We start from the raw sequence: 57671 nt of genomic DNA, 5'->3' as shown, positions 1-57671 counted from the left end.
ACACCGGGCAAGATTGGACTGTCACCCGTGCCGCTGAAACCGACCCGCCCATCCTCTGGTTCAACTTGCGAAAATACCGCATCGGCCAGTTCACCCAGCTTGCCGACAATGGCCCCGCTGGCGGCATTGGTCAGCATCTTGTGGATCGCGTCCGTTTCTTCGATCCACTCGCCCTTCAGAGGAATGCTGCGTTGCCCGGCAGTGTTCCCTGCGTCGGTTGTGCGCAGATAGGTATTGCAAGCTAGGAAAACATCTGTCCCCGCCTCATCAAGGCCAAACATCTCGATCTGCGCGGACGATTCCAGATCTGTGGGATCGAGATGCGCATGACAACCCCTACAATTCGCCTCGAACAGGTCTTTGCCCCTTGCCGCCAGGGGCGCATCAATCTCACCAAGCACGTCCTGGGGCCAAACGGGGGATGTCATCTGCGACAAAAGGCGTTCCAATCCAACCATGTTGCGCACGCGCACGCTGCTGTCATAGCCGCGTATCGCCCAGCCGTCATCGGCCTCAATATGAGCAAACACGCCAATAACCTCGGAAACGTTCCTGACAAGTGCTGTCAGCTCGGTGTCACGTCCCCAAACCCGGATCGGCTCACTGGCTTCGGCAATTCCATTCCATTGCAACTTGGCTTGCTGATGTGTGTTCCAGATAAACGGATAGCTGGCCGGTGCATCGGCAGAGAACGCATTTGACGGCGTCTCTGCGCCGATGACCATCGACACTTTTGTCAGGATGTGACCCTGGGCATCCAAACGGCCGGGCCCGGCTGTGACATCGGAATGATTGATGTCGTGTAGCGCCGCCATCCAGTCGACTTGTTCCTGCAACTGAGTTGCCAGACCGGCTTTGGACTGGTCATTCACCGGGCCGTGCAGCACCAAGCGCGCGAATTCATGCATCCGATCTGGGTCGGCAATCGTCGCTTCAAGCGCGCTCTGCGTGCTGTTTACCAGATCGTCGAACCGCGCCAGCGTGGGCGCGCCTTCAACGCGTACGCGCTGCCCGTCAAAGGTGATCTCCGTCGTGTGACAGGCCGAACAGTTCATTCCAACCCAAGGTGCGCGCATTGTGCCAGCGCTACACATTGTTGGAAAACGGTCGCACATCAGGTCGGCATCTTCAGATGAGTCATGGTCCACGGCAAAGCCGACTGGCAATCCATACGGGTTGTCCTGCGAATACGGGTTGGGGAGGTACCCGAATGCGACAAGGCTTTCCGAGCTGTACAGTTCATCTTCGCCATTTGCCGACTTTAGCGCCAAGGCCCAGTCCAGCGGCAACAGGCGAGATCCCTGCGATGTCGTGTACCACCATTAGCGGCGCTCATCACTCCAGCCCTGATCAAGGCACATCGCATCCCCTTGTGAGCACGATGTTGCGATTTTCGGCAGAGTTGATTGTGACCAGGTCGGAGAAGCCAGAGAAGTAGCAACCGTTACACTCACAGCGGTTAGTATTGGTCCCTGAAAAAAATTAACTAGTGAAATAGACATGGTAATTGCTCCTCCAACCTAGTCCAATTCATTTGGCCGCTAATTTCTATCGGGCGCATCGCCCAAATGGGTTAACGGCTGGTCAAAAATTGCCCGCCAATACTGGAAACACGTCGTATAAGTTGTGTTCTGTTAGAACAACTCGTCTTAGACAGGAGCGTCTTAACCTGTGCATTGACGGTGTCAGTAGAACGGTCTCGGCGTTCAGCGATCTGGCGGTTTGTCATGCCCTCAGCCAGAAGCGTAACCAAAGCGCTTTCCGACGGGGTCAGCTTAAGTACTTTGTCGATCATCTCTTGGTTGAGTTCCAAGCCGCTGCTTGTATCGAGACTGCAAACCATGAATGTATTTTCAATAGGCTCGCCAAGAACACGATCCGACGCAAGCGGCACGATCTCAACCGCCAGAACAGGTCCGGTTTCATCTTCGGCAGCCAAGGCTTCTTTCCGGGGTCGGGCACCAAATCGGCCATGTTTTCCTGCGGAACGGGTCATGCGACGAAACCAGTCGCCGTGTTTTTCGGCCTGGGGTTCCAACCGGCCTTCGGGCGTCACGCGGAATAGTCGGACCTCTTCCAGCTGGCGCTGAAACTCCTGATTGTGGACCAGCACCGTTCCATTCGCGCGAACCAGACAAATCCCGATCCTCAACTGGTCGATTGCGTCAACCAGAACCTGAGACCTCAACCTTAATTGTCGAACGGGTCGGGCCAATTCGCAGGCCTTTGCCATATGGGGCAGAAGGGTTGATAAAATTGCTCTGTCCGATTGTCCCAATGGGCCGTGGCGGCGCGAAAACTGGACGGAAAACCGATCGCGCATCGGTTGGTCACGGCTGAGCAACGCGCCGCCGCGATGCATGATACCGAATTCGGCCATTGCCTGAGCATTGGGACGGCGGGCGACGGCCTCGGGCGTTTCGGCCAATACTTCCTCTCCAATGACGTCTATATGGTCACCCATCGAGGAATGACGAGCAAAAAGCCGTTGGTCTTCAATTTCCCATTTGGCGAATGCCTCGGCATAGCCCGCGACTGCCGCCGGATCATATCGCGACGACATGAAAGGGGCGACAAGCTGTTGTTTCCCATAAGCATCTTCGACGAGGTCGAACATGATGCAGCCGCGTGCGTCCACCGCCTCAGCCACCCGGTCCAACACGTCCTGCCAGCCCTCGGGGGCGACAACGGTGTCGTAGATGGCTTGTATCAGGTCACTCTGTAAGGATGTCATGCCAGAAAACCTAACTCATAGAACAGTTTTGTCGCAACAATGCACCAGTGGCCAGAATGGCCTTAATCTTCACTTAGATCAGAAACTTGGCCTCTTTGTGTCCGGCGCTGTGCAATGACGCATGGGCTACCTTCCGACATGCAGCTTGTGGGCCTGTCGTGGAATTGACAGCACCTTCTCGAGGATGATCTGCTGGCCGCCCCTCTGGAAGGCTGGGGCGATTCACAAGGAGCAGTTTTTGTAGCTGTCCCGGGCCATCAATAGAAATGAGGCAGATTTTTCGTTCGGGCCACGCGGACCCAATTCGGGACAAAAGGGATGATCTTGTCCTGCGTTGGGACCATGATCTCGATAAAATTCGCGCCATGGTTTGATATCGCCTGTGTCAGGATCGGCTCTATTTCGTCTTCGGATGTGATGCGGGCAGTCTTAAAGCCGAAGCCTTCAGCCACTTTCAGATAGTCCACGGCGCCGAAATCGGTTGTCCAGGGCGCGTCGACGTCATCCAGCAAGATGGCCTCGCCCCGGATCCAACCGAAACTGTCGTTTCGATTCAGGATAATGGTCACGTTCTTGCCCGACCGCTTTACGGTTTCCATGTCTCCCAGTACAAACCCGATCGACCCATCCCCCGTCAGCGATATGATCGGCCCTTCGGTGGCGTAAGACGCGCCAAGTCCCGCAGGAATGGCATAGCCCAACGCGCCCATCGAATAATTGGTGATATAGCGACGGCCGGCCTCACGGAAGGTCAGAAGGGCAGAAGGGTAAATAGCGCTGACGCCGGGTTCGGAGGTGACGATTGCGTCGGCAGGCATGATCCGGTCCAACACTTGCGACAGCTTCACGGGCGATATCGTTCCCTCTGGCATCGGGATATTCGCGTTGAACACCTTGTCTAGCGCAGTGCGCTTTGTCTGGGTCAGATCAATACGGGGTCGGGTCAAACCGGGATGCTCGGATTTCAGGATTTCCAGCATATAGGCCAGGCTGGCACGGGCATCACCAGCAAGGCCGATCTTGACTGGGAAATTGTTGCCGATATGGGCCTCGGCGATGTCGAGATGCACAAAGGTTTTGTTCTGTGGGTCGCCATATAGTTTCCAATGATCGGTCGCGGCGCTGTCGGTGTTGGACCCGATGAAAAAGATCAGATCGGCGTCGTGCACATATTGGTTGGAATACTCCATACCACCACGCGCACCGACGACGCGTAAGGCCAGGGGATGATTTTCGGGAATAGTGCCCTTGCCGGGCGTGGTCGTGCCGACCGGAATTTGCAGAAGCTCGGCCAGTTCCAAAATGACGTCGCCCGCCTTTGAGATCAGCCCACCCTGACCGCAGACAATCGCGGGCTGCTTGGCCGAAAGCAACGCGTCGATGGCGCCCCGCAACTTGCCGTGATCGGCTACGGGCCGGTGCGCCGGATAGGCTGCGTATTCCGGTTCGGCATAAAGGTCGTTCAGGTCGGCCTCTTCACCGAAGATGTTGATCGGGATGCGGATATGAACAGGGGCAGGGCGGCCCGAGGTTGCGACGCGAAACGCTCGGCGCAGCAGAAACGGAATTTCTCGGACGTTCGTGACCGTGAAGGATTCCTTGCAGATGCTATCGTACAGTGCTGTTTGATCGACCCCGGTCAGCCCGTGCCTTTTGTCCTGATTGATCGGGATATCGGACGAGAAGAAAATCACCGGCACCGAGCTGAGAAACGCTTCGGTGATGCCGGGGCTGCAATGGGTGACGCCGGGGCTTGGTGCTTCGAGCACGGCGGGTTTGCCGGTGATCTTGGCATAGGCTTCGGCCGCGTATGAGGCTGTGCGTTCGTCGCGGGTGAGGACGAATTCAATGTCTGAATTGGCGCGCCATTCCTTGTACCAACCAATGGTTGTCTCGCCGGGCAAGCCGAACACATGGGTCACATCGTGCAGCTCAAGCATCCGCAACAAAGCCTGTGCGCCGTTCATTCGTATTAATTCGGCCATCATGTGTCCTTCAAAAGCTGGGTGCGATACCGCCCCAACATGTCGGGATCCGGGGCGATGCCCAGCCCCGGCGTTTTGGGAACCTGCACATGACCGTTCCGGACGGGGAAGGGCGACTGCGCAATGTCGGCCTGGGCATAGTAGGTGGACATGTAGAACTCACACCCCAGCGTCAGGTCGGGGATGGCCGCCATAAGATGGGTGCCTGCCATGTGCGCGATCGAGGTTTCGAACATGCAGCCTCCGTAGACATCAATCCCCGCCGCGCGGGCGATCGCGGCGATCTCGATACAGCGCCGGATGCCGCCTGATTTGGCGGTCTTTAAAGAAAAGATGTTTGCAATGCGATCACCGGCGCCCTGAAGCGCCTGATGCACGTTGAACACGGCCTCGTCCGCCATGATGGGGACATCGACGGCGCGTGTGATCTGGGCCAACGCTTCGCGTTCATGCATCCGGACCGGCTGTTCGACGAAATCCGGTCGGAAAGCTTCAAGGTCGCGAATATGGCGGATGGCGTCATAGGCCAGAAGCCCCTGATTATAGTCGATCCGCAGGCGTATTGCCTCGCCATATGTTTTACGCAGGTGTTCCAGCCGCATGAGGTCGAAGGCATGATCGGCGAACCCGGTCTTGAGTTTGAACAGGCGCACCCCATCGCCCCACAAACGCGCAATATCTTCGAGGTCGGCCCCGAAATCGGGATTCGCAACCGAAAAGCTCAACGGCATTTCGCCGCGATGCCTGCCGCCGACCAATTCGGCAATGGGCAACCCGGTGATCTGACCGGTCAGGTCCAGTAGCGCCGACTCAAGAGCGGCTTTGGCTTCGGGATGACCAACCAGCACGCGATCCGCCTGCGTCATGATCGGCTCTACTTGGCATGGATCCTGACCAACGGCGTGCGGTCGCAGATGCACATGCAGCGCGGCGGCGGCGGCCTCTAGCGTGCCGGTAAAGACGGGCCAGGGTGAAGCCTCACCCCATCCGGTCAGGCCGCTATCTGTGGTTAATTCGCACAGGGCTGCGTTTATACCACCCACATCGCCCGAACCGTGTGAGTGGACGGCCTGCGCCGGGATGTGAACGCAATGGACACGCAGGTCGATGATGCGATGGTCGCTCATGGCTGGTCCTGCGGGATATCGTCAAGATGCGGTGGGAACCGCCGTGGCAGCAAGCCAGACTGGAACCAAAGCAGGTAGGTGTAGATGGAAAAAACGGGACGCCCCGTCGCCCGGCGGATATCGGCGGCGTAGGGGACCATATTGGTGCATTCAAGAAGGATCGCGCCGATATTGGGGTGGTCCGAGACCAGCTTTTGGGCTGCGCGAACATTGTCCATGCGCGCCTGTTCAAAGTCGATCTCTGCAGCATCGCCCAACACGTGCGTGGTGAAATGAGACCCGGCACCCGTGCCGGCGACGGGAGTTCCCTCGGGTATGCCGGCGGCATCAAGATGGGCGGTGGTCAACGTTTCGGACGAGATCGTCAGGATACCCAGCTCCTGATCGGCGGGCAGGGATTGACGGATCAGCGGGGCCTGAAGCAGCGAGGATGATGCAACAGGCACCCCAAGCGCGCGCGAAAGTTCGGTTTGGAACGGGACGAGGAAGCCACAATTTGTGGCAATGCCATCGCAGCCCATGGCCACCAGTTCTTGTCCGGCCTCTATGAATGCACCCAGCAGCGGGGTTGCATCGCCGCGGACCACATTGTCTGGCGTGGCCGCTGAGACAATCTTGTATTGCACCGGGAAGGGCCAGGTGCCGGCGTTGCCGATATCGCCCGGAATGCGGGGAAATCGGGTGTTTAGCATCAGGATGCCGACCGATGCTCCGTATATGGTTTTACCGCCAAATGTTGTCATCAGGGTGTATCCTGCGGGGCATAAAGATCTGCGAAGGCAAGGCGCACAGCGGCTGACGCATGCTGCGCACGGTTTTCGATATGTTGGCGCATCGCTTTCGCTGCGCCCTCTGCGTCCCCATTCCGGACCAGATCCAGTATGATGCGATGCCTTTCGGTTGTGGTCCGCCCAGCGGCCTGCAAGCTGCGCAGGTCTGCCGCGCGCACAAATCGGATCTTGTCATAAATCGTTGTCAGCAGCCGCGTCAGTTCGGGATTATCCGCCAATCGCGCAAGGCTCATATGAAACGCCTCGTCCAGCTCCAACAACCGCAAGGGATCCGAGCACGTGGCATATTCGTCTGCTGTACTGTCCAGCGAGGCGTTGATGTCGTCTAGGGCGTCGGACTCGGCGCGTAGTGCTGCTTGGCGTGCTGTTTCACACTCTATGGCCATGCGCGCCTGGTACAGATGGGTAATCCGCTCATCGGTCAGGGCCCGGCAGAAAAATCCACGCCCGGCATGAAAATCGACGAACCCTTCGGCCACCAGCCTGTTCAAAGCCTCGCGCAAGGGGGTGCGGCTGGCTCCAAGGTCGCGGGACAGTGCGGATTCGTTGATCCGCTCGCCCGGTTTGAACGCAAAAGAGGCGGCCATGGATCGCAGCTGCGCATAAACTGTGCTGACTGTGTCTTCGGTATTGGAAACTGCGAGTGTCACAACCGTTTTCCCTGAGATTTGCAGCTAAAATACGCAAGGCTTGCTTTGAAGGCAATACTGTGCATTGATCTGTATACAGAAAGAGGGCGAGACCATTCCAAAACGGATCATCATAGCAGGTGCGGGAATTGTCGGCGTATCGACAGGTATCTGGCTACGCCGCTTTTCTGATGCAGACGTGACGATCATAGATCGGCTTCCGCCGGGCGAAGGCACGTCTCATGGCAATGCAGGCGTGATCGCCGCCTGTTCGGTTGCGCCGGTGACGGCACCGGGATTGGTGCGAAAAGCGCCTAAGATGCTGATGAACCCGGACTTTCCGCTGTTTATGCGCTGGGGATACTTTCCGAAATTGCTGCCATGGCTGATCAAGTATCTGGGTACCGCAAATGACAGCGACACCCGCCGCATATCCAGCGGGTTGACCACAATCGTCGCCGACAGTGTCGAGCAGCACAAGTCTCTGGTCGCGGGTACAACCGCCTCGGATTGGGTGCAGGAGAGTGATTATTCCTTTGCCTATGCCGACCGGGCGGCCTTCGAGGCGGACAGCTACACTTGGGGTCTGCGCCGGGATGCGGGATTTGAACCGATCATTCGCGAAGGAAATGCGCTGCGAGATTTTGAGCCAAACCTTGCGCCCTCGGTCGGTTTGTTGGCAACGATGGCCGATCATGGCTATGTCCGGGACCCCGGTGGATATGTAAAAGCTCTGGCAGACGTGTTCCAAGCTGCCGGCGGCGCCATTCAGCAGGCCGAGATCAAGGATGTCGAGATGACGGACGATAAGGTGTCCGCTGTTTTGACATCGGCAGGACCGCATCCTTGCGATCAGCTAATATTAGCGACAGGTGTTTGGTCGAAGCTATTGATGCAGAAGCTGGGTTTGGACATTCCACTTGAGACCGAGCGTGGCTATCACATCATATTCGAAGACGCCGAAAGTGGCCCGTCCCATCCCATCATGGTGGCCAGCGGGAAATTTGTGGCAACGCCAATGGCTGCGGGCTTGCGCTGCGCCGGAGTGGTCGAGTTCGGCGGATTGAACGCAGGCCCCAATGACGCAGCCCTGAACCTGCTGCGTCGTAAGGCCAAGGCGGCCTTTCCAAACCTGACATACAAGGCAGAGGTGCCCTGGCTTGGACACCGTCCGGCCCCCTCGGACAGCTTGCCTCTGATTGGAGAGGTACGGGAGACCGGCGTGTTCACCGCTTTTGGCCATCACCACATTGGATTGACCGGTGCCCCGAAAACGGGAAGGATCGTCGCAGGTCTTGTCGCGGGCCAACCTGTCAACACCGACATCGGTGCATTTGATCCCATGCGTTTTGCATGAAGCCGCGAAGTTTTGACCATCAGGGAGACTAAAATGACAAAAATTAAAACAACTTGTGCAACCATTGCCACGGCGACCGTGTTGGCGCTGCCCGCTGCCGCGCAGGAAAAGTGGGATCTGCCCATGGCGTATTCGGGTTCGAACTTTCATTCGGTTACCGGTGCGGAATTTGCCAAATGTGTGACCACCGGCACCGGTGGTGAGATCGAGATTACCACCCACCCTTCCGGGTCGCTTTATGCCGGGGCCGATATCAAGCGCGCGGTTCAAACCGGCCAGGTGCCGATTGGTGAGCGTCTGCTGTCCGGACATCAGAATGAAAGCGCCATCTTCGGTTGGGATTCTGTTCCTTTCCTCGTGTCCTCGTTTGACGAGCATGAGAAGCTGTACGAAGTGGCGCTGCCGCATGTGCAGGATCTGCTGGCCGAGCAGAACATGACGATGCTCTATTCTGTACCGTGGCCGCCGCAGGGGCTGTATTTTAACAAGGAAGTGAATTCCATCGCTGATATGGAAGGGTTGAAGTTCCGTTCGTACAACAATGCAACAGCCCGCATGGCCGAGTTGACCAAGATGCTGCCCGTGTCCATCGAAGCGGCTGAGATCAGTCAAGCCTTCGCGACAGGCGTGGCCGAGTCGATGGTGTCGTCTGGGGCTACGGGTTATGACCGGAAGGTTTGGGAAAGCCTCAGCCATTTCTATTCCGTCGACGCGTGGTTGCCGCGCAACTACATGCTGATCAATAACGACGTTTGGAACGGCGTTTCTGATCAGAACAAGAACGTGATCAAGGCCTGTGCCGAGTTGGCCGAATACGCGGGGACATGGCGCGCCAAGGAATATACCGGCTTCACCCTGGCAGGTCTGGCCGAAGGCGGCATGACGGTTGCTCCGGCGGGTGACCAGTTGATGTCCGATCTGCGGGGCGTGGGTGAAACCATGGCCGCCGAATGGCTGGAAGCGGCGGGAGATACCGGTGCGGCCATTCTGGACGCTTATAACGCAGCGCAATAAGTACCTTCGCCCGGACCTCTGCACTGGTCCGGGCCTTTTCTGCCCCGGAGACCGACCTATGACGGGTGCCTTGCGCGGCCTGCGCCGCTTTCTCGATTTTCTCTATTTTGCGGCCGGTGTGCTGGCTGCGCTATGCCTGATTGCGATCCTGTTGCTGATCGTTGCGCAGATGGTGGCGCGCTGGACGGGTGAAATCTTTCCCGGTGCGGCGAATTACGCGGGCTATGCGATGGCAGCGGCCAGCTTTTTTGCCTTTGCCAATGCGTTGAACCGGGGCGCGCATATCCGGGTTTCGATCCTGTTGAACGCTGTCCCGCAGGCGTTTCGTCGGGTGCTAGAAATCTGGTGCTTCACCATTGCGGCAGCGGTGATGTGGTACTTTGTGTATTACGCCTATTGGTTCACGTACTGGTCTTGGAAATTCAACGAAGTCAGCCAGGCACAGGATGCGACGCCATTATGGATTCCGCAATCTGTCATGGTCGTCGGGGGCGGCATTCTCGCCATCTCGCTGACCGATCACCTCGTACACGTCATTTTCCGGGGCGATCACCGGATTCAGCGTGATCTCGTCGATCAGAGTTTCGGAGAGTAGGGCGATGGAAGAAATCTATGCAATCTCTCTGTTCCTGTTCGTCCTGTTTCTTCTTCTGGGCACAGGCGTCTGGGTTGGCCTGGCGCTGATGGGTGTGGCCTGGGTCGGGATGGAGCTGTTCACGACCCGCCCGGTAGGCGACACGATGATCACCACAATCTGGGCATCATCCTCAAGTTGGACCCTGACAGCGCTGCCGCTGTTTATCTGGATGGGAGAGATCCTGTTCCGAACGCGACTGTCCGAAGACATGTTCCGCGGTTTGTCGCCCTGGATGGCGCGGCTGCCCGGAGGATTGGTGCATACCAATATTGTGGGGTGTACGGTCTTTGCGGCTGTGTCAGGGTCCTCTGCCGCGACGCTGACCACGGTTGGTAAGATGTCCATCCCGGAACTGCGGGCGCGCAACTACCCCGAGCGGATCGTAATTGGGACATTGGCGGGTGCTGCGACGCTGGGTCTGATGATCCCTCCGTCGCTGGCTTTGATCGTCTATGGCGTCACCGTGAATGAAAGCATCACGCAACTGTTCTTTGCCGGGGTGTTTCCGGGTCTGTGTCTGGCGCTGATGTTCATGGGATATGTGGCGCTGTATTCGTGGTTCTCGGGTGCCTGGAACCCGAAACAGGAAACGTTCATGAGTTTTGGTGAAAAGCTAAAAAACTCTCGTTTTCTGATCCCGGTCATGTGTCTGATCTTTGTTGTGATCGGGTCGATGTATGCGGGCTACGCCACCGCGACCGAAGCTGCAGCCATCGGAGTCATAGGGTCCTTGGTTCTTGCGGCCAGTCAGAGGTCGCTGAATTGGAACACCTTTACGGAAAGCTTGATGGGGGCGACCCGGACCTCGGCTATGATCGCGCTGATCCTTGCGGGCGCTGCGTTTCTGAAACTGGCCATGGGCTTCACCGGCCTGCCGCGCGCCTTGGCGGACGGCATCGCCGCGATGGAACTGTCGCGCTTTGAGTTGCTGATGATCCTGATGGTGTTTTACATCGTGCTGGGCATGTTTCTGGACGGAATATCCTCGGTTGTTCTGACCATGGCGGTGGTCGAACCGATGGTGCGCGAGGCGGGGATCGACCTGATCTGGTTCGGTATCTTCGTCGTCGTCGTGGTCGAGATGGCGCAGATCACGCCGCCGATCGGCTTCAACCTGTTTGTTTTGCAGGGCATGACAGAGCATGAGATGGGCTATATCACCCGTGCCGCGTTTCCGATGTTCATAATCATGGTGCTGATGTGCTTTGTTCTGATCTGGTTCCCGGATGTTGCCATGTGGTTGCCTGAAACCATGCGACAGGCGCCCTGACAGGTGGTTTCAGCGCTTGGCTGGCTGGGGCAGCAAGGCCGCTACTGCCTGATTGCCGGGCTAATTGCAGGATTGCTGGCCCCAGGCCTTGCCGAGTTTTTGCGTCCGTGGATCGGGGTTCTGGTGGTTTTGCTGCTGCTGGTCACCGGCATTCGTGTAGGCGCAAAACAGGCGTTGGGTGTCCAAAGTGATTTGACTGCGACAGTGCTGCGCATCGTGGCTCTGCAAGCGGTGTTGCCGCTGATTGTGATTGTTACCTTGGCGGCGTTGGATCTATCGCACTTCCCTTTGGCGATGGCGGTTTCCTTGATGCTGGCTGCGCCTTCACTGACAGGTGCTCCGAATTTCGCGATCATGATGGGTCAGGACCCGGCACCGGGAATGCGGATTTTGGTCATCGGAACGGCGTTGTTTCCGATCACGGCCCTTCCAGTGTTCCTTATCCTCGATCCCGCGGGTGGAGGGGTTTTGAGTGGGATCAGCTTGTCCCTTGGCCTTCTTGCAGCGATCCTTGTTTCGGTCGGGATCGGATTTGCCATTCGTCATCTGTTGCCCGTTATGGGGCAGCCAAGGGAACAGGGTGCCTTGGACGGGTGTTCCGCCCTATTGCTGGGCGTCGTCGTGGTCGGGTTGATGAGCGCGATAGGCCCGCTTTTGCAAACCGAACCTCTGGCTCTGCTTCTTTGGCTCATGGCAGCGCTTGCCATCAATTTCGTCCTCGTGAGCGGGGCATTGTTGGTTTCAAACTGGGCACGGTTGGACATGTCCATTCCAACGGCGATCTACGCGGGCAATCGCAATATTGCCCTGTTCCTGATCGTTTTGCCGGAAGAGGCAGCGGCCCCATTGTTGATTTTTGTGGGGTGTTACCAAATCCCGATGTATCTGACGCCTATCCTGCTGGCACGTTTTCGTGGGCTGATTCAGTAACTCCTGTGGGTTTCCAACAAGGCCATAGAGTGACTGCCTGTTAAATGCAGGTGAGCCTGCTTTCGGCCAACTGGCACCGAATTTGAACCTGCCCGGTGTCCCCAATGGCCTCCATCAGCCATGTATTGTCAGTGCCCTTGGTCAACATCAAGAAACCGAATTCGCCATTGTTGACCACAAGGTCTGCCAAGTGTCCGGCGATTTCGATATCCCTTGCAACGCCTGTGGGCATTGGATCAAGCTGCGTGCCACTGTTGCCGACGATGCTTTGAACCGGACCGTCCGACAGGTCGATGGCTTGAAACGCATGAATATGACCCGACAGGATGAGGGTGACGGCCTGGGGCATGGCACCGCCAAAGGCTGCGCGCTGGGTGTCATCCCCGTTAATCAGCTCCCCAAATGCGCGCATGTTCGCCCAAAGCGGGCGATGTGTCAGAAGCCAGCCTTCGCCATTGGTTCTTGCGAAGAGATCGCGCGCCATTTGCGAATATTCCGGTAGCAAGTCGGGGCTGCTATGAGGCGCGGGACCGGCGGAGGAATCAAATACGATCAGATCCAACCCATCGACAGATGTGATCCATGGCTGGGAAACTGCTGGGCAATCTGACGGCACCGGGCCGTCTGCGAAATACCGAAACCACCCTTTGTCTCCACGTCCGCAATTTTCGTGATTTCCCCTGAGAAAAAGAAACGGCGCGGCCTGGAACAGCTGTTCCGCCGGGGTTAGCCAGTCGGCAGACCAGGCCTGAAACGTGTCTCCGAATGGTGAGCCGCCGCATTTTTCCGCGTCCGGGCATTCCGAAGACCGGTACAGATAATCGCCGACATGAATGATCAAATCCGGCGATCTGGACGCGACTTCCTCTGCAATTTTCGTCAGGGGCCAGGCACTCGGATCATTGCAGGCCTGGGCCCTGTTTCCGCGAATGCGGCAGCCGGTATCACCAATGACAGCGATACGTTCTACGGTCGGGCTGAGCGTTGGAAGCACCTTTGTGTCCACAGATACCTGACCAAGGGTTTCCTGAGCCCGATGCTCGCAAACGTGGCCCGGGAACTGGGCCGATGGTGTTGCCCTTTTCTGCATGGCGACAGAACGGCCTTCGACTTGTAGCAAAGGACATTTTGGCGACGCCGAGATAGCACGGACAACTATTTCGCGATCCGGTCCAAGTTGCACCCAATGAGACAGAGTTTCCCCAGAAGCAGCTGAGATCGCGCAAAACAGCCAACTCGACGCCATTAAGACGAGTGATACCACCCTGACCGACACACGGATACCCCGACCAAATAATGCGGCAACAGTACGATAGGGGATTGAAAAGTCTAGTGGGGATGGCTCATTTGGTTGGCGGTCTTGCCCGCAGCTTCAAAGCATTATCGAATGCATCCAGCGGGCAATGCAGACCGATGTTTTGTTGGCAAACCCGTACACGCCTTGTGCGCGACTTCCAGAAATGCTTGTTTTCTACACCGTTTCAATGGAGTTGAGGTGGCGCAAGTCCACATTCATCCTCCGGTTTGTTTGATCCCCGTTGTCCGAGTAAGAACGTCCACCCCTTGCTGTTTCCAAAAATGCAGCAAATCAATGAACACCCAGTTTTCGGCCAGTTTATCATCGGCGCGCCGATAAATGTCGATCACCCTAAACTCGCCCGGCTTGCCAGTGGATGGCATGCCCATGAACCCTCCTGACGGTATTGCAGTGAAGTTTGGCCAGCCAAAGAAGCCGCCGTAGTTTCCTTCGGCCAGCCGACAGACATGTTCTGTCTTTGAGCGTTCTGTGAAACCTGCACGAAAGGGCCCGGAATGTTGTTTGGCATAACGGTCTATTGTGTAGGTCGCGCCAATACCCTCGGGCCCCCACCAGATCATGTCCTGGTGCCAGGTTCGGGCCAATTCCTCTTGCAATGTCATTCCGCTGTTCCACTGCCCGAGATCCGAGATCATAGCATTGATGAGCGCCAGAGTCTTATTGCCTTCTTCAATGGGTTGCTCGTTCCACAGCAGGCCGTCATGGGTCAACGGCCCGGGTTGGACCAAATGCGCCGCTGTTTGCGGGGGAAACGGATTTTGCCCGGCCTGCACCATCAAATGCGGAATGTCGAAATACATCGCTGTTTCGACAATCCGGTCGCCTGAGACTTTGTAGAATGCGCAATACCGCAGGAACGCCATCTTGCCGGTCGCGCGGATACCCAGCCACGGTTTGTCGAACAACCCCATCAAATGTCCCATGGAAACGACCCATACGTCGTCTGGGTCATGTAGTGAGTTGTGCCCCGCGAACAGGATATCGACACGGTTCTGCATGTGGGCGAGGCTGGACCTCAAAGGTTGCCAAAACTGCCGGGCAACCTGGTCAGCACCGCTGATTTCGTTGAAGGGATGAAAACCACGCCACTTCAAATCCGTCGTACTGAATTGGCTCATCACCTTTGGGATGTCATGCTCTGTTGCGGTATCCATGGCCGTTTGAAACGCATAGACAAGTTTTTTTTGGGTCTGAAAACTCACGATTTTTCCATTTATTGTCAAAGTGTTGCGAGGCGCGCGAATCTTTTGATCGGGCGTTTTTTCCAATATTCTTGCATACGTATGCAAAAATGTCTTGCCTGATTTGATATATGCGAATTACAGTTTTGCAAACGTATGCAAGCGAATCTTTGTGGGGGCACCATGGCGGAAATTCAGTTACGCAACGTGGGTAAGCGATGGGGCTCGTTCATTGGGGTTCACAATTTCGACCTGACCATTGCAGATCGCGAGTTTCTGGTGCTGCTGGGCCCGTCGGGCTGTGGTAAGACCACCACGATGCGGATGATCGCCGGGCTTGAGGACGTGACCGAGGGCGAGATTCTGATTGACGGCAAGGTCGTTAATGATCTGGAACCCAAGGACCGTGACGTGGCGATGGTGTTCCAAAGCTATGCCTTGTACCCGAACATGAACGTCTATGAAAACATCCGCTTTCCGCTGAAAGTGCGTGGCATCGATCCAGCGACCCATGACGACAAGGTGCGCCGCGCCAGCGCTATGGTCGAGCTTGACGATTTTCTGCATCGCAAACCGGCCGAACTGTCGGGCGGTCAGCGGCAGCGTGTGGCGCTGGCCCGCGCCATCGTGCGGGAACCGAATGTCTTCCTGATGGACGAGCCTCTGTCTAACCTCGATGCCAAGCTGCGGGTCTCGACCCGGGCGCAGATCAAGAACCTCAGTCATGAGTTGGCGGTGACGACGATCTATGTGACCCACGACCAGATCGAGGCGATGACTCTGGCCGACCGTGTTGTGGTGATGAAACAGGGCGTGGTGCAACAAGTCGGCAGTCCGACCGAAATCTATGACCGACCAGCGAATACCTTTGTAGCTAGCTTTATCGGCTCACCGGCTATGAACCTGATCGAGGGCGAGGTCACAGGTGGCGTATTCCGTGCTGAGCATGTCGAGATAGCGGTCAGCGCCCCCGATGGCCCAATGACTCTGGGGTTCCGGGCCGAGGATGCCAGCCTTGCTGAAGGCGCGGGCCAGATCACCGCTCCGATCTACACGCTGGAGCTGCTGGGCGACGCGACCATGATCTCGGTCCGGGTCGGTGGAGCTTTGGTGTCGGTCAAGGCCGACAAATCTTTCCGTGCCGAGATAGGGGACAATGTCTCATTCTCAGTGCCAACAGAAATCTGTCACCTCTTCGAAGCTGGAAGCGGTGCTCGGATCGGGGAGTAACCCCCATAACAGCCCATACGGGCATAGCAGCGGTCCGGACGTCGACGACGGACCCATCCTGACAGGGAGAAACGCATGAAACTCAAGACGATCCTTTTGGCAGGGGCCATGGCCATCGCAGCAAGCGGTGCATCAGCGGCCTGTTCTTATGAAAACGAAGTGCCGCTGAAGTCGCTATCAGCGGGTTTCGAAGCGTGGAAAGCGGTGACGGACGCGATGGCCGAATGCGGCAACTTCAGCGCTTCGCTGGATCAGGAATTCCGCGAGAAGCAGCCCGAAGCTTTCGCTGCCAACCCGTCGCTCTATCAAATCGGCGGCGTATCCAACGCGACCCTCGTGCCCTTGCTGAACGCAGGCACAATCCGGCCTCTGGATGATCTGGTCGAAAAATACGGCCAGAACCTGCTGCCGAACCAGCTGATCAAAGTCGATGGCAAGACAATGGCAATTGCTTTCATGGTCAATGCGCAGCACCTGATGTATCGCAATGATGTTTTGGCTGATCTGGGCATCGAAGAACCAAAGACATATGGCGAGATTATAGATGCAGCGGCCAAGATCAAAGAAGCCGGTGTAATGGATTATCCGATCGGGGGCACTTTTAAGACCGGTTGGAACCTTGGTCAGGAATTCGTCAACATGTATCTGGGCGAAGGTGGCGCATTCTTTGGTGACGGCAACATGCCCGCAATCAACAATGCGCAAGGCGTAGCTGCGCTGGAAATGCTGAAAGCGATGACGGACTATATGGACCCGGAATACCTCGTCTCGGACTCCACCTATGTCCAGCAGCAATTCCAACAGGGCAAGATTGCCATGGCCAACCTGTGGGCCAGCCGGGCCGCTGCCATGAATGATGAGGCTGAAAGCCAAGTTGTCGGCAAGGTCACCATGGCCTCTGCGCCGATGGGGTCCTCGGTTCCAGCCACGACCGTTTGGTGGGACGGCATCGTCCTGGCCTCGAACATGAGCGAAGAAGAAGCAGACGCGGCCTTCCGTCTGGTGATGGAAGGTATCGATGCCGAGATGGTTGGCGCAAACAACGACACCGCTGTCTGGCTGAGCACGGCGTACACACCGGGTGAGCTGGCTGCGGGCGCTGCGGCCTCGGCAGAAGGTGGTGCTAAACCATATCCTGCGTCTGGTCCCATGGGCATCATGCACACGTCGCTGGGCAATGGTCTGGCCGATTACCTGACCGGTGCTAAAGATGCGCAAACCGCGCTGGCCGATATCGAGGCGGATTACATCACCGCCGCGAAAGAGGCCGGTCTGATCAGCAACTGATCCTCTCTGGGGAGGGCCCCGTGCCCTCCCTCTTTTCCCACCCGAGAACCATGAGAAAGGCAGAGCCATGAATTTCCGGACATTTGCCGCCTTTGTTGGCCCCTCTGTCTTTATGATGCTTCTCTTTATCGCGTTCCCGCTGGTTAGCGTGTTCAAACAGAGCTTTTATATCACCCAACCCGTCTATGAGACGGTCGAGGTCGAAACCTGCACACCCGGCTTCCTGACCCAGACCTGCGTGACCGAGCTGAAATCGCAGCCCAAGCTGGATGAACATGGTGAGGTGATCACCCGGACGGAATATGTTGGCCTGCAAAGCTATCGCAACGTGCTGGAGCCCGAGCGGGCCTGGCGCGCGATCACTGAGGGCAATTGGTCGGTCCTGTCCACCATCAATTTCTGGAAGGCGCTGCGTTTCACACTGACATTCACGCTGATCACGCTGCCACTGGTCATCGGGTTCGGGCTGGGTATTGCGGTTCTGATCAACAACGCCGCGGGGTCAATCCGCGGACCGGTGATCTTTATTTCGCTATTGCCCTTCATCATCACGCCGGTGATCGGCGCACTGTCTATCAACTGGTTGTTCCGTGGGGACGGCATCCTGACCGCGCTGCTGGAGTGGTGGCTGAACCGCGATATCGCCTTGTTTGCGCAGGCGTGGACCATTGAAATCCTGATGATGTTCTACCGCGTCTGGCACGTGGCCCCGTTTGCGGCCGTTGTGTTCTATGCCGGATTACAGACCGTCAATCAGGACAGTCTGGAAAGCGCCGTGATCGATGGGGCGACTCGTTGGCAGCGCATGAAGTACATCGTCATTCCGCATCTGATGCCGCTGATCATCTTCGTGTCGATGATCCACCTGATGGACGCCTACCGGGTGTTCGAAGAGATCGTCGGTTTCTCCAGCCAGGCTTATGTCATCTCTCTGCAATGGCTGACCTTCGACTTCCTCGTGCCGGATCAGGCGGGCAACCGGTCGATCAGCCGGGCCTCGGCCAGCGCGATGCTGACCATGATCGGGATCGTCCTTCTGCTGATCCTGCCGCTGCGCCGCACTTGGCGCGACCATAAAGGAGGCCACTGATATGTCCTCGCGCGCGCTTCGCCAACCTCTCAGCCTGCGGCTGACCTCGAACATCTTCCTCGCGTTCTGGTGCCTTGTCGCCGCCTTCCCGATTGTCTGGATCGCGATCATGAGCGTCAAATCCCCTGTGGATGCCTATGACAGCAACGCGCTGAACGTGATCTTTGGCCCCGCGACGCTGGCCACAGGCAACGGGTTGTCGGTTCTTGATATCATCCTTGGCATCGCAGTGATCTGGGGCGCGGCCAAGGTCGTGACCAAAGTGCTGCCCGCGAAGATCAAGGAACACACGTCACCGGGCCAGGAATGGTTCGGTTGGGTGGTCGGAGTGCTTGTCGCCCTGATCGCCTTCCTGCTGGTATTCTTTGTGGTTCTGCCGGCGGTTCTGAATGTGCTGAACCCACTGTTTGGCCCCTTGGGTCGTGACGTGCTGGGCATGACGACTGAGCACTATAAAACCGTTTGGGTCGACCGGGGCTTTTCCAACAACTTCAAGAACTCGCTGATCGTTACCGCTGGAGTGGTGACCGTGTCGCTTACCGTAGGCACGCTGGCCGGCTATGGGCTGGCGCGGTCGGGCTCGACACTGGCTTTCTGGATTTTGCTGATCGCGCTGATCTTTCGCGCGCTGCCACATTCGGTTCTGGTGGCAGGCTATCTGCCGGTCTTCATCAACTCAGCCGAATGGCTGGCGCCTATTCTGGGTGAGAATGCACCGACGCTTTATGGCAAACCTTTCGCCGTGATCGCGGTGCTGGTGGCGATCAACCAGCCGTTCACGATCTGGATGCTGCGCTCGTTCTTTCAGAACATCCCAGCTGAACTGGACGAAGCCGCGCGGGTTGATGGCTGCAACCACTTTCAGGCCTTCCGCCGGGTGATCATGCCGGTGATGTGGCCGGGGGTGATTACTACCGGGCTGTTCAGCTTCCTGCTGGCCTATAACGACTTTCTTGTGACCTCGCTGCTGCTTGATGCGCAGAACCAGACGATGGTCCCCGCCATTGCGGGCATGTTCAACCGCGAGACAACGACGACCGATCAGGTGGTCGCCGTGGCTGCCGCGGTGTCGATCATCGCCCCGCTGTTCTTCCTTGTGATGATCTTCCAACGCCAAATCGTCAGTGGCCTGACCGCTGGCGCAGTAAAAGGATAAAGAAATGAAGGGTTCCCGCCCGGAACAAGCCGTTCTGACCCGTGATACGGACATGTCCAAAACGGATGAAACGCGACGTGTGATCGAGACGATGGTCGATGGTCTGAATGACCACCGCATTGATGATATCGGCGAGTTCTTCTCGCAAGGATTCCGCTGGTTGGGTAATCAGGGCTGTGGCACCAAAACTGGCCTGAAAGAGTTTCAGGACAACTGGCAGCGCCCCTTCCAGGCGGCGTTTTCCGACAAGACCTGCATTGACGAAGCGCGTCTTTACATGGGCGAATGGGCCGCCGCCTTTGGCCGGCAAGAGGCCACCCATTCCGGCGAATTCCTCGGAATCGCCCCCACCGGCAAACGGGTTGAAATCCGTTACATGGATTTCTGGAAAGTGGTCGATGGCAAGATCGTCGACAACTGGGTGAACGTGGATTTCGCCCATGTGGCCGCGCAGCTGGGTGTGGATCTGTTCAACGGCGAGGGCTGGGAAGCCTTTGACCGAGGTGAGAAAACCGCCCCTCGCCCCGACAAGTAAGGATCAGGATTATGGCTATCGAGTATCTCAAACGCGGTAAGTCCGACGCTGACCGGGCCGAGGATGACGCCAAGACCCGCGCCGTGGTCGAGGCCACGCTGAAGGACATCGAAACCCGGGGTGATGCCGCCGTGCGCGAGTTGAGCGAGAAGTTCGACAACTATTCCCCCGCCTCGTTTCGCCTGTCGCCAGATCAGATCGACGAGCTGATCGGCCAACTGACCGAGCGCGAGCTGAACGATATCAAATTCGCGCAGGAACAGGTGCGCAACTTTGCGCAGGCGCAGCGCGACTCGATGCTAGATATCGAGGTTGAAACCCTGCCCGGCGTCATTCTGGGCCACAAGAACATCCCGGTGCAGTCCGTGGGCTGCTATGTGCCCGGCGGCAAGTTCCCGATGGTGGCCTCGGCCCATATGTCGGTGGCGACGGCCAGCGTGGCGGGTGTGCCAAGGATCATCGCCTGCACACCTCCGTTTCAGGGTAAACCGAACCCGGCAGTGATCGCAGCCATGCATCTGGGCGGCGCGCATGAGATTTACGTCATGGGCGGCATTCAGGCCATTGGCGCCATGGCGCTGGGAACCGAAACCATTGATCCCGTGCACATGCTGGTCGGCCCCGGCAATGCCTTTGTGGCCGAAGCCAAGCGCCAGCTCTTTGGCCGCGTGGGGATTGACCTGTTCGCCGGCCCGACCGAGACCATGGTGATCGCCGATGAGACTGCAGCGGATGCGGAGCTTTGCGCCACCGACCTGCTGGGTCAGGCCGAACATGGCTATAACAGCCCCTGCGTTTTGCTGACCAATTCGCGCAAGCTGGCCGAAGATACTCTGGCTGAGGTCGAACGCCTGCTGGGCATCTTGCCCACCGCCGACACCGCCAAGGTGTCCTGGGAAGAATATGGCGAGGTGATCGTCTGTGACACCTATGATGAGATGCTGCAGGTCGCCGATGACATTGCCTCCGAGCATGTTCAGGTGATGACCGACCGCGATGACTGGTTCCTTGAGAACATGACCTGCTACGGCGCGCTGTTCCTTGGGCCGCGCACCAATGTGTCGAACGGTGACAAGGTGATTGGCACCAACCACACGCTACCCACCAAAAAGGCTGGGCGCTATACCGGCGGGCTTTGGGTAGGTAAATACTTGAAAACACACAGTTATCAGAAGGTTCTGACTGATGAGGCGGCGACGCTGATCGGCGAATATGGCTCGCGCCTGTGTATGCTGGAAGGCTTCGTGGGTCATGCCGAGCAATGCAACGTCCGCGTCCGCCGCTATGGCGGGATCAACGTGCCCTATGGCGAGGCGGCCCCCTATCGGGACGCCGCCGAATGAGTGATATTCATACGCAGCATAAAGCCCTGATCGCGCCGGTCAGGGCGGCTATGTATGACTTTACCGAAACGGGTGTGCGGCAGGCGCTGGCCAGGGTCAGCGCCCCGGACGCCCTGTTTCGGTTGTGCCATCCGTTTGGCGACAGCACCGGCAGCGATGCCTTCTATGACACCGCCTTTAAGGGTCTGCTGGACGCATGGCTTGATTTGGAGCGGCGCGACTATATCGTCATGGCCGGGCCGGATGAACACGGTGCCGATTGGGTCGGTTGCGGCGGTTATTATACCGGTACCTTCACCGGGCCATGGTTGGATATCCCGCCAACAGGCCATCAGGTGACAATGCGGTTCCATGAATTCTATCGCTTCAACGACGGTAAGATCGTCGAGATGCAGGCGCTGTGGGACATCCCCGAAGTGATGATGCAGGCCAACGCCTGGCCTATGGCCCCCAGCTTGGGACACGAATGGCATGTGCCGGGTCCCGCGACGCAGGATGGTCTGGTGCCGGGGCCATATGATGTCGTCAAAGGCCAGCAGACATGCCAGCACATCATCGACATGCTGGATCACCTCAAGAAACACCCATCAGAAGGTGGGCCAGAGGTGATGGAGATGGAGAAGTTCTGGCACCCCCGCATGAACTGGTACGGCCCCGCCGGGATCGGAACCGGGCGCGGCTATGCTGGGTTTCGCAACTGGCACCAGATTCCGTTCCTGAACGGAATGCCGGATCGCGGGCAGTATGTGGATGACATCACCTATCACTTCTTTGGCGATGGCGAATACGCCGCCGTCACCGGCTGGCCGAACATGATCCAGACGGTGACCCATGACGGTTGGATGGGGATTGCGCCCTCGGGCCAACGGATCACCATGCGCAGCCTGGATTTCTGGCGGCTCGAGAATGGCCTGATCCGCGAAAACTGGGTTCTGGTCGATCTTCTGGACGCATACCGCCAACTGGGAGTTGACGTGTTCGCCCGTCTGCGGGAATTCAACAAGGCCCGGAATATGGGCCGTATTGAAATACCGGATGGAATGAATTGATGACTGACCTGCCCCGCACCCCCTTGTTTTCGCTAAACGGTAAAACCGCGCTGGTTACCGGTGCCTCCTCGGGCATCGGTCAGGGCTGCGCCGTGGCGCTTGCCGAGGCCGGGGCGCATGTGGTCTGTGCTGCGCGCGGGGCGGATCGCCTGGCTGAGACAGTCGCCGCACTGCAGGCGCAGGGTTGGTCTGCCGAGGCCACCGTGGTGGATCAGGGCGACTTGCAGGCGCTGAAACAGCTGTTCGAAGGCCGTACTTTTGACGTGGTCGTCAACTCCGCCGGAACCGCCCGCCACAGCCCGGCTGTGGAGACCACGCCTGAAGATTTCGACGCAGTTACCAGCGTCAATCTGCGCTCGGCCTATTTTCTGTCGTCCTATGCGGCCAAGGCGCTGCTGGCGGCGGACAGGCCGGGGTCGATCATTCATATCTCAAGCCAGATGGGCCATGTGGGTGGCGTGGACCGGGCGCTTTATTGCGCCACCAAACACGGGCTTGAGGGCATGGTCAAAGCGATGGCTATCGAATGGGGCAAACAGCGAATCCGCATCAACACCGTCTGCCCGACTTTCATTCGCACGCCACTGACACAATCCACGTTTGATAACCCCGAACGTGCCGCTTGGATCATGGAGAAGATCAAGCTCGACCGCGTGGGCGAAGTCGAAGACATCATGGGGGCGGTCACCTATCTGGCCTCAGACGCCTCGGCGCTGGTGACCGGTACCTCGATGCTGATTGACGGCGGGTGGACGGCGGACTGATGGCTGAAAAGGTCACATCCCTGCAGGTTGCGCAACTGGCCGGTGTCAGCCAATCGGCGGTCAGCCGGGTGTTTACGCCTGGTGCATCCGTCAGCAAAAAGACCGAAGACAAAGTGCGCAAAGCCGCCGCTGAACTGGGGTATAGGCCCAATGTTCTGGCCCGCGCCATGGTGTCGGGCAAAAGCCGCATCATCGGTTTGGTGGTGGGGTATCTTGAGAATTACTTCTACCCCGAGGCCCTGGAGAAGCTCTCCAATGCGTTGCAGGAACAAGGCTATCACGTGCTGATTTTCATGGCCTCACGCTCGGCCGGGAATATTGATGGCGTGATGGATGAAATTCTGGATTATCAGGTGGACGGAGTCATTCTTGCCTCGGTTCCGATGTCGTCGGATATCGCCACGCGCTGTCAGCAGGCCGGCGTTCCGGTGGTGCTGTTCAACCGTTCGCAGGATATTGATGGGATCACCACGGTGGCCTCGGACAACTATGCGGGCGGGCGCAAAGTGGCTGAGTTTCTACTGGCCGGAGGACATAAGCGTATCGCCTATATCGCGGGTTGGCAGGGTGCCTCGACCCAGCGTGACCGCGAGGCAGGGTTCCGTGCGGCCCTGGCTGAAGGTGGGCAGGATGTGTTCGCCCATGATGTCGGAGATTTCCACACCGAAAACGCTCGCGCCGCCGCCCGCCGGATGTTTGATGTTGCCCCCGGCAAACGGCCCGACGCCGTGTTTGTGGCCAATGATCACATGGCTTTGGCGGTGATGGACGTGATCCGCTTTGAACTGGGCCTGCGCGTGCCCGAGGATGTCTCGGTCATCGGCTATGACGACGTGCCGCCCGCCGGGTGGCCCGCCTATAACCTGACGACAATCCGCCAGCGCGCCAATCTGATGGTGGCTGAAACCGTCACCGCTTTGCTTGACCACATCGACACCCCGGCCACGGCCGAACCACGCAAAGTGGCCATAGACGGGCCTCTGGTCGTGCGGACTTCGGCGCGTTTGCCGAAGGGGTGGAAACCACAAAGGACTGAGACATGAAGGGCTTTGATCCGAAATTCCGGGATTTTCCGGACTACATCATCGGGATCACCAAAGAGATCTGGGAAGATCGCGGCATCGTCACGCTGCATGACTATTATAGCAAGGATATCGTCGTGCGCTCGCCCGGGTCGGTGGTGCTGGGCAACCAGAACGTCATCGGCGCGACCATGGCGACTCTGGCCGAATTTCCTGACCGTCAATTGCTTGGAGAGGATGTTATCTGGTCCGGTACTCCGGAAGAGGGGATGCTAAGTTCGCACCGGATCATCTCGACCGCGACACATTTGGCCGAAGGTGTTTACGGTAAGGCGACCGGAACCAAACTGCGCTATCGGATTCTCGCCGACTGCCACGCCATCGACAATCAGATCAATGACGAATGGCTGATCCGCGATCAGGGGGCGATCGTGCGTCAGATGGGTTGGGACCCCAAGGAATACGCCGCCGATTTGATCGCGCGCGAAGGTGGACCTGAGAACTGCGTCAAACCGCTGACACCCGAGATCGACCAGTCCGGTCCCTACAAGGGAACCGGCAACGACAATGAATGGGGGCAGCGTTACGCCGATATCCTGACCCGGATCATGAATGCCGAAATGGGCGCAATCGAAACCGAATACGACCGCGCTGTTCAGTCCGAGTATGTAGGCGGGGTTACCGGTCACGGCTGGGACTCAGTGGATCGGTTCTGGATGGGTTTGCGCGCCAGCTTCCCTAACGCAGAGTTCAAGATCGAACACCAGATTGGCCGCGATGACCCGAATATGCCCCCTCGCGCCGCGATCCGCTGGAGCCTGTGGGGCAAGCATGATGGCTGGGGTGTCTTTGGCGCGCCAACAGGTGCGCAGGTCTATGTTCTGGGCATCAGCCACGGTGAGTTCGGCGAGTTGATCGCCGGCCAGCCGCAGCTGCGCCGGGAATACACCTTGTTCGACGAGACCTCGGTCTGGAAACAGATCCTGCTACAGGGACAGGAGGGCTGAGTGGCTGCGATGTGCCTCTCCCTGAACGCCAGTCAGGCGGCGCGGCGCTTTCACACGCATCGCGCCTCGCTGCGCGCGCGGCGTTTGAACAACCGACCTCCCGGGGGACGGGATTGATCCCATCACCCCATTTTCAAGGAGACCATCATGAGCACAATCCAACAACGCATCGTCCGCTACGGCGAACTGCAGCCCTGCAAAACCGCCTTCATCGACGCCCATACTCCGGGCAGCGATCAGAAAGAGAACTTTACCATCATCGGCGGTGGCGTGTCCGAAAGCCCCGATCAGCATGTCCATATTACCGATAAGATTGGCTTTAACATTGGTGCTGCGGGGCAGCCTCCGAAATGCCGGAATTCACTGCACAGCCATACCACAGCCGAGGTCTTTTTCGTCGCCAAAGGGCGTTGGCGTTTCTTCTGGGGCCGCTATGGCACAGCGGGTGAATTCATTGCCGAAGAAGGCGATATTTTCAACATTCCCACGGGTATTTTCCGAGGTTTCGAAAATGTCGGTCAGGACTATGGGATGATCATGTCGATCCTGGGCGGCGACGATGCAGGCGGCGGAGTGACCTGGGCCCCTCAGGTTATTGAAGATGCGCAGGCACATGGTTTGATGCTGGGTGACAATGGGGTTTTGTACGATTCCAAAAAGGGGCAGGAACTGCCACACAATGTGCATCCGATGCCTCTGTTGACTGAAGAGCAATTGAAGGACTACCCCGAAGTTCCGGTTGAGGATGTCGTAGGCAAATATGTTGCGCGCTATTGGGACCTAATGGCTTTGTCGGCCAAAAAGCCCGTTCGGGTGATCGGTGAGAATGGAATAATCAAGGACAAACCCGGGTTTGAGGTCGATTTCTTTGGACGAGGGTCTTCTGTTACCGAACCAACCGTTGCAGCATCTGCCGTCGTTCTTATGCCTGCAAGCGGCCACTGGCGCATTTCGATCAACGATCATGAAACCACATTGTCCACCGGTGACACGGCTTTGGTCCTGCCTGGTGAATCCTATTGTGTGAACCCTTCGATGACAGGGCAGGCGGGTCTCTATCGGATCACGGCAACGGATGATCCGGCGGGCCCCACTTGGATAGGATGAGCGTGGACACCATCGACGCGCAGGCCAAAAATGCGCGCAAAAATATCAGGAGGCTCTGATGACGATCAAAACCACCCATGTTGGGTCTCTGCCTCGAACGCAGGACGTTGTGGACTTCATTTTCGCCCGCGAAAACGACACGCCTTATGTCGGGGATGCTTTTGACGCTTGCATGGCAAATGCAGTCTCCGAAACGGTTCGTAAACAGGTCGAAGCCGGAGTGGACATAGTCAGTGACGGTGAAACGTCGAAAATTTCATACGCGACCTATGTCAAGGATCGGTATTTTGGATTTTCAGGTGACAGCCCCCGCAACGCGCCCGCAGATTTGAAGATGTTTCCCAGCTTTCTTCAACGGCTGGCTGAGGGTGGGGGCACGCCGCAATACGCACGGCCAATGTGCACTGGCGAGGTTCGGTCCAAAGGGCAGGGAGAGCTGGAAAAAGACCTTGCCAACCTCAAAGCGGCTATGGCGCAGCACGGGGTCGAACATGGCTTTATGAACGCGGCCTCACCAGGTGTAATCTCATTGTTTTTGCAAAATGATTTCTATCCGTCGCGCGAAGCGTATCTGACGGCGTTGGCCGACGTTATGAAAGAGGAGTACGAAACCATTGTCGCCGCAGGTTTGGATCTGCAATTGGATTGTCCGGATTTGGCTTTGTCCCGCCACATGCTGTTCACCGACCTTTCAGACGACGAGTTCGTCAAGATTGCGGATATGCATGTCGAGGCTCTGAACCACGCGCTTCAAAACGTTCCGCAAGAGCGCGTGAGGGTTCATATTTGCTGGGGCAACTACGAGGGTCCGCATTGCTGCGACATCGCAATGGACAAAGTGTTTGGCGCGCTGATGGCGACCAAATCACGCTATGTATTGTTCGAAACTTCGAACCCGCGCCACGCACATGAATGGACAGTATTTCGTGACCGCAAGGCCGAGATTCCCGATGACAAAGTTCTGATCCCGGGCGTGGTCGACACGACCACCAACTTCGTTGAACATCCCGAACTCGTGGCCCAGCGGATCGAACGTTTTACCCAGATTGTAGGGGCCGACCGGGTGATTGCTGGCAGCGATTGTGGCTTTGGAACATTTGCAGGCTTCGGCGCGGTCGATCCGCAGATTGCTTATGCCAAACTGTCCGCACTGTCAGAGGGCGCAAAGCTGGTTTCCTTATGACCCCATTGATCTTCTTGCCCGGCATGATGTGTGACGCGCGGCTTTTTGGACCTCAAATCGAAACATTGTCCAGTGTTTTGCCGGTCATGACCTTTCCGCTAAGCCAACACGATAGCGTCGAGGCAATGGCAGCTGACATCTTGGGAAATGCCCCACCGCACTTTGCACTGGCGGGCCTGTCGATGGGCGGGATTGTGGCTATGGAGGTGCTGCGTCAAGCCCCCGACCGTGTCGCACGTTTGGCGTTGCTCGATACAAATCCGTTGGCCGAGTTGCCTGAAGTGAAAGCTCGTCGCGGGCCGCAAATGGAAGCGGTGCGTGCAGGTCGCCTGCAGCAAGTGATGCGCGAGGAAATGAAACCCAACTATCTGGCCGAGAGTTCTCGCCAGGGCCGCATACTGGATCTTTGCATGGAGATGGCCGTCGATCTGGGGCCGGACGTTTTTCTGCGTCAGTCGCTAGCACTAATGAATCGACCAGATCAGCGCGCGGTTCTATCCAGCTATCGCGGACAGACATTGGTTCTGTGTGGGCGAGAAGACGGGCTATGCCCGATCGAGCGCCATCAATTGATGGATGATCTATTGCCAAACAGCACATTGAAAATCGTCGATGGTGCAGGTCATTTGCCTACATTGGAACAGCCAAACGAAACAACAGAAGCCCTTTTGAGCTGGTTGGAGAACACATGACACCGTCTCTTTTGTCTTTGCTTCGTAAGGTCGATACGCCGACTGTCTGCAACGCCATCGAAGTGGCGCAGGGCCAGCGCGGGTTCAACAGGTTTACACGCGGTACAATGCTCTGCTCCGCTCCTGAAGAACCCGCGATCGTTGGCTACGCGCGCACGGCCAAGATAGCTGCAGTTCACCCCCCGAATGAGCCGCCAGAGGTCATTCGAACACGTCGCATGGCCTACTACAAATATATGGCCGAACCGCCCGGCCCAACCATCGCGGTGGTCGAGGATACGGACCATCCCGAATGCGTCGGTGCATATTGGGGTGAGATCAATACAACGGTTCATAAAGGGTTCGGCATGTCGGGCGTCCTGACCAATGGCGTTATGCGTGATCTTGGGGACATGCCCAAGGGATTTCCGGTCATCGCAGGCTCCGTCGGGCCAAGTCACGGCTTTGTCCATGTCCGAGAGATTGACACGCCGGTTTCAATCTTTGGACTTGAGGTGTGCCCCGGCGATTTGGTCCACGCCGATCGACATGGGGCGTTGGTTGTGCCGGAAGACATTATTGATCAACTGGAAGCCGCCATTCAAAATCTTTTGTCGACCGAGCGTATCATCCTGGACGCCGCCCGACAGCCGGGATTTGATTTTGAAGCCTTCGAAACTGCCTGGAGTGCATTCGAAAAAGCGAGGGTCTGATTGACAGAAAGCACTGGGCGGTTCCGGCTGGCAGGTCCTCTGCTTAGTACCTGCCTTATTCAAGATTTTCGGTCGGGGCATAACTGCCATCGTCCCGGTGCACTTCTTGCCCACTGAGCGGTGGTGTGAAAACGCAGACAAGTCTAAGGTCGGCGTCAGTGGCCTGCACCACATGCCGATCGTGCCGGTCCAGTGCATACAGGGTGAAGGGTTCAAGGGATTGCCAGGTTTCGCTATCAGCAGCCCTGATCTGCCCCTGACCTTCGATGCAATAACACGCCTCTAGATGGTGGGTGTATTCCAACTCAAGCGCCGTGCCCTTTTTGATGATTGTATCGGTCAGCGAAAATCCCATGCGGTCAGAGGCCAGCAGCAATCTTCGGCTGTTCCATCCCGGACCAGAGACATCCCGTTCTGTCCCCAAAATGTCTTCGAGTGTCTTGACGATCATCTTTTCCAGCCTTGCACCTAGCGTACCGCGCGGTTCATCCCGCCATCAGACAGGATACTCTGACCATTAATATACCGGGCCCCTTCGCTGGCAAGAAATACACAAGCCTGTCCAATTTCCTCGAAGGTTGCGGGCCGCTGAGCTGGGATTTCCCGACGCGCGCGGTCCGACAGGTTTACGTTCTCACAGAAGCCTGGCAGCAGATTGTTCATGCGAATATTGTGACGGGCATATCGGTCGCCATACAGTTTTGAGAAACTGTGCAGGGCACCGCGCAGCATGCTCATCGGGTAGGGCGCGCGGGGTTCTATCGTGTTCATAGATGAAATGTTCACGAAGGCGCCGCCACCTTGTTCAATCAGGATGGGAGTGACAATACGGGCAATCTTGACGACGTTCAGCACATACATGTCCAAACTTTCGTGCCACAGCGCGTCGCTGAGTTCTAGAAGCGGCCCGTCAAAGTCGGGGTCGAACCCAACCGTTTTGATGGCTTGGGGCACTGACCCCCCGTGGCCCATATTGCTGACAATTGCGTCGATACGTCCATATTCGTGCATGGTGTCGTCGACCATCGCTTGCAGATCATCGACATCCAACACAGAGCCCTGACGGCCTATTCCCCCAAGCTCTTGTGCGAGTTCGATCGATCGATTGGACGGGGACATCACCGAGACCTTGTAGCCAGCCTTGGCCATTTCAATGGCGCAACCTCGACCGATGCCTTGGCCTGTACCGGTCATCAGCGCAACTTTGACTTCGGGCATGGTTCATCCTTTCCGAAAGCACAGGTGTTTGAGGGTATTCTGAGTCGTGGCCAGTCTAACTCGGTAGCAACTGGGACCCCTACGGAATTCTCGATGCAGTGCCGCTGTCCGCCAAAACCGTGTGACCGTCACAGTGGTCAGCGGACAGCTTGGATTTTCGTTTCGGGCGCTGCTAGGCCGTGACTTGGGCGCGAGTGGAAGCGGCTTCTTGTTTCGGGACGGTCTTGCTGGGTGACCCTGAAATATAGACTTCCTCAATCGCGCGATCGTCGCCCATCATTTGCAAGACGAACAGTTCTTCAGCAAGGCTGTCAACGCGATCCATACGCAGGGCCATAGCCGGTGTGCTGCGCGCATTCAGGACGACGATATCCGCCTCGGTTCCGGGATCGAGACTGCCGATTTTGTCTTCAAGGCCCAGAACGCGGGCATTTCCACGGGTTGCCCAATGGAACGCCTGTAACGGATGCAGCGCCAAACCTTGCAACTGAAGGATCTTGTATCCTTCATTGAGGGTTTGCAGCATCGAATAGCTGGTGCCTGCACCAACATCCGTCGCAATCCCGTTTGAAATGCCGAGCATGCTCAGACCTTTATGGTCAAACAGGCCGCTACCTAGAAACAGGTTTGAGGTCGGGCAAAAAACAGGGTGCGCGCCGGTTTCTGCAATTGCCGAGATCTCCCGTGCCTCGAGGTGGATGGAATGCCCGAGAAGTGTTTTTTGCCCTAACAGTCCAAAGGACTGGTAAACATCCAGGTAATCGCGCGCATGCGGATAGAGCTGCTTTGTATAGTCGATCTCATCCTTATTTTCCGACAAATGAGTCTGGATGTGGCAATCGGGATGTTCCCGTGCCAATGCCTGGGCCATCCTCATTTGATCCGGCGTTGATGTGATTGCGAACCTGGGTGTGATAACATAGCCGTTGCGACCTTTGCCGTGCCAATCGGCGATCAGGGCTTTTGTGTCATCATAGCTGGATTGTGACGTGTCCCGTAAACCGTCGGGCGCATTCCGGTCCATCAGAACCTTGCCGCCAATCATGCGCATGTTCCGCCTGGTCGCTTCGGTAAAAAATGCATCCGCCGACGTTTTGTGGACCGAGCAATAGGCGACCGCAGTCGTTGTGCCGTGGTCGACAAGCTGATCGAAAAGCGCTCGCGCCATAAGCGTGCTGTGTTCGTCGGACGCAAACCGGATTTCTTCCGGGAACGTGTAGTTGTTGAGCCAATCCAAGAGCTGGGCCCCCCAAGAGGCGATCACTTGAACCTGGGGGAAGTGAATATGTGTGTCGATGAAACCGGCCATCATCAGATGCGGGCGGTGATCCGTCACTGGCACGTTTACGGCTTTTGCACTCAGCTCGGCATAGGGGCCCGTTTGCTGAATAATCCCGTTTTCGATCAACAGAGCGCCATCTTCAAGATAGGTGTAGGCGCTCAAATCTTCGCCGTTCTGAGGCTCACGATGGAAGGTCAGCAGACGACCGCGCAGCAAACTCTGAGTCATGAAAATTCTCGTTTATAGGAGGGGTGAGATGGGGCAGCCCGCGCGGCTGCCCCAATGCGGATCAGGCCTGCTGCGCCGGCGTGTTGTCGTCGATGAAGTCAGGTTCATCCGGGACGATCACGCGGTGCTCCAGATCTGCTTTCGGTGCGAGCATCGGATACACGTAAAGGAAAGTTCCGACGATCAGGTAGCCGATGGTGATCCCGTCAAACTGAGGCATCTGCAACGTGTATGCATGAATGATCCCAACCGAGGACATAAGGCCACCTGCCAGAGCGAACGCTCCGGCCATCCGAAAGCGGCCATCAATTACGTCAGCCACTATCGCACCCCAGATCAGCCCTGTGATGATCGCGCCTTGGCTCAGAGCAAGGTGCCCCTCGTAATGCGCCCCTTCCATGAGAAGTGCGGCCGTCAGACCTTCGTCACCAAGCGACGGAAGCCCCTCGACCCCTGAGCTGCGCAGTGCATTCATCAGTGATCCCCATTTGACCATCAAGAAGGCCGAAATGTGCGGCAAGATCGCGAAAGATACGGCTGCCATGTGCATCGGTTTTACGGCCCAGGCGGTATTGGTGATCAGGCTGACAGAGACAAACACCAATACCGGTGCTGCAGCGGCAATCGGGATCAACCCCGCAAGGAAAGACAGAAAACCGACAAAGGCAGCAGCGGCAATCACGACCGCGACGCCCACGATATATCCTGCATGTGCATCAAGTCGCTTATACGCCGGATGACCGATGTAAACGGTGGTAGGGAACGGCGAACCGAACACAGCCCCCAGCATCGTACCTGCACCATCGGTAACCTGACACAACCCAACCGGATAGTGATCCCCGGCCGCTTCGGCCGATTCCACGTTGTTCATGGTTTCGATGAAGTTGTAAATTTGCACTGGGATCAGAACAAGGAACAGTTCCGGGTTGGCGAACAGGTACTGCACACCGGCGATCAGGTCTCCGATATAGGGGATCGGGGGGTAGAATCCGATACCGCTTGTGTCGATTTTGGACTCGCCCAGAACAAGGGCAATGACCGTACCGGCAGCAATCGCAACCAACCCGGCCGGAACGTTGCCCGGAAGGCGAAAACGACCGATCAAACCCCAGAGAATGAACAGCAGCGATGTGAAACCAATGATGGGGTTCTCGAAAACTTCGGCTAGCGGCACGGAGCCGATAAAGACCAAGGCAATCCCGCAAAGCGTGCCCAACATCCCCGCGCGTGGGGTAATGCGCTTGAGGTAAGGTCCCACGATGGCACCCAATGCCGCGACGATGCCCCCCATGAAACCGGCGCCGATGCCCACTTGCCAAGCCAGCATAGGGTCGTTGGTCGCCCAATAAATCGGCCCGATCACACCAAAAAGGTAGACGAACATGACCGGTGTCGAGATGCCGTAAGGCAACGCGGTGACATCTTCGCCCTTTAAGGTTGCCGCATATTTGGCAAGATAGGTGTAAACAGCGACCCCGGCCAAAATTGCAATCGCCGCACCTGGAACGATACGGCCATACACGATGTCGGCCGGCATCTGGAACACGAATTGACAGACCCCAGACAGGATCAGAAAGTTTACCAGGTTGTCAGTAAAAAGCGCCCAAAAAGCGCTGAAATCGCTGCGCGTAAACAGCTTATATTCGTAGGTCCTCCCGTCCATGACGGTTTCCTCCTCTGATATGACCGGAATAGCCCGACAAGTGTCAGGCCGATCTCCCTTTCCGGTTGTGATAGTGGCCCACGAGGGGCGCTTGGTTTGCCCCGGTCGGGGCGGTCGCGGCAGTTTCAGAGGTCAGTTCAGCCATCACCTCGGATACCACGAAGGCGGCGATGATGCTGGGCCGCTTGTCGCGGCTACCGCTGGCCCCAATGGGGCATCTCAAATATTCGATGGACTGTCCGTCACAGTGTCTATGCGCCCAATTCCTGAGCTTTGCCCGCTTTGTCGCAGATCCAATCATGCCTACATAGGCGGCGTCCTGACGTTCAAGCGCTGCAGTTGTAAGCAGGAAATCCAGCCCGTGATCGTGGGTCAGGACGACAAATGCGCTGCCTTCGGGTGCGCCGTGAATTTCGAATTCCGGGATTGCGCTTACGCGAGTTTCGACATTCGCCGAGCAAAGTTCGATTTCCTCGGGTCTTGTATCAACAAGAATGCAACGCACAGGCAAATGCTGAAACTGGTTGGCCAGTGCACGTCCGACATGGCCGGCGCCCATCACATAAACATGGGGCAAAGTTTTATCATGACGCGCCGCCCGTTCCGTAGCAGAGTGCCTATCTGATGCGCGCATACGGTTCAGTTTCAACTCAACCCGTCCGCCACAGCATTGGCCGATCTCGGGCCCCAGCGGCACATCCATCTTTTGATGCAGAACCCCATCAGTCAGCATCTTCCGCGCGGCATTGATGGCCATGAATTCCAATTGCCCGCCGCCTATGGTGCCCCAAAGCGCCTCGGGGGCTACGAACATTTCTGTCCCCTCATTGCGCGGCGAGGACCCGCGTACGCGCGTTAGCGCGATGCAGATCACGCTGTGCTGTGCGGACAGAAACTCTTTCAGGGACAAGGCAGAGTTCATGGCTCAAGTGCTTTTCTGCAAACGGTCAACGGCCATCAACACACGTTCCGGCGTGGCCGGAGCATCCAGACGAGGGCATTCCCGATAATCGGCGACAGAAGCGACCGCCATCGACAGCGCCTCGAACACCGAAATTCCCAGCATGAATGGTGGTTCGCCAACAGCCTTGGACCGTTTGATCGTCAATTCGCGGTTCTCGGACCAATCGGCAAGCTTCACATTGAAGATGCGCGGGCGATCCGATGCGAGCGGAATTTTGTACGTCGAAGGTGCATGGGTGCGCAGGCGACCGGCATCATCCCACCAAAGCTCCTCGGTGGTTAGCCAGCCCATGCCCTGAAGAAAGGCGCCTTCAACCTGACCCTTGTCGAGAACCGGGTTCAGTGAACGTCCGACATCATGCAGCACATCTGTGCGTTCAACCCGATATTCACCTGTCAGCGTGTCAATCGTCACTTCGGAACAGGAGGCACCATAGGCATAGTAATAGAACGGGCGGCCTTGTCCTTTTGCTCTGTCCCAATGGATCTTTGGGGTTTTATAGAACCCCGCTGCGGACAGTTGCACGCGCGCTAGATAAGCCTGTTTGATAAAGGCCTCGAAGGGCAGAACATCTTGACCGATATGTACCTGGTTGGCGAGGAAGACCACTTCGTTAGGCGCGACCCCCCAGGTTTCGGAGGCGAATTTCACCAGACGCTCTTTTATCTGCTCAACCGCGTTCAAGGCGGCCATACCGTTCAGATCCGTCCCGCTTGACGCCGCAGTGGCCGAGGTGTTGGGAACTTTCTCAGTGGTTGTTTTGGTGATCTTGATCCGGCTGAAATCGACCTGAAAGGCCTCGGCCACAACTTGCGCGACCTTGGTGTTCAAGCCTTGCCCCATTTCGGTGCCGCCATGGTTCAGGTGGATTGATCCATCGTTGTAGACATGCACCAGCGCCCCGGCCTGATTGTACCATGTGGCCGTAAACGAGATGCCGAATTTGACCGGCGTCAGCGCGATGCCCTTCTTCAGAATAGCAGAGGTCTTGTTGAACGCGATGATGTCCTGACGGCGTTGGCGGTACTGCGATGTCTCTTCCAACTCTCCGACCAGCCGGTCGAGAATGCTGTCTTCGACTTCCTGATGGTATGGGGTTATGTTGCGGTCCCCTGAGCCGTAGAAATTCAGCTTGCGAATATCCAGCGGGTCTTTCCCCGTGGCATAGGCGATTTCTTCGATCATCCGCTCAGCGGCGATCACGCCCTGAGGCCCTCCGAACCCGCGGAAGGCGGTATTGGACACCGTATTGGTTTTCATCGGGCGGCTGTTCAGGCGCACATTTGGATAGAAATACGCGTTATCTGCGTGAAACAACGCCCGGTCGGTGACCGGACCTGACAGATCTGCCGAATACCCGCAGCGCGCGGCAAAGCAGCCATCGACGGCCTGAATGCGGCCGTCGTCGTCATGGGCAACGTCATAGTCGATCACAAAGTCATGGCGTTTGCCTGTGGCGGTCATGTCCTGATCCCGGTCGGGCCGGATTTTGACCGCTCGGTTCCACTTCTTCGCAGCTATGGCAGCCACGGCGCAGAACAGGTTCATCTGGCTTTCCTTGCCGCCAAAACCACCGCCCATGCGGCGCACATTGACCACAACTGCATTGGAAGGCACCCCAAGCACATGGGCTACCATGTGCTGTGCTTCCGACGGATGCTGCGTCGAGCAATGCACGACCACGTCATCGTCCTCACCCGGAAGGGCAAAAGCGATATGGCCTTCAAGATACATATGATCCTGCCCACCAACCCGCATCCGACCCGTGATCCTGTTGGGGGCCGTTTCCTGCGCCGCGTCTACGTTGCCGCGCTCTAGCCTGAGAGGTGCTGTTACATGCGGATACCCGGCTTCTAGCGCCGCAATCGGATCCAGTGCATGCGGCAAGGCCTTATATTCTATCTTTGCCAACTCCGCTGCGCGCCGCGCGATTTCTCGGGTCTCGGCGACCACTGCGAACATTGGCTGGCCGTGAAACTGAATAGTGTCGGTCGGGAAAACGGGTTCATCATTCAGATGTGTCGGGCTGATGTCGTTGACCCCTGGCACGTCTTCAGCGGTTAACACCCCGACCACGCCGGGCATTGCCAGAACGTCTGCGAAATCAAAGCCTATAAGCTTGGCATGTGCGACGTCTGAGACGCCGAGATATGCGTGCAAAGTGCCCTCGGGCAGCGCGATATCGTCTGTATAGTCGGCGCGTCCGGTGACATGCTTGACTGCGCTGTCGTGGTTAACGTTTGTGTGCGGCGCGCCAATAATGGAAACGTTGTCTTTCATTGTGGGTCTCCTTGTCAGACACAGGCCAGCTGCGAAGGGCCGGTTGTTTCGGCGTCGTTTTCAAGAAAGAACCTGAGCAGCAGATTTTGCGCGGTCAGCATTCGGTAATCTGAAGATGCGCGCCAATCCGTGAGCGGAGAGAAATCCTTCGCTAGTGCCGCAGCGGCGGTCTCAAAGCTTTCGCGGGACCAAGGCTGGCCATTTAAAGCTGTTTCTGTGGCAGTGGCCCGCTTAGGAGTGGCGGCCATGCCACCGAATGCAAGGCGCGCATTGCTGATGATGCCGTCCGTGACCGACATATGGATACCGACCGCGACCGATGAAATGTCTTCATCGCGGCGTTTGGAAATCTTGTAGGCCGCGTCCAGATCATTGGGTTTCGGCAAAGGAACGCGTATGCTTTCGACAAACTCGTCCGGTTGGCGGTCTTGTTTGCCGTATTCAAGGAAATAAGCCTCGAGTGGCAATGCCCGGATATCCGAACCGCGACGCAATGTGATCTCGGCGCCGAGCGCGATCAGCACTGGTGGCGTGTCCCCGATGGGCGACCCGTTGGCGATATTGCCGCCGACCGTGCCCATATTCCGAACTTGCCATCCTGCAATACGATCCCAGTACCGGGAAAGGTGTGGCAAGTGCTTGGACAGGTGCTCTTGGCAATCGGTGTAGCTTGCGCCAGCACCAATCAGGAGGAAGGAACCCTGTCGTTCAACTGTTTGCAGGTCTTCAAGATGACCGATAAAGATCGCCGGCCCAATTTTGTGTAGAAACTTGGTGACCCAAAGACCAACATCGGTAGCCCCTGCAATGATCGTGGCTTTTGGATAGGTTTGCAGACAGACGGCCAGGTCATCGACAGAGGCTGGAAGGATACTCAGGTTATCCTCTGGGCCAGAAACGACCCGCAATCCGTCCTTCAGCGCAGCCAGGCGCAACGTCATGGTTTCACGTTCGGTATTCAGATGATCCGATGATGGGGTGCCATAGCGACTGACGGCTATCGCGGCTTGTACAATCGGTTCATATCCGGTGCAGCGGCAAAGATTACCCTGTAGGGCAGTTTCGACCTGTTCTTTGCTCGGTTCTGGCGTTTTCATCCAAAGCGCGTACAGGGCCATCACAAAGCCCGGTGTGCAGAAGCCACACTGGCTGCCGTGATGGTCGATCATGGCTTGCTGAACCGGATGCAGGCGTCCATTGGGCCCGGAAAGGTGTTCAACCGTCACAACATGACACCCGTCTACAGACGCGAGAAAGCGAATACAGGCATTAACTGGCACGTAGGTAAGACCTGCCTTTCCAAGCCGTCCGACAAGTACAGTGCATGCGCCGCAATCGCCCTCGGCGCAGCCTTCCTTTGTGCCGGTCAGCCGTTGCTCCAGTCGCAAAAAATCCAACAGAGTTTGGTTTGCTGACACGCTTGGAACGGTCACATCCCTGCCGTTCAGGACAAAACGAATGTCGGTACGAAACGTCATGAAGCTCTCCCTACTCCCTGCCTGCTTGGAGGTGACCGGGGGACCATAGAGTCAACGATTGAGTCTTAAAATCGTCGGAAATGGAAAATACTTTCAACAGATCATTGAAAAAAGCAGGTCCTCAGCGCAATCTGACCGCATCGGGAGGGTTGAATGTCATATATCGAAAGTTTGCGGGTTTTTGTCAGAGTGATGGAACTGGGAAGCATCACGTCCGGCGGGCGCGATCTGAGGTTGACTCCGGCGGTGGCTAGCAAGCGGTTGAAAGAGTTGGAAAACCATTTGGGCGTGAGGCTGTTCAACAGAACAACCCGTTCGATGACGGCGACCGAAGTTGGTTCCGTATTCTACGAGGAAGCCAAAGCGGTCCTGCTGGCGCTTGATCATGCCGAAGCGCGGGTGGCCAGCTTTTCCGACGCCCCCCGAGGTGCAATTCGTATCACCGCACCATTGGGTGTCGGTCGTAGAATCGTTGCGCCGCTGGTCCCGGAGTTTTCGGATCTGTACCCGGAAACAGAGGTTCGCATGCGCCTGTCCGACCGCAAAGTGGATATAATGGCCGATGGCCTGGATATCGCGTTCTTCATAGGAGAGCCCGGCGACTCCACCATGAAGCTGAGAAAATTCGCGGATTGCGACCGTGTCCTTTGCGCGTCGCCTGGCTACCTGTCCAACTTCGGCGTGCCCAATACACCAGACGACCTGCTACAGCCGACCCATAACTGCCTTTTGCTGCGCTATCCCAGATCGCCCGAATATTTTTGGACTCTCAATACCGATATGGGTCCTCGAAAGTTGGAAGTCCGCGGCAAGTACGACGCCGATGATGGGGACGTGCTGACGGATTGGGCGCTGGCAGGAAAGGGGATTGTCAACAAGCCCCGATTTGACGTGCGGGAATACCTGGTGAATGGACAGTTGGTCGAGGTCCTTCCAAAGACGCCACCAGTGCCGACGATTTTTGGGTGTTTATACCCGCACAAAAAGCTTCAGGACCCCAAGGTGCGTTTGTTCGTCGAACATATCGCGCAGAACAGTAAGCGATTTTTCGTGTCTCACTGAAAACAAGCGAGATCAGAAACTAGACTGATTTCGCCTGCGCTGGTTGGTACTGTCTGGTTTTACTGAGCCCTGACTTCCTTTACCCATGCTATGATCGTCTTGCGCGCTTCATCATCCATTTGAACCGCGGATGGCGGCGGCATCGCGTGACTGATCCCTGCCTGAAGATAAATCTGGTCGGCCTGTCGGGCGACGTCGCCGGGTGTTTCAAGGTAGACCTTCTTGGGCGCCCATTTCATCGTGCCATAGACGGGCTCTCGGGCGTGACACATAGAGCAATTGCCCAGCACGGTGTCATATGCGGCCTCGAACCCGGCGGCTGACGCAAATTTTTGCTCGTAAGGCGTCAGTTCGCGCGCTTCTGCGTCTTCCCAGGTCTCGCCGGATCGAACGGAAGACAACCAGGCGATCGCGACCATAAGAATGACCGTAACACCCCAGGTCCAATGCGGCCCCTTGCCAGTTGCGTGCATCGTGTTGAAGTAGTGCCGTATGGTCACGCCCGTCAGGAAGATCAGGCTGGCAATGATCCACGAATACTCGGTCCCGAAGGCCAACGGGTAATGGTTTGACAGCATCAGAAACACGACAGGCAATGTCAGATAGTTGTTGTGGGTGGAACGAACCTTCGCGATCTTACCGTATTTGGCGTCCGGGGTTCGACCTGCCTTGAGGTCCTCGACCACAATTCGCTGGTTCGGCATGATCTGAAAGAACACGTTGGCCGTCATGATGGTGGCTGTGAACGCACCAAGGTGCAACAGCGCCGCGCGTCCGGTGAAAATCTGATTGTAGCCCCAGGACATGATCACGAGGATCACAAACAAGAGCAGCATGAGAAGGGTGGGATGATCGCTTAACTTGGATTTGCACATGTAGTCATAAAGGAGCCAGCCAATTGTCAGTGACCCGCCAGAGATCAAGATCCCCTGCCACAGCGCCAGATCCACTTTGGTAGGATCAAGCAGAAACAACTCGCCTCCGACCCAGTAGATGATCATCAGCAATGCCGCACCTGAAAGCCATGTCGTGTAGCTCTGCCATTTGTGCCAGGTCAGGTGTTCGGGCATGCTGGCGGGTGCGACAAGATATTTAACGGTGTGGTAAAACCCGCCCCCGTGGACTTCCCACTCTTCTCCATAGGCACCATCCGGCAGCGCAGCGTTCGGTTTAAGCATGAGGTCAAGCGCAATAAAATAGAAAGACGCCCCAATCCACGCCATCGCAGTGATCACGTGCAGCCAGCGGACAGAAAAGGCGACCCACTCCCAGATTACGGCTAGGTCATACATGGCATTGCTCCTCAGTATCCTTTTTCCGGCACTCTATGCGAGTCCGATTTGTTCTGGTATTGTTAGCAAAGACCAAGCAGTATCAAAAAATGCAAAAAAATGTCATACCTAGATAACATCAGAACTTTTGTCCGGGTTTACGAGTTGGGCAGCATGTCTGCGGCAGGTCGCGATCTGAGGGTTTCTCCAGCTGTGACATCGGCAAGAATATCCCAACTGGAAGAGCATCTGGGCGTGCGATTGTTTCAGCGCACCACACGAAGCCTGACCCCGACCGAGCAGGGAAAATCGTTCTACCGGGGGGCTGCTGAAATTCTTGAGGCGGTCGAAAGAGCAGAAGCGCAGATCGTTAATATTACAGAAAACCTGAAAGGGTCACTTTATGTTGCCGCCCCGTTGGGGGTCGGTCGCCGCTTGATCGCGCCGCAAGTGCCAAAGTTTCTAGCTGAATATCCAGAGGTGAATGTAAGGCTCAGGCTGACAGATCGAAAGGTGGATCTGACGACCGAAGGGCTGGATCTGGCGTTTTTCCTTGGTCAGCCAGAAGACAGCAACTTGCGTATTCGCAAGATAGCGGATGTGGAGCGGGTTCTCTGTGCATCTCCGAAATACATCAAAAGCCGCGGAATGCCTGAAAGCGGTGATGACATTATCTCCGACAACCACGAGTGTCTGAGCCTGCGCTTTCCGGGCGCGACCGAGTTTCAATGGCTGCTAAGAACCTCTTCCGGGCCAAAGCGGTTTCGCGTTTCGGGACGCTATGAGTCAGATGACGGTGACGTGCTAACCGATTGGGCGCTTGCTGGTCACGGGATCGCGTTGAAACCGATATTTGAAATTTTCCAGCATCTTAAGTCGGGAAAACTGGTCCCGGTGGCCGAAAAAACACCCCCGGAACCGATTCAGATGGCGTGCCTGTTCACGCATCGTCGCATGCAGGACCCCAAGACGCGGCTTTTCATGGAGTTCATCATTGAACGTATTGGATCATCCATAGCTGCGGCCAATACTTCTCGGTAAACTACTCAGCTGCCGCGATAGGTTGAATACCCGAAGGGTGAAAGAAGCAAAGGCACATGGTAATGCGAATGTTCGGACATCCCAAAGCGAATGGGTATCACATCTAGAAAACGTGGGTCCTCGGGCGGGGTACCGGACGCGTCGAGATATGCGCCTGCATGAAAGATCAACTCGAACTCGCCTGTCGAAAACTCAGCTTCGGGCAATATTTGTTCGTCAGTTCTGCCGTCATCGTTGGTAACCAGTGTTTTCAGTAAACTGCGATCTGTGCCGTCGATGCGGAAAAGCTCGATTTTTAACCCTTGGGCGGGGCAGCCCCGCGCGGTATCCAGGACGTGGGTGGTTAGGTAACCAGTCATTTGCGCTACTCCTCAAGTCACCCAGTTACTAATCTTAATTCTTGTCAATGGGCAAAGGCAGACTGTCCGAAGCTGTTTTTCGTATTTTTTGAAAAATATCTCGAATTATCTGGGGTATTGATCAATTCAAGTAGAAGGAAACTGACGTGAAGCCTTATCCACGAGATATGACCGGTTACGCTGGGCGAGTGCCCAAAGCGAACTGGCCAAATGGTGCCAAGATCGCGGTTCAAATCGTATTGAACTATGAAGAAGGCGGTGAAAACAACATATTGCATGGTGACCCCGCCTCTGAGGCGTTTCTCTCGGAGGTCACCGGTGCCGCCCCGTGGGTGGGGCAGAGGCACTGGAATATGGAGTCGATCTATGAATACGGCAGTCGCGCGGGATTCTGGCGTGTGCATCACCTTTTGCAGGATCTGCCGATAACCGTTTATGGGGTTGCTACTGCCTTGGCGCGTGCTCCTGCGCAAGTTGCGGCAATGAAGCATGCAGGATGGGAGATCGCCAGTCACGGGCTGAAATGGATTGAACATAAGGATATGGCTCCGGAGGAAGAGCGTGCTCAAATCCGTGAAGCCATCCGCTTGCATACTGAAGTTACTGGTCAGCCTCCGCGCGGTTGGTATACGGGCCGCTGTTCGATGAATACGGTCGATCTGGCTGCCCAGGAAGGCGACTTTGCGTATATCGCTGACAGCTATGCGGATGATCTGCCATATTGGACCAAGACCGGAGGCAAAGATCAGTTGATCATGCCATATACCTTGGACTGCAACGACATGCGTTTTGCGATCCAGGCAGGTTTCACAAATGGCGAACAGTTTGAAAGCTATCTGAAAGACAGTTTTGACATGCTCTATGCTGAAGGTGAGGCAGGGGCGCCGAAAATGCTTTCGATTGGATTGCATTGTCGATTGATTGGTCGGCCAGGTCGCGCGATGGCGCTGAAACGTGCGCTGGACTATTTCAAGAAACATGATGGCGTCTGGTTCGCAACGCGCGAACAGATTGCCGACCACTGGGCAAAGGAACACCCCCCCATGCAACGCCTGACCCCGTCCGAAATGGACCAGTCTACCTTTGTGTCCGAATTTGGCGGAGTGTTTGAACACAGCCCGTGGATTGCGGAAGGCGCATATGAGCTTGAGCTGGGGCCAACCCATGACAATGCTGCTGGCGTCCACAACGCACTTGCGCGGGTTTTTCGAACGGCACCTTCCGAGAAACGGCTTGATGTCCTGACGGCCCACCCAGATCTGGCCGGCAAGCTGGCTGCCGCTGGACGGCTGACCAAGGAAAGCTCCGCCGAACAGGCCGGGGCCGGTCTGGATATGTTAACCGATGATGAGCGCGCAACGTTCACCGCGCTGAATGAGGCCTATACCACCAAGTTTGGTTTCCCTTTCATCATCGCGGTCAAAGACAACACGAAGGCAAGCATCCTTGACGCATTCCATCGCCGCATCGACAGCGACCGGGACACCGAATTTGCCGAAGCCTGCCGCCAGGTCGAGCGGATTGCAGAACTGCGCTTGATCGAGAAATTTGCGGGATGACGGTTGCGCTGAAACTCCGGCCCTTGACGTCGCAAGTTTTCGCGCCCTTTGGTGATGTCATCGAGGTGTCTGGAAACGCGGACAAATACATCAATCAAGGCAATTGTGCTCGATATCACGACCGTGCATTGCTTGATTTCAACGGCGGTCGCGCCGGGATCAGCGTGTTTCAGTCCAAGGCTTTCAGCCTTCCGTTTAAGCTGGAAATGGTTGAACGTCACCCGGACGGCAGTCAGGCGTTTCTACCATTGTCGGACAAACCCTTCGTCGTAGTCGTCGCTAGTGATGAAGATGGCATCCCCGGTAGGCCTGAGGCTTTCAAAACAACGCCGGGGCAGGGCGTGAACTACCACCGCAACACCTGGCATGGCGTGCTGACCCCGCTTCACGATCCAGGTCTATTTGCGGTCGTGGACAGAATTGGCAGCGGGCCCAACCTTGAGGAATATTGGTTCCCCGAGCCGTTCATGATCATGGACTAAATAAGCCACCGAAAAAGAACCGGTGGCCAAGCTTTTTGTGCAACTAGTTCTGTGTCGGATGTTTCCCTTGACCCTCAGAAATCAACGTCGATAGCGATCCCTTTTTCTACGGCCAACTCTATAACGGACGCGGCCACCGCTAGATCCTGAAGTCCGACTCCGGTGCCATCGAACAGGGTGATCTGATCGTCCGATATCCGGCCGGAATTCGTGCCGTTGATAACCGCGCCCAGCTGTGCCACATCGCTTTCCTTGATCAAGCCCTCGGCCACGGCATGCTGCGCCTCGCCGATTGTGATGGATTGCGCAACCTCGTCCGTGAAGACGGATGCTTTTGCCAACAACGCGGCTTCAACTTCTTGCTTTCCCTTGGTATCGGTGCCCATGCAGGCGACATGCGTTCCAGGGCTGACATGGTTGGCCATGAGCGAAGGAGAAAAGGCCGAGGTGATCGAGATGATCACATCTGCTTCGGTCATTCCGTCGAGTTCTACCGCTTCGAATGGAACGCCTGATTCATTGGCGACCTTTTCAATGTTGGGCAGCATTTCCGGGTGGTAGTTCCAGCCAATGACCTTTTCAAATGCACGTTGCTCGAGTGCTGCGCGCAGCTGAAAGGCGGCTTGATGGCCGGCGCCGATCATACCGATCACTTTTGCATCCGCGCGCGCGAGATGCTTGATCGACACAGAGGATGCCGCCGCAGTGCGCAGTGCGGTCAAAAGATTGCCACCCACCATGGCCGAAGGTTTGCCAGTGTCGGGATCGAACAGGAAAACGGTGGACTGGTGGTTGATAAGCCCGCGCTTTTCCAGGTTGTTCGGCCAATAGCCCCCTGCTTTCAAACCCAGCGTAAGGCCGGCGCGGTCAAAGCCGCCTTTGAAGCCATAAAGCGCATCTTCGTGCCCGATGGCTTCCCGAACAACGGGAAAATTGTAGGCATCGCCAGCGGCCATTGCAGCAAAAACCTTTTCGACGGCGTCAAAGGCGGCTTGTCGGGTCATCAGGTCACCGATTTCGCGCTCGGGTACGATCAACATGTTGTTCTCCACTCAGAATTCATTCGCCCGTGTGCGTCTCTGGAAACAAACGAACGCACACAGGCGACTTGTCGGGCTGCTTTTGAGCCTGATTTGCCTGCTATTGGGTGTCGGGCATCAATACGCGTGGCCGCGGGCAGATACGGGCCACACAGTTTCAACCTTGCCGTTGCGAACGCCGACATACCAATCATGCACGTTCGCGGTCGGGTCACAGTGCCCCGGAACCAACTTGAGCTTGTCGTTGACCTTGAGTACCCCGTCCGTGTCCATGACGACGCCATGTTCGTCCGAACATTTGATGTACTCGACATCGTCGCGCCCATAGACGACCGGCAGACCGCTATCAACCGACTGTGCCTTGAGGCCGGCATCGACGATTGCCTTGTCAGCCTTGGCGTGACTCATAACGCTTGTCAGGATGAACAAGGCGTTCTCCCACTCTCCCTGGTCGATGCGATTGCCGTCCTTGTCCAGAATACGGCCGTAATCGGCGTCCATGAAAGCGTAAGACCCGCACTGCAACTCGTTATACACGCCCGAGTTGGATTCGAAGTAATAAGATCCGGTACCGCCACCCGAGACCAATTCGCATTCAATGCCTTCCGCCTTCAGCCCTTCAACAGCGTCCTTGACCATGGCAATCGCCGTGTCGAGCTTTTCTTTGCGCGCCTCGTAGCTGTCGAGATGCTGCATCGCGCCTTGATAAGCCTGGATGCCCGTGAATTTCAGATTTTCGGCGTCTACTACGGCTTTGGCAATCTCGATCACTTCTGGGGTTGTCGTGACACCGCAACGCCCGGCACCGCAGTCGATTTCCACAAAGACTTCCAGTAGCGTCCCGTGATCGACGGCCGCGCCAGACAGGTCTGCGACATTGTCCACATCGTCCACGCAGACGAGGATGCGGCTGCCCAGCTTTGGCAGGCTGGCAAGACGGTCGATTTTGGCGGGGTCTCGCACCTGATTTGACACCAGAACATCCTTGATGCCACCGCGCACGAAAACTTCCGCTTCGGAAACTTTTTGACAGCAAACACCAACGGCGCCACCGATCCTTTCCTGAAGTTTTGCAACGTCCACAGATTTGTGCATTTTCCCGTGCACGCGATGGCGCATACCATGCGCTTTTGCATAGTCGCCCATTTTTTTGATATTGCGTTCCAGCGCATCGAGATCCAGCACGAGGCTAGGGGTCTGGATATCGGCTTCATCCATTCCGGGCTTGGCCGGAATGTCATAGCCGACTTCGAATTCGTCGAGATTGGTCATGTCTTTCATTTCCGTGTTCCTATATCGGGATTGATGTCTGTCAGGGGTGGTCACACAGTCAGCCAGGGCAGCTTGTCTAGATCGACATTGCCACCGGTGATGATCAGGCCGACCCGCTTGCCTTTGAACGCGTCGGGATTCTTGAGGATAGTGGCCAATGGAACGGCTGAAGAAGGTTCCATCACGATCCGAAGGTGTTTCCATGTCAGCTTCATTGCGTCGATGATCTCTTGTTCCGTGGCCGTGTAGATTTCGGAAACGTGGTTCGACACGAAGTGCCACGTGAGATCTTTCAGGGGGACAAGAAGACCGTCGGCGATTGTCTTTGGAGCATCATCGGCGATAATGTGCCCTGCTTTGAAGCTGCGATAGGCGTCGTCGGCTTGCTCGGGTTCGGCTGCGATGATTGCAGTCTCGGGCGCTAAGGTCGAAAGGGTCAGACACGTCCCAGACACCATGCCGCCACCTCCGATCGGGGCAACAACCGCATCCAGGCCATCCGTCTGTTCTATGAATTCACGCGAACATGTGCCTTGCCCGGCGATCACCCTTGGATCGTTATACGGGTGAACGAAATCGCCGCCCGTCGCTGCTTGAACCTCGGCAAATGTCGCTTCGCGCGACGAGGTAGAGGGTTCACATTCCGTTATCTTTCCACCGTAGCGGCGAACCGTGTCCTTTTTTGCCTGTGGCGCGGTGCGCGGCATGACGACATTGCACGGTATGCCCCGCTTCATTGCAGCATAAGAGAGGCACGAGGCGTGATTGCCAGACGAATGTGTCGCGACGCCCTTCTTTGCCTGTTCCTCATCAAGGCCGAACACTGCATTGGTAGCCCCGCGCACTTTGAAGGCGCCCGGTTCCTGGAAGTTCTCGCATTTGAAGAACAGTTGCGCCCCGGTCAGTTCATTGAGGTAGTCCGAGGTTCGAATCGGGGTGCGGCGGATGTAGGGCTCGATCCGGCTGTGGGCGTCGAGCATATCTTCGTAGGTCGGGATATACATCGTGCAATCCTTCATCATGCAGCGTCCTTCTGCGCGATGGCTGGATGACCGCGATAATATTCCTGTGCAGCCGCAACGCCCGAGCCCAATTGGATGTTCAGTCCCAGATCGGCCATACACATTTCAGCTGTGGCGATGCCGGACAGCGCCATGACATCGGTCAGGCTGCCGAGGTGCCCGATACGGAACACCTTGCCGGCGACCTCGCCGAGCCCGACACCAAAAGCAACGCCATATTTTTCGGCGGCATGGGTGACGATGTTTGTTGCATCAAAGCCGTTCGGCGTGCGTATCGCGCTGACGGTGTCTGAATACACCGATGGGTTGGCTGCGCAAAGCTCCAAACCCCATGCGCTCACGGCGGCGCGAACACCTTCAGCTATGCGGTGGTGGCGGGCAAAGATGTTTTCTAGACCTTCACGCAGCAACATGTCGCAAGCCTGATTGAGACCGTTCATCAACCCGACGGCGGGCGTGTAGGGATAGGCATTGTTGGCGTAACCCTTGGCCATGTCATGCACGTCGAAAAACGTGCGGGGCAGGGTGCCGGTTTTGGTCGCTTCCATCGCTTTTTTGCTAAAGCCTACAATGGCAAGCCCGGCGGGCAGCATGAATCCTTTTTGCGATCCGGTCACCGCAACGTCTACGCCCCATTCGTCAAAGCGGAAATCCATGGATGCAATGGACGAAACTCCATCGACAAACAGCATGGCGGGGTGCTTGGCGGCGTTCAATGCTTTGCGCACGGCAGCAATATCCGATTTTACGCCTGTTGCTGTTTCGTTGTGCGTGGCCAGAACCGCCTTGATTTCGTGGTTCGCATCCGCGGTCAAAATCTCTTCGTAGTGGTCGGCGGGCAGGCCCTGGCCCCAAGGGGTTTCAACGATTTTCACATTCAACCCGTGACGTTGGCACATGTCGATCCAGCGATGGCTGAACATACCGTTGCGCGCTGCAAGAACCTTGTCGCCGGCTGACAGGGTATTGGTCAAAGCGGTTTCCCAGCCGCCGGTCCCGCTGGACGGAAAGATAAAAACCTCGGCGCTTTTGCTTTTCAGGATTTTCTGAACACTGGCACGCGCGGGATGCAGAATTTGCCCAAACAGCGGCGAGCGGTGGTCGATCGTGGGCATATCGCAGGCCTTGCGCAGGCTCTCGGGGATATTGGTCGGACCCGGAATGAAAACGGGGTTTTGAAAGCTCATGGGTGGTCTCCTTCCGTCGTTGACCAAACAATACGACCAAGGCGTTCGTCGGGAAATTATTTTGAAAACACTTTTCAAAATACAGACAATGACATTTATCTTATAGTTGTCAGAAGCTTACATTTTTCATATCATGAATTAAGCTTTCAAAACAGATCAAAGGTATTTTATGGATTTCCGGAACAATGAGCCTGAGTCCCGTCGCAAAGCCAGGGGAAGACCCCGAGGATGGGATGACAAGACCGCGCAAAATACCATCAAGTCCCTAGATAGGGCGATGGAGGTTTTCGAATATCTGAGCGAAGCGCAAGGGAAGGCTTTGACGACGCTGTCCGATGAAATGAAGCAGTCCCCAGCAACGGTTTATCGTATTCTGGTGACGCTGGAGGGCAGGGGGCTTGTCGAATTCGATCGTGATGAACAGGTCTGGCATATTGGCCCGCGCGCCTTTGTTATAGGCTCGCGGTTTCTTAGACGAACCAGCCTTGTTGATCGGGCACGGCCCGTCATGCGAAAGCTGATGGAAGCGACTGGAGAGACCGCCAATCTGGGTGTCGAGAGAGAAGGGGCAGTGTTGTTTCTGAGCCAGGTGGAAACACATGCCAGCATCCGGGCATTCTTTCCTCCGGGCACTTTGTCCCCGATGCATGCTTCGGGTATTGGGAAGGCTCTGTTGGCTTATATGGATGAAGATCGGCTGGATCGCTTGTTGGCCGCCGCCGAGTTGCAGGCTTTCACGGATCGGTCGATTACGCAGCCGGATGCACTGAAAGAGGATCTGGTAGCCATCCGATCGCAGGGCTACGCGATTGATAACGAAGAAAAGAACACGGGCATGAGATGCATTGCAGCACCCGTGTTCGATATCAATCGAGAGGCGGTGGCCGGGATATCGGTGTCCGGGCCAACAAGCCGTGTGAGCGAAGCCGAGATCGAGCGACTAAGCCGCCCCGTCATCGAGGCAGCCCATCAATTGACGCAGGCGATCGGGGGTGTCGTCACTCTGCCGCGGACCTAAGGCGCTGATGTCGTGGAAACGCTGCGGGTCCAGTCCGCAACGCCATGTGGCGGTTCACGTCCTTGTATAGCAAGTACCGGAATTTCCCTGGCCCACCTGCGTAGCATGCCTGAGGGCAGAAGGCGCGCAGCCACATATAATCCCCGGCTTCGACCTCGACCCAGTCATTGTTCAGGCGATAAACGGCCTTGCCCTCAAGAACGTACAGGCCGTGTTCCATCACATGCGTCTCAAGAAAGGGGATGACCGCGCCGGGTTCAAAAGTCACGACGGTCACATGCATGTCGTGTCGCAAGTCGTTTGGGTCTACAAATCGCGTTGTCGCCCATTTGCCATCCGTGCCCGGCATCGGTGTTGGCGCAATGTCGTTTTCGTTGAGAACAAGGATATCAGGTGTGCCCAGCCCTTCTACAGCTTCGTACGCCTTGCGGATCCAATGAAATCGCAAAGTGTCCTCACCGTGGTTTCGCAATGTCCAATCGGTTTCAGGAGGCAGATAGGCATAGCCACCGGGGGTGAGCTGATAGGTGGTACCCTCGGCGTGCAATGTCGCGGTGCCTTCGACCACGAACAAGACGCCTTGCGCCTCGGGATCGGTCTCGGGCTGGTCAGAGCCTCCGCCGGGCTGAACTTCCATGATGTATTGCGAAAAGGTTTCGGCAAAGCCGCTCAGCGGGCGCGAGATGACCCACAGTCGCGTGTCTTCCCAAAAGGGCAAAAAGCTGGTGACGATGTCCCGCATTGTACCCCTTGGGATGACGGCATAGGCGTCAGTGAACACGGCGCGATCTGTCAGCAACTGGTCTTGTCCGGGATGCCCACCTTTTGGTGCGAAATACGAATTACTCATGTGTGCTCCTGAAGAAAACCGTGCCTGTTAACATATGCTCTGGTTGTAGGGTTCCGACCAGACACAAGGGAACGACAGCTCTATCTTGAAAAATTTGACAATCGCGCGGGTTTTCAGGTGAAGCGGCATTCTCTGGCCCGTCGTGACAGTACACCCGGCTGATCCGACGTCTAGTGAACCGGCGATCCAGTTCGACCCCACGTCACACCATCCTTTCGTCCAGAATCCGGTATGACACACCGTATCGCGAAAAGAAAAACGGCGTACAGGATGCACGTACCTTTGGCACTTTCGGGACAGAACGACGCAACGGTTTCAAAGGTCGGGGAAACGCTGGCCGAACACCTGTTTTCATCTGACGTTCAGGTTGGCTAGGTGCATCAAAACTGGGGTAGGGGGCGGCGGTGCCGCCCCCAATCGCAAAAACTGAGGCACCTGAGAGGCGGTGCCAACAACAGACTCATCACGGAGGCCAAGGCCATGAAAACCGAAATTACCGAACTCTTTGGCATTGAACGCCCAATCATTCAGGGCGGGATGCACTATGTCGGGTTTGCCGAACTCGCAGCCGCCGTTTCAAATGCTGGCGGTCTGGGAACGATCACTGGACTGACACAGAAAACGCCCGCCGATCTGGCAAATGAGATCGCGCGTTGCAAGGATATGACCGACAAACCTATTGCAGTGAACGTCACGTTTCTGCCAACCGTCAACGCGCCGGATTACCCGGCCCTGATCAAGGCGATCATCGACGGTGGCGTCAATGTGGTAGAAACGGCTGGGCGCAACCCGGCGCAGGTTATGCCGTATCTTAAGGATGCAGGGATCAAGGTGCTCCACAAATGTACCTCGGTTCGCCATGCTCTCAAGGCGCAGGAAATCGGCTGCGATGCCGTATCTGTTGACGGGTTCGAATGCGGCGGGCATCCGGGCGAGGATGACGTACCCAACATGATCCTGTTGCCCCGCGCCGCTGATGAGTTGGAGATCCCCTTCGTCGCGTCCGGTGGTCAGGCCGATGGCCGATCGCTGGTGGCTTCGTTGGCTATGGGGGCGTCGGGTATCAATCTGGGTACGCGTTTCGTTGCCACCAAGGAAGCGCCTGTGCATCAGAACGTAAAGGACGCCATCGTCGCGGCGACCGAACTGGACACGCGCCTTGTCATGCGCCCGCTGCGCAACACGGAACGGGTCATGACCAACCCGGCGGTCGAGCGCATTCTGGCCAAGGAAAAAGAAAAGGGTGAGACAATTCAGTTCGAAGACATCATCGACGAAGTGGCCGGTGTCTACCCGGGTATCATGCAGGGCGGGGATATGGATAGCGGTGCTTGGTCCTGCGGCATGGTTGTTGGCCTGATCAATGACGTGCCGTCCTGCCAGGAGCTGTTGGACCGCGTCATGTCCGAGGCTGATCAGATCATCAGCGAACGCCTGGCTGGCTATAACGCTGCCTAACAGACAACCCGAAAATAAACCTGCGAAAGAAACGAAAATGACGAACGAAAATACAGCCACGCAAGGTGTCGCGACCGAGAAACTGGGTTCTACCCTGCGTATAACGATGTCGAACCCTGGCAAGAAAAATGCGATCGACCGGTCGATGTATCTTGGTCTGGCCGAAGCCCTGACAACCGCAGCCAAAGACCCTGAAATTCGAGTGGTTTGGCTGCGCGGTGCAGACGGTGATTTCACCAGCGGCAACATGGTGAGCGATTTTCACAACTCGGCCTCTGGTGAAAATCCGCCCGTCGTGGCTTTTCTTGAAGCGCTGATCAAATTCCCCAAGCCGATTGTCGCACAGGTAGAAGGAGTAGCCATCGGTGTTGGCGCAACAATGCTGATGCATTGTGATCTGATTTATGCGGCCGAAGGCACGCGATTCCGTCTGCCTTTTGTCAACCTTGGTCTGGTACCCGAAGCCGGGGCCAGCTACATCCTGCCGCGTCTGATGGGGCAGGCCAAAGCGGCGGAACTTTTGCTTCTGGGCCGGATGTTCTCTGCCCAAGTTGCGCTTGAAACCGGGCTTGTCAGTGGGGTTGTCGCCGCCGAGGATCTGGAAGACACGGTTTCAGCCGCGGTTTCCGAGCTTGGTGAATTGCCACCGAACGCTTTGATGAAAACCAAAGCGCTTCTGCGCCGCCCTCTTACGGGTGATGTCTGGATAAGGGTCACCGAAGAGTTGACGGATTTTGCTGCTCAGCTTGATCATAGCGAATTTCAGGAAGCCTATCAGGCGTTTGCAGAAAACCGAAAGCCGGTCTTCAAATAATCAGTCCAAGATTGTTTGTCTTTTATTTCCAACCCAAGTGCTTCGCGTCGGTTTCGGACACTTGGGTCATCAAGGCGAATTGAGCGCGATCCAGGATCTGTAGATACCGTCTACGGGCGTGAGGCGGAAAGACCACTCGAGCCAGTGAACTAAATTGAGCCGTACCATCTTCGTGTTTGCAGTCGCTGAGGCACGCGTTTTCCGACGTTTAGGCAATGTGAGCGAACGCCGTCCATTAGTCACAAGAGCGCGCGAGTTAGTCGCGCGCTCTTGGCGTGTTTCTCCAATACTGGCGGCGTCCATTCCTTCCAGAGGATCGTGAGGCAACGGCGGGAGTAAACACTCAGAAATGGCCTTCTGACATGCTCCGGTTGGATGTTGCAACGTCAAGTTGACTTTGGCCGAACACCGTGGAAGATCGCGTAGAAGACGGGCACCATGATCATTGTTATCATTGTACCAATGGTCAAACCCGCAGCGATGGTCGTCGCCATCGCGACCCAGAAGATATCCTGTAGCAATGGCAACACTCCCAAAATAGTCGTGGCCGCACCCAGCAATACCGGGTTCAAACGTGAAACCGCTGCCTCGACCAGAGCGTCGTATGGCTCCAGCCCACGTTGGAGGTTCACATTGACCTCATCCAGCAGCACGATCGAGTTCTTGATCATCAAACCAACCAAGCTCATCGCGCCCAGCAATGCCATGAACGAGAACGGCTGACCGAACGCGAGCAATCCGCCGGTGATGCCGATGAGGGCAAATGGGACGACCGTAAAGATCACCAGCGCCGGGCGGAACGCATTGAATAGCGCCACGATGATAAACACCATGATGACCACTGCAGGGCCTGAGCCGGGTATCAAAGCCTCTTGCGAGTCGGCGGTGCTGAAAGTCTCACCTCGCCATTCCAGATGATAGCCAGGGGGCAACTCGATAGCCTCGAATTGGTCCCGTACATCCTGAACCAAAGCGGGCAGTGTGACACCCACCGGACTCGCCTGAACGGCGATAGAGCGCTGGCGGTTCCAACGGACAATGGTGGGATCTTCAATTTCGACACCCACCCCATCCGTGACAGCGGCCAATGGCACGCTTTTGGTGGTGAAGGCAGGTGTGACCTGCAAACTGTCGAAATTTCCGGCTGCGGTTTGACGTTCTTCTTCAGTGCGGCGCAGGATGATTGGCAACAGGTCTTCGTTCTGGCGGTAAAGGCCAACAGGCATACCGTCAAATGCAACTCTTGTAGCGTTCGCGATATCGTTGCGGGAAGTCCCGGTCCAAATACCTGTGACCTGATTATAGTCTAGCACCAGTTTAGTCACGCGATTACGCATATCATGCCGGATATCTTTGGCATGGTTTGAAGCGCGCAGGATGTTCATTCCCTGTTCAGCAGTTCCGTGCGATCTGATCATTAGTTTTTGGATATGGGTATAGGGGGTCTGAATGCTTTTGACCAATGCTCAGGCTAGTTGATGCCAAGGTGTCCGCGGAAGCGGCATCCGTGTCGCAATACTAGTCTGTAGCTGTGCTGCAGTTGCCCTCAGCGCGTCGATTACAAATTCGCGCCGGTTGTCGATCAGGGCGGATGCGAAATGTGGGATTGTCAGCGAAGCGATAACGGATTGATCCGCACCGTGACGGATGGGCGTTGAAATCTCGCTGATCGCGTTGCTTTCAGGGCTGCTAAGCGAAATGTAGTTCTGCTCGGCACAGATTGCTGCTTGATCGGAAAACTCCTGAAGTGCGTCTTCGCTTTCGCCGGGCACGATGCTGCGAAGAAAGGTTAACCGGTCCTGTTCCCGCGCAAAATCTGAGAGAAAACATGCGCCGACCGAGGTCGGAAACACGGGGGTGGTGTATCCAACCTGAACCGTGACCCCATAGTTCTGCGAAGATGAAACGCTGTTGACGACGATCAACTCTTTTTTGCCATTAGGCACCCAAAGGTGGTTGGACAGCTCAATTTCCTCGGCCAACCGATTCATATACGGCTCGGCCAGTTCGGCCAGTTTGCCGTTATCCGTGCGGTCGCCGCCCAGCAAAGCCAACTTACCTGTCAATTTGAACAGATCGCCTTCTTGCCGCTCAATGTATCCGCGTTCTTCCAGCACGATCATCATGCGAAAGATCTCGTTTTTCGACCGCCCGATTCCCTGCGCCAGTTGCGACAGGGTAGGGGAAACGTCCGAAAGCGAAAGAAACTCAAGAATATCCAACCCCTTTTCCAGTGCGGGGGCGGAGTATTTTTGAAGTTTCGTTTTTTGCTCGGACATGGGCGGAACCTTTTCTTGTAGCTTTCCCAAAAAAAACAGCAGGGGCGCAAGCCCCTGCTTGTCCGGCCGGCCATCCCGACAGGGAGGAGAAAGGAAACCGGCCTGAACGGTCCTTACAGGCCGTTCTTCTTCAGGACGTCACCAGCATTTTCCGAAGTGATCGCCTCGGTGCCCATGACAACCGATTTTGGAACTTCTTCACCTTTCAGATGCTTCAGTGCCTGACGCAGGCCTTCTGCACCGGGGGTCGGGTACAGGAAGGTGGCCGACAGCTCGCCATTGGCAACCCAAGTCACGCCTTCGCCCGGAAGCGCGTCAACACCAATGAAGATGATGTCATCGGCACGGCCTGCGTCTTTGGCTGCCAGATATGCACCATAGGCCATCGGGTCGTTGTGGCCGTACACCATTGTGATGTCTTCATAGTTACGGAGGGCGGTCGACATGATGTCATAGGCCTGATCCTGCTTCCAGTCGCCCGACTGTTGATCCAGCAGGAAGGTAACGCCTTCTTCGCCCTCAAAGGCTTCGTGGAACCCGTTGGCGCGGTCGTGCGCGGCTTGCGTGCCCAGACCCCCCCAGATTTCTACGATAGTGCCTTTTGCAGCGCCCGCGCCACCCAGCTGGTCCAACGCGAACTTGCCTGCCTCGCGGCCGATCAGTTCGTTGTCGCCGCCAACCCACTGAACGAATTTGTCGGTGTCGACGTTACGGTCCAGAACAAAGACGGGGATGCCCGCGTCAGTGGCTTGTTCGACCACACCGGTCAGACCGGCGGATTCTTTCGGCGAGATCAGGATCGCGTCAACTTCCTGACGGATAAAGTTTTCGACGTCGGCAACCTGCTTTTCGGTGCGGTCGTTTGCGTCGGCGATGATCAGCTCGACATTGTCGTGTAGGTCGGCCTCGGCGCGCAGGTCTTTGTTGAACTGGACACGCCAGGGTTCAACCGTTGTCACCTGCGAGAAACCGATCACATAGTTGTCAGCCGCCAGTACCATCGAGGCCGAAAACGAAGTTGCGAGCGCGGTGGCAGCCATCAGGCTCTTGCCAAATGTTCTTCTTTTCATAGTCTACTCCTTAGTCATGATGCGGGTTACTCCAATGTTCCCGCGTTCTGATTGCTCTGACCTTGGTCCTCCAAGATTCGAGGTCAGAGCCTCCTCCCTCTGCCCGGGCGCTCTTTCGCCATGACAAAGATCTCTTCAAATCGCCCTTCCTGAAGCAGGACGGCGACCACGATGATGATGCCCTTCAGCACCAGCTGCGTGTTACTGTCGATGTTGTTCAATTGCAGGATGTTGCTGAGGAAGCCAAAGATCAGGACCCCAACGAATGTTCCCATGATTGCGCCGCGTCCACCCATCAGACTGGTGCCGCCGATGACCACGGCCGCAATCGCGTCCAGCTCCAAGCCAAGACCCGCATCCGGTTTGCCCTGGCGGAACTGCGCCACATACAACACCCCAGCCAGCGCGGACAAACCGCCCGCCAGCGCATAGGTGATGATCTTGTTGCGGCCCACATTGATGCCAGCCAGACGCGCGGCTTCTTCATTGCCGCCGATAGCCATCAGATAGCTGCCGAAGGTGGTGAAACGGGTGATCAGGAAAAAGATCAGCAGTACGGCAAGGAAGAACAGGCCCGGCACGGGTAGAACACCCCACAGCAATTGACGCAGCACTTCGAAATTCTCGGTCGCGTTGCTGCCGGTGTAAACTGGATAGACAGCGGTATCCTGCCCGGCAATCACACGCGCCAGACCCAGCGCACCCACCATCATTGCAAGCGTCACGATAAAGGGTTGCAGGCGGCCATAGACGATCAAGGCGCCATTTACTGTCCCCATCACGGCCCCAATGCAGGGCACCACAATCAGCACAGCCAGAACGCCAAACTTGGGCATCACCTGACCGGCCAGCCAAACCATCACACCGATGGCAATTGAAGCGGCAACAAGACGGCTTAGCATCCGTGACGGCGCGCTTGTGGTGGCCGCTGTGTCCGAGGTGCGGTTCAGGTTGCTTTGCACGAAATAAATCAGGGCGGCGATGGCTACAAACAGGACGATCCCGGTGGCAGGCACGCCAAAATAGCTTGCCGCCGTCCATCCTTCTTGCGTCAGCAACATCGCACATATCACGGTACCCAGCGCCATGACGGACCCGACAGACAGGTCGATACCAGCGATAAAAATCACCATCGTCATGCCGACCGCCACAATGCCCGTGACCGAGACCTGACGCAGGATGTCTGTCAGGTTGCCCAGCGACAGAAAGATGTTGTTGCCCTTGGACGAAACCGGTGAGGTCAACGCCCCGAACAGGATCAGAGCAACCAAGCCCCAGTAGAGTTTTGTCTTGTTCAGCAGCCGCATGAACACCGCCCTCGAGGTGCGGTTTTGTTCTAAAGTTGGGCTATTGGGTTCCATAACAGTCATGTCTTTTCTCGATTAAGGATCAAGCGCTTAGCGGAATTGCATCGCAAGTGCTTTGATCGAATCCACGGTCATTTCGTCGCGCGAAAGCTCTCCGGCCATCTGGCCCTCACACAGCACGATCATGCGGTCGCAGACAGCCATGAACTCGGATAGTTCCGAGCTTGCGAACAAGACCGAGATGCCCTGATCTGCCAGCCGTCCAACCAGATCGTAAATCTCGTCCTTGGCACCAATGTCGATGCCACGGGTAGGCTCATCCAGCAGCAGGACACGC

52 protein-coding genes and 1 pseudogene (2 of these 53 cut by a window edge) are annotated in these 57671 nt (G+C 56.6%); 26 read left to right on the top strand and 27 right to left on the bottom strand.

Going from position 1 to position 57671, the window contains the following annotated elements; genetic code table 11:
* The 6 genes and pseudogenes from ACR0DB_RS10760 to ACR0DB_RS10735 all read right to left on the bottom strand — a co-directional run.
* Positions 1 to 1310 (bottom strand): annotated as a pseudogene (locus ACR0DB_RS10760) (di-heme-cytochrome C peroxidase) (its annotated part extends 415 nt beyond the left edge of the window); the annotation flags it as partial.
* A 263-nt stretch (positions 1311 to 1573) separates the two neighbouring features.
* Entirely contained in the window at positions 1574 to 2734 is a 1161-nt protein-coding gene (locus ACR0DB_RS10755; protein WP_170783329.1) for a helix-turn-helix transcriptional regulator, read from the bottom strand.
* Positions 2735 to 2991: 257 nt separating this feature from the next.
* Complete coding sequence (locus ACR0DB_RS10750) at positions 2992 to 4719, bottom strand: thiamine pyrophosphate-binding protein (RefSeq protein ID WP_480550747.1); 1728 nt, start codon at positions 4717 to 4719, stop codon at positions 2992 to 2994.
* Entirely contained in the window at positions 4719 to 5846 is a 1128-nt protein-coding gene (locus tag ACR0DB_RS10745; protein ID WP_480550745.1) for an enolase C-terminal domain-like protein, read from the bottom strand. The genes ACR0DB_RS10750 and ACR0DB_RS10745 overlap by 1 nt, the downstream gene beginning before the upstream one ends.
* On the bottom strand, positions 5843 to 6589 hold the full coding sequence (locus ACR0DB_RS10740) for an aspartate/glutamate racemase family protein (RefSeq protein ID WP_170771989.1): 747 nt from the start codon (positions 6587 to 6589) through the stop codon (positions 5843 to 5845). Before ACR0DB_RS10740 ends, ACR0DB_RS10745 begins: the two co-directional genes overlap by 4 nt.
* Positions 6589 to 7287 (bottom strand): GntR family transcriptional regulator, encoded by a 699-nt coding sequence (locus tag ACR0DB_RS10735; RefSeq protein WP_331252410.1) that lies wholly within the window; start codon positions 7285 to 7287, stop codon positions 6589 to 6591. The genes ACR0DB_RS10740 and ACR0DB_RS10735 overlap by 1 nt, the downstream gene beginning before the upstream one ends.
* A 94-nt stretch (positions 7288 to 7381) precedes the next feature.
* Between ACR0DB_RS10735 and ACR0DB_RS10730 the strand changes: the two genes are divergently transcribed.
* Genes ACR0DB_RS10730 through ACR0DB_RS10710 form a run of 5 tightly spaced genes read left to right on the top strand, consistent with a single transcriptional unit; the run spans position 7382 to position 12474 of the window.
* Positions 7382 to 8623 (top strand): NAD(P)/FAD-dependent oxidoreductase, encoded by a 1242-nt coding sequence (locus ACR0DB_RS10730; RefSeq protein ID WP_480551054.1) that lies wholly within the window; start codon positions 7382 to 7384, stop codon positions 8621 to 8623.
* A 33-nt stretch (positions 8624 to 8656) separates the two neighbouring features.
* Entirely contained in the window at positions 8657 to 9637 is a 981-nt protein-coding gene (locus ACR0DB_RS10725; RefSeq protein ID WP_480550743.1) for a TRAP transporter substrate-binding protein, read from the top strand.
* 58 nt (positions 9638 to 9695) lie between these two features.
* The gene (locus tag ACR0DB_RS10720) at positions 9696 to 10232 is read left to right on the top strand and encodes a TRAP transporter small permease (RefSeq protein ID WP_170771993.1); all 537 of its coding nucleotides are present in this window, start codon (positions 9696 to 9698) and stop codon (positions 10230 to 10232) included.
* 4 nt (positions 10233 to 10236) lie between these two features.
* Entirely contained in the window at positions 10237 to 11544 is a 1308-nt protein-coding gene (locus ACR0DB_RS10715) for a TRAP transporter large permease (protein WP_480550741.1), read from the top strand.
* A gap of 3 nt (positions 11545 to 11547) precedes the next feature.
* Positions 11548 to 12474: a hypothetical protein gene (locus ACR0DB_RS10710; RefSeq protein ID WP_480550739.1), complete on the top strand. Its 927-nt coding sequence runs from the start codon at positions 11548 to 11550 to the stop codon at positions 12472 to 12474.
* Positions 12475 to 12514: 40 nt separating this feature from the next.
* Here the strand turns inward: ACR0DB_RS10710 and ACR0DB_RS10705 are convergent, their stop codons facing one another.
* Entirely contained in the window at positions 12515 to 13564 is a 1050-nt protein-coding gene (locus ACR0DB_RS10705) for a metallophosphoesterase (protein WP_237217353.1), read from the bottom strand.
* A 422-nt stretch (positions 13565 to 13986) separates the two neighbouring features.
* On the bottom strand, positions 13987 to 14946 hold the full coding sequence (locus ACR0DB_RS10700) for a nuclear transport factor 2 family protein (RefSeq protein WP_480551052.1): 960 nt from the start codon (positions 14944 to 14946) through the stop codon (positions 13987 to 13989).
* A 210-nt stretch (positions 14947 to 15156) separates the two neighbouring features.
* Here ACR0DB_RS10700 and ACR0DB_RS10695 point away from each other — a divergent pair, with 210 nt between their 5' ends.
* The 14 genes from ACR0DB_RS10695 (at position 15157) to ACR0DB_RS10630 (ending at position 29130) form a co-directional block, all read left to right on the top strand.
* Positions 15157 to 16203: an ABC transporter ATP-binding protein gene (locus ACR0DB_RS10695; RefSeq protein WP_480550737.1), complete on the top strand. Its 1047-nt coding sequence runs from the start codon at positions 15157 to 15159 to the stop codon at positions 16201 to 16203.
* A 75-nt stretch (positions 16204 to 16278) separates the two neighbouring features.
* Entirely contained in the window at positions 16279 to 17490 is a 1212-nt protein-coding gene (locus ACR0DB_RS10690; RefSeq protein WP_480503858.1) for an ABC transporter substrate-binding protein, read from the top strand.
* Between the two features lie 67 nt (positions 17491 to 17557).
* Positions 17558 to 18580, top strand: coding sequence for a carbohydrate ABC transporter permease (locus ACR0DB_RS10685; RefSeq protein ID WP_170772004.1), 1023 nt, complete (start codon positions 17558 to 17560; stop codon positions 18578 to 18580).
* 1 nt (position 18581) lies between these two features.
* Entirely contained in the window at positions 18582 to 19736 is a 1155-nt protein-coding gene (locus ACR0DB_RS10680) for a carbohydrate ABC transporter permease (protein WP_480550735.1), read from the top strand.
* 4 nt (positions 19737 to 19740) lie between these two features.
* Positions 19741 to 20271: an ester cyclase gene (locus tag ACR0DB_RS10675; RefSeq protein ID WP_170783347.1), complete on the top strand. Its 531-nt coding sequence runs from the start codon at positions 19741 to 19743 to the stop codon at positions 20269 to 20271.
* Positions 20272 to 20282: 11 nt separating this feature from the next.
* Entirely contained in the window at positions 20283 to 21614 is a 1332-nt protein-coding gene (gene hisD, locus ACR0DB_RS10670; protein ID WP_480550732.1) for a histidinol dehydrogenase, read from the top strand.
* Positions 21611 to 22663: an ester cyclase gene (locus ACR0DB_RS10665; RefSeq protein ID WP_480550730.1), complete on the top strand. Its 1053-nt coding sequence runs from the start codon at positions 21611 to 21613 to the stop codon at positions 22661 to 22663. The genes hisD and ACR0DB_RS10665 overlap by 4 nt, the downstream gene beginning before the upstream one ends.
* A complete protein-coding gene (locus ACR0DB_RS10660; RefSeq protein WP_170783353.1) occupies positions 22663 to 23427 on the top strand; it encodes an SDR family NAD(P)-dependent oxidoreductase in 765 nt (254 codons plus the stop codon). The genes ACR0DB_RS10665 and ACR0DB_RS10660 overlap by 1 nt, the downstream gene beginning before the upstream one ends.
* On the top strand, positions 23427 to 24470 hold the full coding sequence (locus ACR0DB_RS10655; RefSeq protein WP_214647969.1) for a LacI family DNA-binding transcriptional regulator: 1044 nt from the start codon (positions 23427 to 23429) through the stop codon (positions 24468 to 24470). The genes ACR0DB_RS10660 and ACR0DB_RS10655 overlap by 1 nt, the downstream gene beginning before the upstream one ends.
* Positions 24467 to 25456 (top strand): nuclear transport factor 2 family protein, encoded by a 990-nt coding sequence (locus ACR0DB_RS10650; protein WP_480550728.1) that lies wholly within the window; start codon positions 24467 to 24469, stop codon positions 25454 to 25456. Before ACR0DB_RS10655 ends, ACR0DB_RS10650 begins: the two co-directional genes overlap by 4 nt.
* 147 nt (positions 25457 to 25603) lie before the next feature.
* Entirely contained in the window at positions 25604 to 26563 is a 960-nt protein-coding gene (locus tag ACR0DB_RS10645) for a cupin domain-containing protein (protein ID WP_480550726.1), read from the top strand.
* Between the two features lie 58 nt (positions 26564 to 26621).
* Positions 26622 to 27746, top strand: coding sequence for a cobalamin-independent methionine synthase II family protein (locus ACR0DB_RS10640; RefSeq protein WP_170772020.1), 1125 nt, complete (start codon positions 26622 to 26624; stop codon positions 27744 to 27746).
* Complete coding sequence (locus ACR0DB_RS10635; protein ID WP_480550724.1) at positions 27743 to 28438, top strand: alpha/beta fold hydrolase; 696 nt, start codon at positions 27743 to 27745, stop codon at positions 28436 to 28438. Before ACR0DB_RS10640 ends, ACR0DB_RS10635 begins: the two co-directional genes overlap by 4 nt.
* Entirely contained in the window at positions 28435 to 29130 is a 696-nt protein-coding gene (locus ACR0DB_RS10630) for an RraA family protein (RefSeq protein ID WP_480550722.1), read from the top strand. The genes ACR0DB_RS10635 and ACR0DB_RS10630 overlap by 4 nt, the downstream gene beginning before the upstream one ends.
* 55 nt (positions 29131 to 29185) lie before the next feature.
* Here ACR0DB_RS10630 and ACR0DB_RS10625 read toward each other — a convergent pair whose 3' ends face one another.
* From ACR0DB_RS10625 to xdhA, 7 genes are all read right to left on the bottom strand, one after another.
* Positions 29186 to 29581, bottom strand: coding sequence for an ectoine synthase (locus ACR0DB_RS10625; protein ID WP_480550720.1), 396 nt, complete (start codon positions 29579 to 29581; stop codon positions 29186 to 29188).
* A gap of 17 nt (positions 29582 to 29598) precedes the next feature.
* A complete protein-coding gene (locus tag ACR0DB_RS10620) occupies positions 29599 to 30348 on the bottom strand; it encodes an SDR family oxidoreductase (RefSeq protein ID WP_480550718.1) in 750 nt (249 codons plus the stop codon).
* A 172-nt stretch (positions 30349 to 30520) separates the two neighbouring features.
* Positions 30521 to 31858 carry a guanine deaminase gene (guaD, locus tag ACR0DB_RS10615; RefSeq protein WP_480550716.1) on the bottom strand — a complete coding sequence of 446 codons (1338 nt, stop codon included), beginning with the start codon at positions 31856 to 31858 and terminating at the stop codon, positions 30521 to 30523.
* Between the two features lie 61 nt (positions 31859 to 31919).
* The gene (locus ACR0DB_RS10610) at positions 31920 to 33521 is read right to left on the bottom strand and encodes a xanthine/uracil/vitamin C permease (protein WP_480550714.1); all 1602 of its coding nucleotides are present in this window, start codon (positions 33519 to 33521) and stop codon (positions 31920 to 31922) included.
* Positions 33522 to 33564: 43 nt separating this feature from the next.
* On the bottom strand, positions 33565 to 34443 hold the full coding sequence (xdhC, locus tag ACR0DB_RS10605) for a xanthine dehydrogenase accessory protein XdhC (RefSeq protein WP_480550712.1): 879 nt from the start codon (positions 34441 to 34443) through the stop codon (positions 33565 to 33567).
* 3 nt (positions 34444 to 34446) lie between these two features.
* Positions 34447 to 36765: a xanthine dehydrogenase molybdopterin binding subunit gene (gene xdhB / locus ACR0DB_RS10600; protein WP_480550710.1), complete on the bottom strand. Its 2319-nt coding sequence runs from the start codon at positions 36763 to 36765 to the stop codon at positions 34447 to 34449.
* A 14-nt stretch (positions 36766 to 36779) separates the two neighbouring features.
* Entirely contained in the window at positions 36780 to 38243 is a 1464-nt protein-coding gene (gene xdhA, locus ACR0DB_RS10595) for a xanthine dehydrogenase small subunit (RefSeq protein ID WP_480550708.1), read from the bottom strand.
* 153 nt (positions 38244 to 38396) lie between these two features.
* Between xdhA and ACR0DB_RS10590 the strand changes: the two genes are divergently transcribed.
* Positions 38397 to 39305, top strand: coding sequence for a LysR family transcriptional regulator (locus ACR0DB_RS10590; RefSeq protein ID WP_480550706.1), 909 nt, complete (start codon positions 38397 to 38399; stop codon positions 39303 to 39305).
* A 59-nt stretch (positions 39306 to 39364) separates the two neighbouring features.
* Here the strand turns inward: ACR0DB_RS10590 and ACR0DB_RS10585 are convergent, their stop codons facing one another.
* Positions 39365 to 40597: a urate hydroxylase PuuD gene (locus ACR0DB_RS10585; protein ID WP_480550704.1), complete on the bottom strand. Its 1233-nt coding sequence runs from the start codon at positions 40595 to 40597 to the stop codon at positions 39365 to 39367.
* Between the two features lie 99 nt (positions 40598 to 40696).
* On the opposite strand from ACR0DB_RS10585, the gene ACR0DB_RS10580 reads away from it, so the two are divergent.
* Positions 40697 to 41617 (top strand): LysR family transcriptional regulator, encoded by a 921-nt coding sequence (locus ACR0DB_RS10580; RefSeq protein WP_480550702.1) that lies wholly within the window; start codon positions 40697 to 40699, stop codon positions 41615 to 41617.
* 5 nt (positions 41618 to 41622) lie between these two features.
* Here ACR0DB_RS10580 and uraH read toward each other — a convergent pair whose 3' ends face one another.
* A complete protein-coding gene (gene uraH, locus ACR0DB_RS10575; RefSeq protein ID WP_170772047.1) occupies positions 41623 to 41976 on the bottom strand; it encodes a hydroxyisourate hydrolase in 354 nt (117 codons plus the stop codon).
* Between the two features lie 146 nt (positions 41977 to 42122).
* Between uraH and puuE the strand changes: the two genes are divergently transcribed.
* Positions 42123 to 43535: an allantoinase PuuE gene (gene puuE, locus ACR0DB_RS10570; protein ID WP_480550700.1), complete on the top strand. Its 1413-nt coding sequence runs from the start codon at positions 42123 to 42125 to the stop codon at positions 43533 to 43535.
* The gene (locus tag ACR0DB_RS10565) at positions 43532 to 44017 is read left to right on the top strand and encodes an ureidoglycolate lyase (RefSeq protein WP_480550698.1); all 486 of its coding nucleotides are present in this window, start codon (positions 43532 to 43534) and stop codon (positions 44015 to 44017) included. The genes puuE and ACR0DB_RS10565 overlap by 4 nt, the downstream gene beginning before the upstream one ends.
* A 74-nt stretch (positions 44018 to 44091) precedes the next feature.
* Here the strand turns inward: ACR0DB_RS10565 and bhcD are convergent, their stop codons facing one another.
* The 4 genes from bhcD to bhcA form a co-directional block, all read right to left on the bottom strand.
* Positions 44092 to 45057, bottom strand: a complete 966-nt coding sequence (bhcD, locus tag ACR0DB_RS10560) for an iminosuccinate reductase BhcD (RefSeq protein WP_480550696.1) — start codon at positions 45055 to 45057, stop codon at positions 44092 to 44094.
* A gap of 117 nt (positions 45058 to 45174) precedes the next feature.
* A complete protein-coding gene (bhcC, locus tag ACR0DB_RS10555; RefSeq protein ID WP_480550694.1) occupies positions 45175 to 46338 on the bottom strand; it encodes a 3-hydroxy-D-aspartate aldolase BhcC in 1164 nt (387 codons plus the stop codon).
* A 41-nt stretch (positions 46339 to 46379) separates the two neighbouring features.
* Positions 46380 to 47348, bottom strand: coding sequence for a beta-hydroxyaspartate dehydratase BhcB (bhcB, locus tag ACR0DB_RS10550; RefSeq protein ID WP_480551050.1), 969 nt, complete (start codon positions 47346 to 47348; stop codon positions 46380 to 46382).
* Entirely contained in the window at positions 47348 to 48538 is a 1191-nt protein-coding gene (gene bhcA, locus ACR0DB_RS10545; protein WP_480550692.1) for an L-aspartate--glyoxylate aminotransferase BhcA, read from the bottom strand. The genes bhcB and bhcA overlap by 1 nt, the downstream gene beginning before the upstream one ends.
* Before the next feature lie 169 nt (positions 48539 to 48707).
* Here bhcA and bhcR point away from each other — a divergent pair, with 169 nt between their 5' ends.
* Positions 48708 to 49556 carry an HTH-type transcriptional regulator BhcR gene (gene bhcR / locus ACR0DB_RS10540; RefSeq protein ID WP_170772054.1) on the top strand — a complete coding sequence of 283 codons (849 nt, stop codon included), beginning with the start codon at positions 48708 to 48710 and terminating at the stop codon, positions 49554 to 49556.
* Here bhcR and ACR0DB_RS10535 read toward each other — a convergent pair.
* A complete protein-coding gene (locus ACR0DB_RS10535; protein ID WP_480550690.1) occupies positions 49537 to 50406 on the bottom strand; it encodes a bifunctional allantoicase/(S)-ureidoglycine aminohydrolase in 870 nt (289 codons plus the stop codon). The two genes, bhcR and ACR0DB_RS10535, sit on opposite strands and share 20 nt — an antisense overlap.
* 480 nt (positions 50407 to 50886) lie before the next feature.
* On the opposite strand from ACR0DB_RS10535, the gene ACR0DB_RS10530 reads away from it, so the two are divergent.
* Complete coding sequence (locus ACR0DB_RS10530) at positions 50887 to 51864, top strand: NAD(P)H-dependent flavin oxidoreductase (RefSeq protein ID WP_480550688.1); 978 nt, start codon at positions 50887 to 50889, stop codon at positions 51862 to 51864.
* Positions 51865 to 51901: 37 nt separating this feature from the next.
* Entirely contained in the window at positions 51902 to 52678 is a 777-nt protein-coding gene (locus ACR0DB_RS10525) for an enoyl-CoA hydratase (RefSeq protein WP_480550686.1), read from the top strand.
* 386 nt (positions 52679 to 53064) lie between these two features.
* Here ACR0DB_RS10525 and ACR0DB_RS10520 read toward each other — a convergent pair whose 3' ends face one another.
* The 5 genes from ACR0DB_RS10520 to ACR0DB_RS10500 all read right to left on the bottom strand — a co-directional run.
* Positions 53065 to 54063: an efflux RND transporter permease subunit gene (locus ACR0DB_RS10520; protein WP_480550684.1), complete on the bottom strand. Its 999-nt coding sequence runs from the start codon at positions 54061 to 54063 to the stop codon at positions 53065 to 53067.
* Between the two features lie 81 nt (positions 54064 to 54144).
* Entirely contained in the window at positions 54145 to 54957 is an 813-nt protein-coding gene (locus ACR0DB_RS10515) for an IclR family transcriptional regulator (RefSeq protein WP_170789234.1), read from the bottom strand.
* Between the two features lie 113 nt (positions 54958 to 55070).
* The gene (locus tag ACR0DB_RS10510) at positions 55071 to 56027 is read right to left on the bottom strand and encodes a substrate-binding domain-containing protein (RefSeq protein ID WP_170789233.1); all 957 of its coding nucleotides are present in this window, start codon (positions 56025 to 56027) and stop codon (positions 55071 to 55073) included.
* Between the two features lie 83 nt (positions 56028 to 56110).
* Positions 56111 to 57334 (bottom strand): ABC transporter permease, encoded by a 1224-nt coding sequence (locus tag ACR0DB_RS10505; protein WP_480550682.1) that lies wholly within the window; start codon positions 57332 to 57334, stop codon positions 56111 to 56113.
* A gap of 90 nt (positions 57335 to 57424) precedes the next feature.
* Positions 57425 to 57671: the 3' portion of a sugar ABC transporter ATP-binding protein gene (locus ACR0DB_RS10500; RefSeq protein ID WP_480550680.1), read on the bottom strand. It continues 1304 nt past the right edge of the window; 247 of the gene's 1551 nt are visible here — the last part of the coding sequence; its start codon lies beyond the right edge, outside the window; the stop codon is at positions 57425 to 57427.

The organism is Ruegeria sp. AB6 (genome assembly GCF_056542685.1).
Note: the sequence above shows the minus strand (reverse complement) of the source record. Positions and strands in the feature narration are given on the sequence as shown.

Bases quoted from the DNA above. Each gene is read 5' to 3' on its own strand.
- ACR0DB_RS10755 (WP_170783329.1), bottom strand. From the start codon at position 2,734: ATGACATCCTTACAGAGTGACCTGATACAAGCCATCTACGACACCGTT.
- ACR0DB_RS10750 (WP_480550747.1), bottom strand. From the start codon at position 4,719: ATGGCCGAATTAATACGAATGAACGGCGCACAGGCTTTGTTGCGGATG.
- ACR0DB_RS10745 (WP_480550745.1), bottom strand. From the start codon at position 5,846: ATGAGCGACCATCGCATCATCGACCTGCGTGTCCATTGCGTTCACATC.
- ACR0DB_RS10740 (WP_170771989.1), bottom strand. From the start codon at position 6,589: ATGACAACATTTGGCGGTAAAACCATATACGGAGCATCGGTCGGCATC.
- ACR0DB_RS10725 (WP_480550743.1), top strand. From the start codon at position 8,657: ATGACAAAAATTAAAACAACTTGTGCAACCATTGCCACGGCGACCGTG.
- ACR0DB_RS10720 (WP_170771993.1), top strand. From the start codon at position 9,696: ATGACGGGTGCCTTGCGCGGCCTGCGCCGCTTTCTCGATTTTCTCTAT.
- ACR0DB_RS10715 (WP_480550741.1), top strand. From the start codon at position 10,237: ATGGAAGAAATCTATGCAATCTCTCTGTTCCTGTTCGTCCTGTTTCTT.
- ACR0DB_RS10705 (WP_237217353.1), bottom strand. From the start codon at position 13,564: ATGCAGAAAAGGGCAACACCATCGGCCCAGTTCCCGGGCCACGTTTGC.
- ACR0DB_RS10700 (WP_480551052.1), bottom strand. From the start codon at position 14,946: ATGGATACCGCAACAGAGCATGACATCCCAAAGGTGATGAGCCAATTC.
- ACR0DB_RS10695 (WP_480550737.1), top strand. From the start codon at position 15,157: ATGGCGGAAATTCAGTTACGCAACGTGGGTAAGCGATGGGGCTCGTTC.
- ACR0DB_RS10690 (WP_480503858.1), top strand. From the start codon at position 16,279: ATGAAACTCAAGACGATCCTTTTGGCAGGGGCCATGGCCATCGCAGCA.
- ACR0DB_RS10685 (WP_170772004.1), top strand. From the start codon at position 17,558: ATGAATTTCCGGACATTTGCCGCCTTTGTTGGCCCCTCTGTCTTTATG.
- ACR0DB_RS10680 (WP_480550735.1), top strand. From the start codon at position 18,582: ATGTCCTCGCGCGCGCTTCGCCAACCTCTCAGCCTGCGGCTGACCTCG.
- ACR0DB_RS10675 (WP_170783347.1), top strand. From the start codon at position 19,741: ATGAAGGGTTCCCGCCCGGAACAAGCCGTTCTGACCCGTGATACGGAC.
- hisD (WP_480550732.1), top strand. From the start codon at position 20,283: ATGGCTATCGAGTATCTCAAACGCGGTAAGTCCGACGCTGACCGGGCC.
- ACR0DB_RS10665 (WP_480550730.1), top strand. From the start codon at position 21,611: ATGAGTGATATTCATACGCAGCATAAAGCCCTGATCGCGCCGGTCAGG.
- ACR0DB_RS10660 (WP_170783353.1), top strand. From the start codon at position 22,663: ATGACTGACCTGCCCCGCACCCCCTTGTTTTCGCTAAACGGTAAAACC.
- ACR0DB_RS10655 (WP_214647969.1), top strand. From the start codon at position 23,427: ATGGCTGAAAAGGTCACATCCCTGCAGGTTGCGCAACTGGCCGGTGTC.
- ACR0DB_RS10650 (WP_480550728.1), top strand. From the start codon at position 24,467: ATGAAGGGCTTTGATCCGAAATTCCGGGATTTTCCGGACTACATCATC.
- ACR0DB_RS10645 (WP_480550726.1), top strand. From the start codon at position 25,604: ATGAGCACAATCCAACAACGCATCGTCCGCTACGGCGAACTGCAGCCC.
- ACR0DB_RS10640 (WP_170772020.1), top strand. From the start codon at position 26,622: ATGACGATCAAAACCACCCATGTTGGGTCTCTGCCTCGAACGCAGGAC.
- ACR0DB_RS10635 (WP_480550724.1), top strand. From the start codon at position 27,743: ATGACCCCATTGATCTTCTTGCCCGGCATGATGTGTGACGCGCGGCTT.
- ACR0DB_RS10630 (WP_480550722.1), top strand. From the start codon at position 28,435: ATGACACCGTCTCTTTTGTCTTTGCTTCGTAAGGTCGATACGCCGACT.
- ACR0DB_RS10625 (WP_480550720.1), bottom strand. From the start codon at position 29,581: ATGATCGTCAAGACACTCGAAGACATTTTGGGGACAGAACGGGATGTC.
- ACR0DB_RS10620 (WP_480550718.1), bottom strand. From the start codon at position 30,348: ATGCCCGAAGTCAAAGTTGCGCTGATGACCGGTACAGGCCAAGGCATC.
- guaD (WP_480550716.1), bottom strand. From the start codon at position 31,858: ATGACTCAGAGTTTGCTGCGCGGTCGTCTGCTGACCTTCCATCGTGAG.
- ACR0DB_RS10610 (WP_480550714.1), bottom strand. From the start codon at position 33,521: ATGGACGGGAGGACCTACGAATATAAGCTGTTTACGCGCAGCGATTTC.
- xdhC (WP_480550712.1), bottom strand. From the start codon at position 34,443: ATGAACTCTGCCTTGTCCCTGAAAGAGTTTCTGTCCGCACAGCACAGC.
- xdhB (WP_480550710.1), bottom strand. From the start codon at position 36,765: ATGAAAGACAACGTTTCCATTATTGGCGCGCCGCACACAAACGTTAAC.
- xdhA (WP_480550708.1), bottom strand. From the start codon at position 38,243: ATGACGTTTCGTACCGACATTCGTTTTGTCCTGAACGGCAGGGATGTG.
- ACR0DB_RS10590 (WP_480550706.1), top strand. From the start codon at position 38,397: ATGTCATATATCGAAAGTTTGCGGGTTTTTGTCAGAGTGATGGAACTG.
- ACR0DB_RS10585 (WP_480550704.1), bottom strand. From the start codon at position 40,597: ATGTATGACCTAGCCGTAATCTGGGAGTGGGTCGCCTTTTCTGTCCGC.
- ACR0DB_RS10580 (WP_480550702.1), top strand. From the start codon at position 40,697: ATGTCATACCTAGATAACATCAGAACTTTTGTCCGGGTTTACGAGTTG.
- uraH (WP_170772047.1), bottom strand. From the start codon at position 41,976: ATGACTGGTTACCTAACCACCCACGTCCTGGATACCGCGCGGGGCTGC.
- ACR0DB_RS10565 (WP_480550698.1), top strand. From the start codon at position 43,532: ATGACGGTTGCGCTGAAACTCCGGCCCTTGACGTCGCAAGTTTTCGCG.
- bhcD (WP_480550696.1), bottom strand. From the start codon at position 45,057: ATGTTGATCGTACCCGAGCGCGAAATCGGTGACCTGATGACCCGACAA.
- bhcC (WP_480550694.1), bottom strand. From the start codon at position 46,338: ATGAAAGACATGACCAATCTCGACGAATTCGAAGTCGGCTATGACATT.
- bhcB (WP_480551050.1), bottom strand. From the start codon at position 47,348: ATGAAGGATTGCACGATGTATATCCCGACCTACGAAGATATGCTCGAC.
- bhcA (WP_480550692.1), bottom strand. From the start codon at position 48,538: ATGAGCTTTCAAAACCCCGTTTTCATTCCGGGTCCGACCAATATCCCC.
- bhcR (WP_170772054.1), top strand. From the start codon at position 48,708: ATGGATTTCCGGAACAATGAGCCTGAGTCCCGTCGCAAAGCCAGGGGA.
- ACR0DB_RS10535 (WP_480550690.1), bottom strand. From the start codon at position 50,406: ATGAGTAATTCGTATTTCGCACCAAAAGGTGGGCATCCCGGACAAGAC.
- ACR0DB_RS10530 (WP_480550688.1), top strand. From the start codon at position 50,887: ATGAAAACCGAAATTACCGAACTCTTTGGCATTGAACGCCCAATCATT.
- ACR0DB_RS10525 (WP_480550686.1), top strand. From the start codon at position 51,902: ATGACGAACGAAAATACAGCCACGCAAGGTGTCGCGACCGAGAAACTG.
- ACR0DB_RS10520 (WP_480550684.1), bottom strand. From the start codon at position 54,063: ATGAACATCCTGCGCGCTTCAAACCATGCCAAAGATATCCGGCATGAT.
- ACR0DB_RS10515 (WP_170789234.1), bottom strand. From the start codon at position 54,957: ATGTCCGAGCAAAAAACGAAACTTCAAAAATACTCCGCCCCCGCACTG.
- ACR0DB_RS10510 (WP_170789233.1), bottom strand. From the start codon at position 56,027: ATGAAAAGAAGAACATTTGGCAAGAGCCTGATGGCTGCCACCGCGCTC.
- ACR0DB_RS10505 (WP_480550682.1), bottom strand. From the start codon at position 57,334: ATGCGGCTGCTGAACAAGACAAAACTCTACTGGGGCTTGGTTGCTCTG.